General features: G+C 47.7%; 43 protein-coding genes, 3 tRNA genes and 3 rRNA genes (2 of these 49 only partly in view). 42 read left to right on the forward strand and 7 right to left on the reverse strand.

All coding sequences use genetic code 11. The features are described 5' to 3' along the window. The 20 genes from H1A11_RS17915 to H1A11_RS18010 all read left to right on the forward strand — a co-directional run. Positions 1–38, forward strand: the 3' end of a protein-coding gene (locus H1A11_RS17915; protein WP_181757566.1) for an Rpn family recombination-promoting nuclease/putative transposase. Its footprint begins 841 nt before the window's first position; only the last 38 of its 879 coding nucleotides appear in the window; its start codon lies beyond the left edge, outside the window; it ends in the stop codon at positions 36–38. A 223-nt stretch (positions 39–261) separates the two neighbouring features. Then, complete coding sequence (locus H1A11_RS17920; protein ID WP_255461483.1) at positions 262–687, forward strand: hypothetical protein; 426 nt, start codon at positions 262–264, stop codon at positions 685–687. 295 nt (positions 688–982) lie between these two features. Further along, on the forward strand, positions 983–1,435 hold the full coding sequence (locus H1A11_RS19345) for a hypothetical protein (RefSeq protein ID WP_255461485.1): 453 nt from the start codon (positions 983–985) through the stop codon (positions 1,433–1,435). Between the two features lie 48 nt (positions 1,436–1,483). Beyond that, a 16S ribosomal RNA gene (locus H1A11_RS17930) occupies positions 1,484–3,010 on the forward strand. A gap of 135 nt (positions 3,011–3,145) precedes the next feature. Next, positions 3,146–3,219: transfer RNA gene (locus tag H1A11_RS17935), tRNA-Ile, on the forward strand. Between the two features lie 56 nt (positions 3,220–3,275). Further along, positions 3,276–3,349, forward strand: a tRNA-Ala gene (locus H1A11_RS17940). A gap of 121 nt (positions 3,350–3,470) precedes the next feature. After that, positions 3,471–6,348 (forward strand): 23S ribosomal RNA (locus tag H1A11_RS17945). 73 nt (positions 6,349–6,421) lie between these two features. Continuing rightward, positions 6,422–6,532: ribosomal RNA gene (gene rrf / locus H1A11_RS17950) — 5S ribosomal RNA — on the forward strand. Together the 16S, 23S and 5S rRNA genes with 2 tRNA genes alongside form the textbook arrangement of a ribosomal RNA operon. 365 nt (positions 6,533–6,897) lie before the next feature. After that, a complete protein-coding gene (locus H1A11_RS17955; RefSeq protein WP_181757567.1) occupies positions 6,898–7,344 on the forward strand; it encodes a hypothetical protein in 447 nt (148 codons plus the stop codon). Between the two features lie 199 nt (positions 7,345–7,543). Continuing rightward, entirely contained in the window at positions 7,544–8,356 is an 813-nt protein-coding gene (locus H1A11_RS17960; RefSeq protein ID WP_181757568.1) for a MotA/TolQ/ExbB proton channel family protein, read from the forward strand. 93 nt (positions 8,357–8,449) lie between these two features. Continuing rightward, positions 8,450–9,055, forward strand: coding sequence for a biopolymer transporter ExbD (locus H1A11_RS17965; protein WP_005828648.1), 606 nt, complete (start codon positions 8,450–8,452; stop codon positions 9,053–9,055). Positions 9,056–9,094: 39 nt separating this feature from the next. Then, complete coding sequence (locus H1A11_RS17970; RefSeq protein WP_005828642.1) at positions 9,095–9,745, forward strand: biopolymer transporter ExbD; 651 nt, start codon at positions 9,095–9,097, stop codon at positions 9,743–9,745. A 28-nt stretch (positions 9,746–9,773) separates the two neighbouring features. Beyond that, positions 9,774–10,589 (forward strand): energy transducer TonB, encoded by an 816-nt coding sequence (locus H1A11_RS17975; protein WP_005828639.1) that lies wholly within the window; start codon positions 9,774–9,776, stop codon positions 10,587–10,589. Positions 10,590–10,600: 11 nt separating this feature from the next. Continuing rightward, a complete protein-coding gene (locus H1A11_RS17980) occupies positions 10,601–11,551 on the forward strand; it encodes a PstS family phosphate ABC transporter substrate-binding protein (RefSeq protein WP_005828635.1) in 951 nt (316 codons plus the stop codon). A 5-nt stretch (positions 11,552–11,556) separates the two neighbouring features. Further along, positions 11,557–13,002: a tetratricopeptide repeat protein gene (locus H1A11_RS17985; RefSeq protein WP_181757569.1), complete on the forward strand. Its 1,446-nt coding sequence runs from the start codon at positions 11,557–11,559 to the stop codon at positions 13,000–13,002. Between the two features lie 189 nt (positions 13,003–13,191). Next, the gene (locus H1A11_RS17990; protein ID WP_174646434.1) at positions 13,192–14,043 is read left to right on the forward strand and encodes an ATP-binding cassette domain-containing protein; all 852 of its coding nucleotides are present in this window, start codon (positions 13,192–13,194) and stop codon (positions 14,041–14,043) included. After that, entirely contained in the window at positions 14,043–14,873 is an 831-nt protein-coding gene (locus H1A11_RS17995; protein ID WP_117713902.1) for a hypothetical protein, read from the forward strand. The genes H1A11_RS17990 and H1A11_RS17995 overlap by 1 nt, the downstream gene beginning before the upstream one ends. 2 nt (positions 14,874–14,875) lie before the next feature. Beyond that, positions 14,876–15,244 (forward strand): GntR family transcriptional regulator, encoded by a 369-nt coding sequence (locus H1A11_RS18000; RefSeq protein WP_181757570.1) that lies wholly within the window; start codon positions 14,876–14,878, stop codon positions 15,242–15,244. Positions 15,245–15,256: 12 nt separating this feature from the next. Beyond that, positions 15,257–16,087, forward strand: coding sequence for a hypothetical protein (locus H1A11_RS18005; RefSeq protein WP_181757571.1), 831 nt, complete (start codon positions 15,257–15,259; stop codon positions 16,085–16,087). Positions 16,088–16,139: 52 nt separating this feature from the next. Continuing rightward, on the forward strand, positions 16,140–17,450 hold the full coding sequence (locus H1A11_RS18010; RefSeq protein ID WP_181757572.1) for an anaerobic C4-dicarboxylate transporter family protein: 1,311 nt from the start codon (positions 16,140–16,142) through the stop codon (positions 17,448–17,450). Between the two features lie 644 nt (positions 17,451–18,094). On the opposite strand, the gene H1A11_RS18015 is transcribed toward H1A11_RS18010, so the two are convergent. Continuing rightward, positions 18,095–18,167, reverse strand: a tRNA-Met gene (locus tag H1A11_RS18015). A gap of 238 nt (positions 18,168–18,405) precedes the next feature. On the opposite strand from H1A11_RS18015, the gene H1A11_RS18020 reads away from it, so the two are divergent. The 4 genes from H1A11_RS18020 (at position 18,406) to H1A11_RS18035 (ending at position 23,080) form a co-directional block, all read left to right on the forward strand. Further along, positions 18,406–18,990 carry a TetR/AcrR family transcriptional regulator gene (locus H1A11_RS18020; RefSeq protein ID WP_005828604.1) on the forward strand — a complete coding sequence of 195 codons (585 nt, stop codon included), beginning with the start codon at positions 18,406–18,408 and terminating at the stop codon, positions 18,988–18,990. Positions 18,991–19,021: 31 nt separating this feature from the next. After that, a complete protein-coding gene (gene fabG, locus H1A11_RS18025) occupies positions 19,022–19,768 on the forward strand; it encodes a 3-oxoacyl-[acyl-carrier-protein] reductase (protein WP_117588701.1) in 747 nt (248 codons plus the stop codon). A 92-nt stretch (positions 19,769–19,860) separates the two neighbouring features. Beyond that, positions 19,861–20,532 carry an RluA family pseudouridine synthase gene (locus H1A11_RS18030; protein ID WP_005834903.1) on the forward strand — a complete coding sequence of 224 codons (672 nt, stop codon included), beginning with the start codon at positions 19,861–19,863 and terminating at the stop codon, positions 20,530–20,532. A gap of 10 nt (positions 20,533–20,542) precedes the next feature. Next, complete coding sequence (locus H1A11_RS18035) at positions 20,543–23,080, forward strand: prolyl oligopeptidase family serine peptidase (protein WP_181757573.1); 2,538 nt, start codon at positions 20,543–20,545, stop codon at positions 23,078–23,080. A 93-nt stretch (positions 23,081–23,173) separates the two neighbouring features. Here H1A11_RS18035 and H1A11_RS18040 read toward each other — a convergent pair whose 3' ends face one another. Together H1A11_RS18040 and H1A11_RS18045 are read right to left on the reverse strand one after the other, a co-directional pair. Further along, the gene (locus H1A11_RS18040; RefSeq protein WP_005828596.1) at positions 23,174–23,356 is read right to left on the reverse strand and encodes a hypothetical protein; all 183 of its coding nucleotides are present in this window, start codon (positions 23,354–23,356) and stop codon (positions 23,174–23,176) included. A gap of 222 nt (positions 23,357–23,578) precedes the next feature. Beyond that, on the reverse strand, positions 23,579–25,006 hold the full coding sequence (locus tag H1A11_RS18045) for a sigma-54 dependent transcriptional regulator (RefSeq protein WP_117599216.1): 1,428 nt from the start codon (positions 25,004–25,006) through the stop codon (positions 23,579–23,581). A gap of 93 nt (positions 25,007–25,099) precedes the next feature. On the opposite strand from H1A11_RS18045, the gene H1A11_RS18050 reads away from it, so the two are divergent. The 9 genes from H1A11_RS18050 to H1A11_RS18090 all read left to right on the forward strand — a co-directional run bounded on the left by H1A11_RS18050 (position 25,100) and on the right by H1A11_RS18090 (position 40,703). Beyond that, the gene (locus H1A11_RS18050) at positions 25,100–25,939 is read left to right on the forward strand and encodes a peptidylprolyl isomerase (RefSeq protein ID WP_117966295.1); all 840 of its coding nucleotides are present in this window, start codon (positions 25,100–25,102) and stop codon (positions 25,937–25,939) included. Positions 25,940–25,963: 24 nt separating this feature from the next. Next, complete coding sequence (locus H1A11_RS18055; RefSeq protein ID WP_117599218.1) at positions 25,964–27,202, forward strand: pitrilysin family protein; 1,239 nt, start codon at positions 25,964–25,966, stop codon at positions 27,200–27,202. 1 nt (position 27,203) lies between these two features. Then, positions 27,204–28,547, forward strand: a complete 1,344-nt coding sequence (locus H1A11_RS18060; protein WP_117599219.1) for an MATE family efflux transporter — start codon at positions 27,204–27,206, stop codon at positions 28,545–28,547. A 4-nt stretch (positions 28,548–28,551) separates the two neighbouring features. Continuing rightward, positions 28,552–30,846 (forward strand): hybrid sensor histidine kinase/response regulator, encoded by a 2,295-nt coding sequence (locus tag H1A11_RS18065; RefSeq protein WP_181757574.1) that lies wholly within the window; start codon positions 28,552–28,554, stop codon positions 30,844–30,846. A 107-nt stretch (positions 30,847–30,953) separates the two neighbouring features. After that, a complete protein-coding gene (locus H1A11_RS18070) occupies positions 30,954–35,504 on the forward strand; it encodes a translocation/assembly module TamB domain-containing protein (protein ID WP_181757575.1) in 4,551 nt (1,516 codons plus the stop codon). Positions 35,505–35,513: 9 nt separating this feature from the next. Further along, positions 35,514–37,868 carry a BamA/TamA family outer membrane protein gene (locus tag H1A11_RS18075; protein WP_181757576.1) on the forward strand — a complete coding sequence of 785 codons (2,355 nt, stop codon included), beginning with the start codon at positions 35,514–35,516 and terminating at the stop codon, positions 37,866–37,868. A gap of 126 nt (positions 37,869–37,994) precedes the next feature. Further along, complete coding sequence (locus H1A11_RS18080) at positions 37,995–38,906, forward strand: nucleotidyltransferase (RefSeq protein WP_005828584.1); 912 nt, start codon at positions 37,995–37,997, stop codon at positions 38,904–38,906. Between the two features lie 452 nt (positions 38,907–39,358). Next, complete coding sequence (locus H1A11_RS18085) at positions 39,359–39,691, forward strand: DUF3795 domain-containing protein (RefSeq protein ID WP_034528899.1); 333 nt, start codon at positions 39,359–39,361, stop codon at positions 39,689–39,691. A 235-nt stretch (positions 39,692–39,926) separates the two neighbouring features. After that, positions 39,927–40,703, forward strand: coding sequence for a class I SAM-dependent methyltransferase (locus tag H1A11_RS18090; RefSeq protein WP_165491378.1), 777 nt, complete (start codon positions 39,927–39,929; stop codon positions 40,701–40,703). Between the two features lie 74 nt (positions 40,704–40,777). Here H1A11_RS18090 and H1A11_RS18095 read toward each other — a convergent pair whose 3' ends face one another. Continuing rightward, a complete protein-coding gene (locus H1A11_RS18095) occupies positions 40,778–41,626 on the reverse strand; it encodes an AraC family transcriptional regulator (protein ID WP_117966310.1) in 849 nt (282 codons plus the stop codon). A 220-nt stretch (positions 41,627–41,846) separates the two neighbouring features. Here H1A11_RS18095 and H1A11_RS18100 point away from each other — a divergent pair, with 220 nt between their 5' ends. From H1A11_RS18100 to rodA, 9 genes are all read left to right on the forward strand, one after another. Continuing rightward, entirely contained in the window at positions 41,847–43,340 is a 1,494-nt protein-coding gene (locus tag H1A11_RS18100) for an ATP-binding protein (RefSeq protein WP_138346156.1), read from the forward strand. A gap of 104 nt (positions 43,341–43,444) precedes the next feature. Next, positions 43,445–45,406: a ribosomal protection-like ABC-F family protein gene (abc-f, locus tag H1A11_RS18105; RefSeq protein WP_181757577.1), complete on the forward strand. Its 1,962-nt coding sequence runs from the start codon at positions 43,445–43,447 to the stop codon at positions 45,404–45,406. A gap of 20 nt (positions 45,407–45,426) precedes the next feature. Further along, on the forward strand, positions 45,427–47,463 hold the full coding sequence (locus H1A11_RS18110) for a M13 family metallopeptidase (protein ID WP_117966316.1): 2,037 nt from the start codon (positions 45,427–45,429) through the stop codon (positions 47,461–47,463). A gap of 160 nt (positions 47,464–47,623) precedes the next feature. Beyond that, positions 47,624–49,147, forward strand: a complete 1,524-nt coding sequence (purH, locus tag H1A11_RS18115; RefSeq protein ID WP_174646425.1) for a bifunctional phosphoribosylaminoimidazolecarboxamide formyltransferase/IMP cyclohydrolase — start codon at positions 47,624–47,626, stop codon at positions 49,145–49,147. 124 nt (positions 49,148–49,271) lie between these two features. Then, on the forward strand, positions 49,272–50,294 hold the full coding sequence (locus H1A11_RS18120; RefSeq protein ID WP_005828544.1) for a rod shape-determining protein: 1,023 nt from the start codon (positions 49,272–49,274) through the stop codon (positions 50,292–50,294). Continuing rightward, positions 50,294–51,139 (forward strand): rod shape-determining protein MreC, encoded by an 846-nt coding sequence (gene mreC, locus H1A11_RS18125; RefSeq protein WP_117966322.1) that lies wholly within the window; start codon positions 50,294–50,296, stop codon positions 51,137–51,139. The genes H1A11_RS18120 and mreC overlap by 1 nt, the downstream gene beginning before the upstream one ends. Before the next feature lie 98 nt (positions 51,140–51,237). Further along, positions 51,238–51,741: a rod shape-determining protein MreD gene (mreD, locus tag H1A11_RS18130; protein ID WP_005828540.1), complete on the forward strand. Its 504-nt coding sequence runs from the start codon at positions 51,238–51,240 to the stop codon at positions 51,739–51,741. A 19-nt stretch (positions 51,742–51,760) separates the two neighbouring features. Then, entirely contained in the window at positions 51,761–53,629 is a 1,869-nt protein-coding gene (mrdA, locus tag H1A11_RS18135; protein ID WP_117966324.1) for a penicillin-binding protein 2, read from the forward strand. Between the two features lie 70 nt (positions 53,630–53,699). Beyond that, positions 53,700–55,157: a rod shape-determining protein RodA gene (gene rodA / locus H1A11_RS18140; RefSeq protein WP_061412063.1), complete on the forward strand. Its 1,458-nt coding sequence runs from the start codon at positions 53,700–53,702 to the stop codon at positions 55,155–55,157. A 317-nt stretch (positions 55,158–55,474) separates the two neighbouring features. Here the strand turns inward: rodA and H1A11_RS18145 are convergent, their stop codons facing one another. The 3 genes from H1A11_RS18145 to H1A11_RS18155 all read right to left on the reverse strand — a co-directional run. Then, positions 55,475–55,960 carry a gliding motility lipoprotein GldH gene (locus H1A11_RS18145; protein ID WP_117966327.1) on the reverse strand — a complete coding sequence of 162 codons (486 nt, stop codon included), beginning with the start codon at positions 55,958–55,960 and terminating at the stop codon, positions 55,475–55,477. Beyond that, positions 55,938–57,311 carry a regulatory iron-sulfur-containing complex subunit RicT gene (locus H1A11_RS18150; RefSeq protein ID WP_171030462.1) on the reverse strand — a complete coding sequence of 458 codons (1,374 nt, stop codon included), beginning with the start codon at positions 57,309–57,311 and terminating at the stop codon, positions 55,938–55,940. The genes H1A11_RS18145 and H1A11_RS18150 overlap by 23 nt, the downstream gene beginning before the upstream one ends. A 73-nt stretch (positions 57,312–57,384) precedes the next feature. Further along, on the reverse strand, positions 57,385–57,671 hold the final stretch of the coding sequence (locus tag H1A11_RS18155; protein ID WP_117966333.1) for a DNA polymerase III subunit delta'. Its footprint extends 841 nt past the window's final position; the window shows 287 of its 1,128 coding nt (coding positions 842–1,128); its start codon lies beyond the right edge, outside the window; its stop codon occupies positions 57,385–57,387.

Here is a 57,671-nt window from a genome sequence, read left to right on the forward strand (position 1 = left end):
CTACTGGATTGTCTAAAGAAGAGATTGAAAAACTATAAATATAGTTTTTCTATATATCGTTTAGGAGGAACCGTACATGACATTGTATAGTTCCTCTTTTGATTTGGAAAGTAACCCAGACTGAAAAATGAAAGTCTCCATCATCAAAGAATGCTTTTCTTTTTGCAATCCTTAACAGAAAGAGGTTAAATGAGTATAAAAGATAGGGGGAGTAAGAGGGGGAGTGCTAAAAAAAGAAAGCTTATGAATTATTGAAAATCAATGAATTATAAATTTAGTTTTTCTACTTTTGCGGAGATAGAGGGACTTGGCTTCTTCAGCACCACGCTGAAGTGTACCCATCCGGTGATGAATAAGAAAGAAGTACGTGCGGAGTCGGTCAAGATGTCCACGGTGAAATTCCGTCCCAGCATCGAATTCAAACGTTATGTGGCAGGTAAGATGGAGTTGGAACGTGCGGATAAACGCTTCTTTCCGGATAAACCGAAAGCAATGGGCGACATGGCTGCCCGTGAAAAAAGCATGATGGACTTTCTGGAGGCTAATATCTGTATCACTCGTGCAGAATATTCCCGCCTTGTCCACGTCACCGCCCGCCGGGCTTCGAGGGATTTGCAGACATTTATCGATTCCGGCGTGATTCGCAAGCGCGGTGCCGGCCGTTCAGTGGTCTATGTCAAGGTATGAATTGGAGCTTGTATTGCGCGCGCGTATATATATAATGTGTCCCTTCCTTTCCTTATCCCAGTTTTCTTTAAAAAACATGCTTTAAAACATATCTATCAATCAGTGAGTTATGAAAAAGTTCATGGAATCTCTCAAAAAAACCGTGTATAAATTTTGCAGATGTCCATAAAAGGCCTACTTTTGCATCCGCTTTCGGGAACGAAGGCGGCGATGTTTTGACATTCTGACAGTAAAACGGAGCGGTAAGCTTCCATTTTTCTCTTCTTTGCCATCGGTTTCTTCTGGAACTTTGGCCTTGGAAAAGAAAAATGAAAAAAAACTTCTGAAAATATTTGGAAGTTATGCTTTAAAGTTCTTACCTTTGCACCCGCTTTTGAAAATGAAAGCAGCGCGAGTTGACATTCTTTTAAAAGAAACGGTGCCTGGTTCTTCTTCCTTTTTCTTTTTGCCTCCCTTTCGACAAGAGAGACGACGAGGAAAGAGAAAAGAGAGAAAAAAGAAAAAAAACTTCCGAAAATATTTGGAGGGTATACTTAAAAGTTCTTACCTTTGCATCCGCTTTCTGAAAAGAACAGCAATCGTGAAACGAGCGATCTTTGAACAGATTTACATAAACAATACAAGTAGTACAAGAGCAAGGCTTTTCCTTATCAATGGGGAATTGCCTTGGGTAAAACAAGAGAACCGTCAATACTTATTTTATATAGGTAAAGATAAACTTTTGAATTCGAGCGTCCTGAACAGATAACAAGCTGTCGCATTTTGATTTTTTAATTTGCGCAGTCACGATACTTTTACAATGAAGAGTTTGATCCTGGCTCAGGATGAACGCTAGCTACAGGCTTAACACATGCAAGTCGAGGGGCATCAGGAAGAAAGCTTGCTTTCTTTGCTGGCGACCGGCGCACGGGTGAGTAACACGTATCCAACCTGCCGATGACTCGGGGATAGCCTTTCGAAAGAAAGATTAATACCCGATGGTATATCTGAAAGGCATCTTTCAGCTATTAAAGAATTTCGGTCATTGATGGGGATGCGTTCCATTAGGTTGTTGGCGGGGTAACGGCCCACCAAGCCATCGATGGATAGGGGTTCTGAGAGGAAGGTCCCCCACATTGGAACTGAGACACGGTCCAAACTCCTACGGGAGGCAGCAGTGAGGAATATTGGTCAATGGACGAGAGTCTGAACCAGCCAAGTAGCGTGAAGGATGACTGCCCTATGGGTTGTAAACTTCTTTTATACGGGAATAAAGTTAGGCACGTGTGCCTTTTTGTATGTACCGTATGAATAAGGATCGGCTAACTCCGTGCCAGCAGCCGCGGTAATACGGAGGATCCGAGCGTTATCCGGATTTATTGGGTTTAAAGGGAGCGTAGGCGGATGCTTAAGTCAGTTGTGAAAGTTTGCGGCTCAACCGTAAAATTGCAGTTGATACTGGGTGTCTTGAGTACAGTAGAGGCAGGCGGAATTCGTGGTGTAGCGGTGAAATGCTTAGATATCACGAAGAACTCCGATTGCGAAGGCAGCTTGCTGGACTGTAACTGACGCTGATGCTCGAAAGTGTGGGTATCAAACAGGATTAGATACCCTGGTAGTCCACACAGTAAACGATGAATACTCGCTGTTTGCGATATACAGTAAGCGGCCAAGCGAAAGCGTTAAGTATTCCACCTGGGGAGTACGCCGGCAACGGTGAAACTCAAAGGAATTGACGGGGGCCCGCACAAGCGGAGGAACATGTGGTTTAATTCGATGATACGCGAGGAACCTTACCCGGGCTTAAATTGCAAATGAATGTTCTGGAAACAGATCAGCCGCAAGGCATTTGTGAAGGTGCTGCATGGTTGTCGTCAGCTCGTGCCGTGAGGTGTCGGCTTAAGTGCCATAACGAGCGCAACCCTTATCGATAGTTACCATCAGGTTATGCTGGGGACTCTGTCGAGACTGCCGTCGTAAGATGTGAGGAAGGTGGGGATGACGTCAAATCAGCACGGCCCTTACGTCCGGGGCTACACACGTGTTACAATGGGGGGTACAGAAGGCAGCTACACGGCGACGTGATGCTAATCCCTAAAACCTCTCTCAGTTCGGATTGGAGTCTGCAACCCGACTCCATGAAGCTGGATTCGCTAGTAATCGCGCATCAGCCACGGCGCGGTGAATACGTTCCCGGGCCTTGTACACACCGCCCGTCAAGCCATGAAAGCCGGGGGTACCTGAAGTGCGTAACCGCGAGGAGCGCCCTAGGGTAAAACTGGTGATTGGGGCTAAGTCGTAACAAGGTAGCCGTACCGGAAGGTGCGGCTGGAACACCTCCTTTCTGGAGTGACGTCTCGACTCGATCGTTGGTTCTTGAAGTTATGCTTCCATAAGAACCTCTTGTACTGCGCGTACTTGTTTATTAAAATATACGAGAAAAGTAGAAGCCGAGCCGTAAGGCGAGGGTTTGACTGACAGTCCTATAGCTCAGTTGGTTAGAGCGCTACACTGATAATGTAGAGGTCGGCAGTTCAACTCTGCCTGGGACTACTTCTCAGTTGGTGACCGACCGGTTACGATTTAGCGGGTCTTTCATCAATGGTGAAGGGGGATTAGCTCAGCTGGCTAGAGCACCTGCTTTGCACGCAGGGGGTCAACGGTTCGAATCCGTTATTCTCCACTTCTCAAGATTAGGAATTATCTTTAATCCTTAATCCTTGACAACGATCTTTGACATGATGTGACCAAAAAAGTAAAGTTGAAAGCTGAAAGTATATATCGACCATACGTGATCGGTAAGACAAAAAGTAAGTAAGGGCACATGGCGGATGCCTTGGCTCTCGGAGGCGATGAAGGACGTGATAAGCTGCGATAAGCCGCGGGTAGGTGCAAATGACCTTTGATCCGCGGATTTCCGAATGGGACAACCCGATATCCTGAAGGGATATCATCCCGCAATGCGGGAGGCTAACGCAGGGAACTGAAACATCTTAGTACCTGCAGGAAAAGAAAATAAATAATGATTCCCCCAGTAGTGGCGAGCGAACGGGGAACAGCCCAAACCATCCATGTTACGGCATGTGTGGGGTTGTAGGACCACGTTGTGGCAAGAAAGTTGGTGAGCAGAATGTTCTGGAAAGTACAGCCATAGAGCATGATAGCTGCGTATGCGAAGCCAACCGAAGCCTAGTGGTATCCTGAGTAGCGCGGAGCACGAGGAATTCTGCGTGAATCTGCCGGGACCATCCGGTAAGGCTAAATACTCCCGAGAGACCGATAGTGAACCAGTACTGTGAAGGAAAGGTGAAAAGCACTTCGAACAGAAGAGTGAAATAGTTCCTGAAACCATGTGCCTACAAGCGGTCGGAGCACTTTTAGTGTGACGGCGTGCCTTTTGCATAATGAACCTACGAGTTACTTTTTCCGGCGAGGTTAAGGATCTCAGATCCGCAGCCGAAGCGAAAGCGAGTCTGAACAGGGCGTATAGTCGGAAGGAGTAGACGCGAAACCAAGTGATCTACCCTTGGGCAGGTTGAAGGATGGGTAACACCATCTGGAGGACCGAACCAATAAGCGTTGAAAAGCTTCTGGATGACCTGAGGGTGGGGGTGAAAGGCTAATCAAACTTGGAGATAGCTCGTACTCCCCGAAATGCATTTAGGTGCAGCCTTGACTTATACTGACATGAGGTAGAGCGACTGATAAGATGCGAGGGCTTCACCGCCTATCAAGTCTTGACAAACTCCGAATGCGTGTCAGTTCTATGTCAGGAGTGAGGGCATGGGTGCTAAGGTCCATGTCCTAAAGGAGAACAATCCGGACCAACAGCTAAGGTCCCGAAATGAATACTAAGTTGAACTAACGAAGTCAGATTGCTAAGACAGCTAGGATGTTGGCTTGGAAGCAGCCATTCATTTAAAGAGTGCGTAACAGCTCACTAGTCGAGGAGTTTGGCGTGGATAATAATCGGGCATAAGTATTCTACCGAAGCTTTGGGATGAGAAATCATCGGTAGGGGAGCATTCCACTCTGCGTCGAAGGTAAGGCGTGAGCCTTGCTGGAGCGTGTGGAAAAGCAAATGTAGGTATAAGTAACGATAAAGGGGGTGAGAAACCCCCTCGCCGAAAGACTAAGGTTTCCTGATCAACGCTAATCGGATCAGGGTAAGTCGGGTCCTAAGGCTCAGCCGAACGGCGAGGCCGATGGCAGAACCGGTTAATATTCCGGTACTACCTTAAGGAGTGACGTGGAGACGGAGTCGTGACAGCGCCGCGGACTGACGGAATAGTCCGTTGAAGGGTGTAGATGTTGATTGTTCCAGGCAAATCCGGAATGAGAGTCGAACCTGACAGTATGGAGCGTCCTTCTGGACAATCCAATAGTGCGTGTAATCATACTTCCAAGAAAATCCGCTAAACTTAATCCTTACGGTACCCGTACCGCAAACGGACACACGTAGTCGGGTTGAATATACTAAGGCGCTTGAGTGATTCACGGTTAAGGAACTAGGCAAACTGACCCTGTAACTTCGGGATAAAGGGTCCTCAAGCAATTGAGGCGCAGAGAATAGGTCCAGGCAACTGTTTAACAAAAACACAGGGCTGTGCAAAATTGAAAGATGAAGTATACAGCCTGACACCTGCCCGGTGCTGGAAGGTTAAGAGGAGACGTCATCGCAAGAGAAGCGTTGAATTGAAGCCCCAGTAAACGGCGGCCGTAACTATAACGGTCCTAAGGTAGCGAAATTCCTTGTCGGGTAAGTTCCGACCTGCACGAATGGTGTAATGATCTGGACGCTGTCTCAACCGTGAGCTCAGTGAAATTGTAGTATCGGTGAAGATGCCGATTACCCGCGATGGGACGAAAAGACCCCGTGAACCTTTACTATAGCTTAACATTGAATTTGGGTAATTGATGTGTAGGATAGGCCGGAGGCTTTGAAGCGGGCACGCCAGTGTTCGTGGAGCCGCTGTTGAAATACGGCCCTTTGATTATTTGAGTTCTAACCCGCTGTTGCGGGGACACTGTTTGGTGGGTAGTTTGACTGGGGTGGTCGCCTCCAAAAGCGTAACGGAGGCTTCTAAAGGTGCCCTCACGACGATTGGTAACCGTCGGCAGAGTGTAATGGCATAAGGGCGCTTGACTGAGAGACTCACAAGTCGATCAGGTAGGAAACTAGAGCATAGTGATCCGGTGTTTCTGTATGGAAAGGACATCGCTCAAAGGATAAAAGGTACTCCGGGGATAACAGGCTGATCCCTCCCAAGAGCTCATATCGACGGAGGGGTTTGGCACCTCGATGTCGGCTCGTCACATCCTGGGGCTGGAGAAGGTCCCAAGGGTTGGGCTGTTCGCCCATTAAAGTGGCACGCGAGCTGGGTTCAGAACGTCGTGAGACAGTTCGGTCTCTATCTATCGTGGGCGCATGAAATTTGCGTGGCTCTGACACTAGTACGAGAGGACCGTGTTGGACTGACCTCTGGTTTACCGGTTGTGCCGCCAGGTGCATTGCCGGGTATCTAAGTCGGGATTGGATAAGTGCTGAAAGCATCTAAGTACGAAGCCAGCCACAAGATTAGATTTCTCAGGGTCGTTGTAGACTACAACGTTGATAGGACGCAGGTGTACAGGCAGCGATGTCATAGCCGAGCGTTACTAATTGCCCGTTCACTTTTTGCCTTGCCTTGTATGGAGGTATATACGTTCAGCCATAAATGAATGCTTTGCTTTTTTCGCATCATGTCTACCTTATTCAGGTGACTACAGCACCGGGGTTCCACCTCTTCCCATTCCGAACAGAGAAGTTAAGCCCGGTCACGCCGATGGTACTGCGTAACAGTGGGAGAGTAGGTAGTCGCCGTTTTTCAGAAGAAGCCTCCGTGTCTGATAAGGATACGGAGGCTTCGTTCGTTTACATATATCTCCTCTAACATTCCGTTTCTACCGCTAATCACTATACCTTATTATATATAATTATTCATCGCATGTTCATCAGATTAATTCCCGAATTAAGGTGCTAAATGAATGATTAAAAACGCTTAAAATCAGTGTTTTATATTCTATTTTCACTTTCGTATTTCATATATTCTTCGTACCTTTACAGTGTATTAAAAGGTATAGTAAATCCTTTAATCAGTGAACAATTTAATCTTTTTACAAAAGAAAGTAATATAGTTGTAAAACAAATAAGAGAGACATCTGTTATTTATTGTAGAATCATTAGACGACATGAAAACAACTGTAAAGACATTCTGGATATGCATGCTACTGATGTTGACTTGCAGCATTAGCGGTAAAGCCATTGACCTGGTGCAGATGGATGACAGAATGGCTGGAACTGCTGAAGTTTCCGCTTCTTTATCTTCATGTTCTTCTACTTCCGACAATAGTATTGACAAGAAGAATTCATTGTTCACGAATACCAAGTTTGCATGGACTACGGATATCGAACTGGGAAACAAACCAGTTTCCGAAACTTACTCTTCTCATCAACAGCGTTTGCGCAGGGTGATTGAAGACAATCTTTTCCTCAGAAACATTCTTCTGATATTATCCAACCACGAGAATCTACTCGTTCAAGGTCGTTCTAAATTATACTACTCAGATAAAGCCCCGTACTATGCATTGACGGGCAGTGATTACTATATCTATACGCTTCGGCGGATTTTGATTTAGCCAACTTTTCTTCTTATTGATTTCCCCCTTTTTTCCCTTCTTGTCTTGAAGAGACTGAAAGCAGGTGACCTTTAGTGTACATATATGCTAGCTAAGGTTGCAAGGATGATTACGCCCTATCGGTTCGTAAGCGGGAAGTCGTATCCCTATGCTTTATTTTCAAAACTCTATTTAAATACCAACAATTAAACTTTTCATCATGGAAACTACTCAAAAAAAAGCAGCCTCTTTTAAAGGCATCAGATCCGCCGGTTGGGTAATCGTAATCTGTTTTATCATCGCCGTGCTTATTTTTCACTTTGTGTTGGGAAATCCCTCCAACTTCATGAACAACGACCCGAACAACCATCCGTTGCCGGGTAACTTCCTCGGTACCATCTATAAAGGTGGATTCATTGTTCCTGTAATTCAAACGCTTTTGCTGACTGTCATCGCACTGAGTATTGAACGTTATATTGCCATTGGCGCTGCCTTTGGTAAGGGGTCATTGGTGAAATTCGTAGCTAACATCAAAGCAGCCTTGGCTGAAGGTGATATGAAGAAGGCACAACAAATCTGCGATTCACAACGTGGTTCTGTAGCCAATGTGGTAAATGCCACTTTGAAGAAGTATGCCGAGATGGAGAATGACACAGAGCTGTCCAAAGACCAGAAACTGCTTGCCATCCAGAAGGAATTGGAAGAAGCCACTGCGCTGGAACTGCCGATGATGGAGCAGAATCTTCCTATTATTGGTACCATCACGACTTTAGGTACATTGATGGGATTGCTCGGTACGGTTATTGGTATGATCCGTTCATTTGCCGCCCTCGCAGCCGGAGGTTCAGCCGACTCCATGGCTCTGTCGCAAGGTATTTCCGAGGCTTTGATTAATACAGCCTTCGGTATCTTGACCGGTGCATTGGCCGTTATCTCCTACAACTATTATACAAACAAGATTGACAAGTTGACTTACAGCCTCGATGAGATTGGTTTCTCCATCGTGCAGACTTTTGCAGCTACCCATAAATAGTTGACTGCTGATAGTTGGAGCTGCACTGTGACGTAGGCTTCTATTATCTATTCAACGAATGAATTCTCAATTTTAATTTTCAATGAAACGATTATGGGCAGAGCGAAAATAAAAAAGAAAAGTACGTTCATCGATATGACGGCGATGAGTGACGTAACTGTACTGTTGCTGACCTTCTTCATGCTGACTTCTACGTTCGTGAAGAAAGAACCGGTACAAGTAACGACTCCCGCCTCTGTCTCCGAGATTAAGATCCCGGAGACAAATGTACTCCAGATATTGGTCGATCCGAGCGGAAAAGTATTTATGAGTCTGGACAAGCAGTCCGACTTGCGCGAAGTGCTGGAAGCTATGGGGCAGGAGTATGGAGTGACTTTCACTCCGGAGGAAACTAAAAAATTCATGCTGGCGTCTACCTTTGGTGTGCCGATGAAGAGTATGAAGAAATACCTCGACTTGCCGCAAGACCAGCAAGATGCTGTATTGAAGAATGAGGGGATACCGACAGACAGTATTGACAATCAGTTCAAGGCCTGGGTGCGCAACGCCCGTGCAGTGAACAGTGATTTGCGCATTGCCATCAAGGCAGATGCCAATACTCCTTATTCCGTAATAAAAAATGTGATGAACTCACTTCAGGACCTCAGAGAGAACCGGTACAACCTGATTACTTCTCTGAAGACCACAAGTGAGGAGTGACAAGCTACGAGTTACAAGTAGAACAAGAAAGGAAACATTATGGCTGAAATACAAGAAAGCGGCAACAAGAAAGGTGGAAAAAGCAAGCAGAAGAAAATGACTGTCAGGGTGGACTTTACACCTATGGTGGACATGAACATGTTGCTGATTACCTTCTTTATGCTTTGTACCTCACTGAGCAAACCTCAGACCATGGAGATAAGCATGCCGAGCAATGACAAGACCATCACCGAGGAGCAGCAGACCAAAGTCAAGGCTTCCCAAGCCATCACGCTGTTGCTGGGGGATGACAACAAGTTGTATTATTACGAAGGGGAACCTAACTACAAGGACTATACTTCACTGAAGGAAACTACCTATCAGGCGGATGGTCTGCGGGCAATGCTTCTGCAACGTAATAGAGTTGCTGTGAACGAGGTGAACAGACTGAAGCAGCAGAAACTGGATCTTAAGATATCAGAGGATGACTACCGGAAACAGCTTTCCGAGATAAAAAGCGGAAAGGATACGCCGACAGTCATCATCAAGGCTACCGATAAGTCTTCGTACAAGAATCTGATTGATGCTCTCGATGAAATGCAGATATGTAATATAGGTAAGTATGTGATAACGGATATTGCCGAAGCCGACGAGTTCTTGATGAAGAACTACGAAAGCAAGGGCGAATTGTCCCAGAACATTGCTGAATGATGTGTAACACCCAAAGAAAGGAAAGAATATGGCTAAAGTAGATTTAAGCTCCCAAGCATGGTGTGACCTCGTGTTCAGTGGTAAGAACAAAGCATATGGAGCCTATAAGATGCGTGAGACCTCTCCCAGACGGCACAACATTGCCGTGATACTGGTAATTGTAATTGCATTGATAGGTTTCAGTATCCCTACGCTGATAAAGATGGCTACCCCCAAACAGAAAGAGGTGATGACCGAAGTGACTACCCTTTCGCAGCTGGAAGAACCGGAAGTGAAGCAGGAAGAGATGAAGCGGATAGAGCCCGTGGCCCCACCGCCGCCTGCATTGAAAAGCTCCATTAAGTTTACCGCTCCCGTCATCAAAAAGGATGAGGAAGTGAGGGACGAGGATGAAATAAAAAGCCAGACAGAACTGACGGAAACGAAAGTTGCCATCTCCATTGCCGACGTGAAAGGTAATGACGAGGAACACGGTAAGGACATCGCCGACTTGAAACAAGTGGTGACGCAGGCCGAACCGGAACCTGAAAAGGTTTTCGATATGGTAGAGCAGATGCCCCAGTTCCCCGGTGGTCAGGCCGAGATGATGCAGTTCATCAGCAAGAATATGAAGTATCCGACCATTGCCCAGGAAAACGGTACGCAAGGGCGTGTAACCTGCCAGTTTGTGGTAGGTGCCGACGGCAAGGTGCGTGATGTGAAAGTGCTGAGAGGTGTAGACCCCTATCTGGATAAAGAAGCTGTCCGTGTGATTATGTCCATGCCCAAATGGATTCCCGGCAAGCAGAATGGTAAGGCCGTATCGGTGAAATATACGATACCGGTGATGTTTAGATTACAATAAGTGTGTGTGTTATGAAAACGGTGAAACAACTTCAGCTTTCAGGCTTACTGGTGCTGCTGACTCTGCTGTCGGCCTGCCAAAGCAAGCCCAAGGACGGACAAACGGATACGTATACCTCCGGTGTGATTGCAATTGCTGCGGACGAAAGTTTCCAGCCTATTGTGCAGGAAGAAATTGACGTGTTCGAAGGACTGTTCCCCTTGGCAGGAATTGTGCCCCGTTATGTGACGGAAGTCGATGCCGTCAACCTCTTGCTCAAGGACAGTCTGCGGTTGGCAATAACCAGTCGCAGACTGACTCCCGAAGAGATGAATTCCTTCAATAGCCGGAAGTTTTTTCCGCAGGAGATAAAGATTGCTACGGACGGGCTGGCATTGATAACCCATCTTGGCAATCCAGATTCATTGATTAGTGTGAAGGACATCCGCCGCATCCTGACGGGTGATGCGAAGCAGTGGAAAGATATCTATCCGGCTTCCCGTTTGGGGGATATCAGTCTTGTGTTTGACAACAAGAACTCCAGTACCGTACGTTTTGCTGTCGATTCCATCTGTAAGGGTGTACCGCTTTCCAGTCAGTTGAAAGCGTTGAAAACCAATAGGGAGGTGATTGACTACGTGGCCCGCACGCCTGATGCCATCGGTATTATCGGCGTGAACTGGCTGAGCGACCGGAATGACAGTACGGGGCTCTCTTTCAGTAAAGAGGTGCGGCTGATGTCCGTCAGTGCTGCTGACAAGGCCATGCCGGACAACAGTTACAAACCCTATCAGGCGTATTTGTATTACGGTGATTATCCGTTGGCACGCAGCATCTATGCCTTGTTGAATGATCCGCGGAGCGCACTTCCGTGGGGATTTGCCTCTTTCCTCGCTTCCGACCGGGGACAGCGGATTATATTGAAGTCGGGATTGGTCCCCGCCACCCAACCGGTGCGCGTGGTGAACGTCAAGGATGAATAACTAAAATGAATGCTAACATGAAACGTAGATTTGTATTTTGTTTGGGAGCGATGCTGTTTGCAGGTACGCTCGCCGCACAAACGCCGGTGCCCGAATGGCAGGCGGGGGTGGATAAAGTAAAAAGTCTGATAAAGGCGAATCCGGAGCAGGCTTCCGACGCAGCCGGAGAACTGCTGAAGGGCAAGAACAAAAAAAATGTGGAGCTTGTGACTTCCGTGGCCCGTGCCTATCTGGATGCAGGACAGCTGAAAGAGGCGGAAACCTATCTGGAGATGGCAAGAAAGGCCGACAACAAGGCTCCGGCAGTTTCTGTACTCGAGGGTGACATCGCTTTTGCCCGGAAAGATATCGGAAAGGCATGCCAGCTTTATGAGCAAGCCATCTATTTTGATTCGAATTATAAGGATGCGTATCTGAAATATGCGCAGGCATACAAGTCTGCCAGTCCTTCGCAGGCCATAGAGAAGCTGAACCAGCTGAAGGCCATAGCTCCGGATTGCCTGGAAGCAGACAAGGAGCTGGCGGAAGTGTATTACGCCACCAACCGTTTTGGTAAGGCTGCCGACACCTATGCCAAGTTCATCGATACTCCCGTGGCTACGGAAGATGACATCCTTAAATATGCTTTTGCACTATTCCTGAACCACGACTTCGAGAAATCCTTGGCGGTGGCGCAGAAAGGTTTGCAGAAGAATGCCCGCCATGCCGCATTCAACCGGCTTGTGATGTACAACAATGTCGACCTCAAGCGTTATGACGAGGCAGAGAAGGCTGCCGATGCTTTCTTCAATGCTTCGGATAATGCCGATTATTCATGCTTGGATTACCGCTATCACGGTGCTCTGTTGAGTGCTCTGAAGAAATATGACCAGGCCATTGAGGAATATGGTAAGGCATTGGAGAAGGATGAGAGTCAGGTGGATTTGTGGCGTGAGATTGCCGATGCTTATGAATTGAAAAACGACTATACCCAAGCCATTGCTGCTTATAAAAAGTACTATGACTCGCTGGCACAAGATAAAAAGACGTCCGAAAACTTATTCCAGTTAGGGCGTCTGTACTACGGAGAGGGTACGTCCTCGGACACTCTCTCCGTTCAGTCTGCCGACCGCATGGCGGCATTGCAGGCTGCCGACTCTGTGTTCGCACTTGTTGCCGAACAAGCTTCCGACAGTTATTTGGGAGATATGTGGCGCGCCCGCACACACTCTGCCATGGACCCCGAAACTACAGAGGGATTGGCGAAACCTTATTACGAGAAGGTGGTGGACGTACTGCTTGCCAAAAACGAACCGAGGTACAACTCTGCATTGATAGAGTGTTACAGTTATCTGGGCTACTACTATCTGTTGAAGAGTGACTATGCTACTTCGAAAGAGTACTGGAATAAAATTCTGGCTATCGACCCCACCAATGCCACAGCAAACAAGGCATTGGACGGCATCAAATAGCAATAATTTTAGTTGTTTGTCGTGTCGGGAGGAGTGGAGAGTGATTCTTAGCTCCTCCTTTTTTTTGAACCTTCGTACATATTTTCTTTTTTCTCAAATCTCTTGTTATTCTAAAAAAAATGCCTATGTTTGCAGTGTATTATTGTACTAATACACGTAAATAGTGAAATCTTTAATTCATCCAAGCGTATGTTACAAGTAGAAAACATTTCATTTAGTTATCGCAAGGGGCGGAAAGAAGTCCTGAGTGATTTTTCACTTTCGCTGGAATCCGGCCGGGTTTACGGTCTGTTGGGTAAGAACGGAGCCGGCAAGTCTACGCTGCTCTATCTGATGAGCGGTTTGTTGGCTCCCAAACGTGGGAGAGTGATGTATCATGATACCGACATGCGTCGTCGGCTGCCCGTCACGTTGCAGGACATGTTTCTGGTACCCGAGGAGTTCGAGCTGCCTCCTATTTCCCTGGTCAGCTATATTGAACTGAACAGTAAGTTCTATCCCCGTTTCAGCAAGGAAGACATGGTGAAGTACCTGCATTTCTTCGAGATGGATATGGATGCTGATTTGGGAGCCTTGTCCATGGGGCAGAAAAAGAAAATCTTCATGAGCTTTGCGCTGGCCACCAATACTTCCCTGCTGCTGATGGATGAGCCTACCAATGGACTGGATATTCCGGGAAAGAGCCAGTTCCGCAAATTTCTGGCTTCGGGTATGTCGGACGACAAGACGATTGTCATCTCCACCCATCAGGTGCGTGACATTGACAAAGTGCTGGACCATGTTCTGATTATGGACAACAGCCGCGTATTGCTGGACGAATCCACTGCCAGCGTTTGCAGTAAACTGTTCTTCTTGGAGAGTGACGACCGGGAGTTGGCTGCGACTGCCTTGTACACGCTTCCCTCCGTACAAGGCAATTTCTTGATGCTGCCCAATACGGAAGGTGAGGAATCGGAGATTAATCTTGAACTGCTGTTTGGCGCCGTGCTTGCAGAGCCTGGGAAGATAGCGGAAATGTTTCACACTAAAACAAATGAATAATGATACGCGATACCTTTTTTAGTTTGCATCGCTTTGTGAACGTATGCCGCAAAGAGATGGTGGAGAATTGGAAGACCTATATACTCCGCTCGGTGATGGTCTACGGAATGTTGGCCATAGTCTTTGTCTGGAATGGATACTATCAGTATCACAATCTGGAAGCGGGAGCTGTGGGCATGGACCCTATCTGGGAGTTTGAGTCCAGATTCTTTCTTTGGGGACTTGTCATTTGGGGATGCATTAGCGCCTCGTTTGCCATGGAAAGGATGAAAAGCAAGACGAGTCGTACCGTTGTGCTCATGACACCTGCCACCATGTTCGAGAAATTCTTTGCCCGCTGGCTGGTGGCTACCTGCGGCTTTATCTTGGTCTTTCTGATAGCTTTCAAGCTGGCGGACTTGACAAGAGTCGTCTTCTATCTTCTGGCCTACCCGGAGCTGCATGTCGTTCACTCCTTTCCGTTGTGGGAATTCTGCTGTAACACGAACCGTTTCTATGAGACGATAGGAAGCGGACCGGCTGTGGTGGGGATATTCCTGAGCTGCTACTTTTTCCTACAGTCTTTCTTCCTGCTGGGCAGTACGGTCTGGCCCAAAAATGCACTTATCAAGACTTTTGCGGCCGGTGTCTGCATCTTCGTTTCATATATCCTGATAGCTGTATTGTGTCTGGAAACCATTCTACCCAATAATTTTTTTATGACCGAGCCTTATATCAACAGGGAAGCATCGAGTGACTGGCTGATTTTTATAACTTCGTTTTTCGCCCTTTTCAACTGGGTGCTTGCCTATTTCCGTTTCAAGGAGTCCGAAATCATTAATCGCTGGTAACTATGAACTTTAAGGAAAGCAAGGCCATCTACCTGCAAATAGCAGACCGCATTTGCGACGAGGTACTTCTCGGGCAATATCAGGAGGAAGAACGTATTCCTTCGGTACGGGAATATGCGGCTGTGGTAGAGGTCAACGCCAATACGGTGATGCGTTCGTACGACTACTTGCAGACGCAAGGAGTGATTTACAACAAGCGGGGTATCGGCTATTTTGTGTCGGTAGGTGCACGCAAGCTGATTCTCTCGTTGAGGAAAGAGTATTTTCTGAAGGAGGAAGTGGATTATTTATTCAAGCAGATTTTCACGCTGGGCATCTCTGCCGAGGAGTTGTCCGGGATGTATCAGGAGTTTATCAAGAAACAAAAATAAAAGAAGACAGTTATGAAACGAACGACTTATATAATGATAGGAATGCTGGTTACCGGTGTGGCAATGGTATGCGGACTCATGTTCTATGTGGTGGACCGCAATGTCACTCAGAAAGATAATTTTATGGAAATCGGCGGAGAACGGAAAACGGTGCAGCTGCCCTCGTGCAGGGTGTTGAAGCTGACACAGCCTCCGGTGGTGTGGAAACAGAAAAAAGAAGGTATTGTGGAGGCGGAGCGTATATTCTCGTTCGGGGAAGTGCCGTTGGAGGTGACTGCCGACTCTTTGCAGCAGGGCAGTTTCTCCTATGCAGGGGATATGGAGGCTTTTATGTCGATGACTTCCGTTGGCGATACCCTGCTCGTCACCTTTGACTTTCCGGAGGATAAGCTGGTACAGCATCTTCAGAATGACATTTGGATAAGGGTTCGTTCGGAAGGGATGGAATTGCGGTTGCCTGCGGAGGTACAAGCGGTTGTGGTAGATGTGGAGGATATGGAAACCAATTTCTACGGACTCCGTTGCGATACGCTCTCTTTCCGCACGCGAGACCTTGCCCGGCTGGAAGATTGCCATGTCACTGCGCTTGCGGCGCAGGCGCAGAGCTTGCATCTCAACAGCGGCACAGTGCGCAACCTTTATCTGAATCTGGACGAGATAGCCGATTGGGATGTCAATACCGGTTCCTTCCATATCGATACGGAGCATCTGTCCGGCAGCCGCTATCATCGTTGTCTTTTACAGAAGAATGAATGCCGCCGGGTGTGCTGGACACCGTTAAAGGATGATGCCTCTTTGAGTGTGGAGTTAAAACAAGCAGTTAAAATAGAAGTAGGTGAGTAGCCATAATACGAAATGACTTATCTTTGCACATGAATCAAAAAGTGTAGAGTATATGGTCTTGCAATTGGCATTCGTATTGGTAGCTATCATTATAGGCGCCCGCTTGGGCGGCATTGGACTGGGTGTAATGGGAGGGATAGGTCTGGCAATTCTGACGTTTGGTTTCGGATTGCAGCCTACATCACCTCCCATTGACGTTATGTTGATGATAGCCGCCGTCATTTCCGCCGCATCCTGCATGCAGGCGGCTGGCGGACTGGATTATATGGTAAAGCTGGCAGAACGGTTGTTGCGGAAGAATCCTTCGCAGGTCACCATCTTGAGCCCTATTGTGACCTATTTGTTTACTTTTGTTGCCGGCACGGGACATGTGGCATATTCGGTGCTTCCCGTGATTGCCGAGGTTGCCACGGAGACCAAGATTCGTCCCGAGAGGCCACTGGACATTGCGGTGATTGCTTCGCAGCAGGCTATTACGGCAAGTCCCATTTCGGCTGCCACCGTCGCACTGCTTGGGTTGCTGGCGGGATTTGATGTCACCTTGTTCGATATTCTGAAAATAACGATTCCTGCTACCATTATCGGGGTACTTGTGGGCGCCTTGTTCTCCATGAAGGTGGGCAAGGAGTTGGCAGACGACCCGGAGTACAGAAAGAGGTTGACCGAAGGCTATCTTGATGTCAAGAAGGTGGAGATAAAGGATATACACAATAAACGGCATGCCGTCTTGTCCGTGCTTATCTTTATCCTTGCCACTGCTTTTATCGTGTTCTTTGGTTCGTTCGACAGTTTGCGTCCTGCCTTCGTGATAGACGGCGAGACGGTGAGACTCGGCATGTCCGCCATTATCGAAATCGTGATGCTCTCTGCCGCCGCCCTCATCTTGCTGCTGACTCGCACCGACGGCATGAAGGCAACGCAAGGCTCCGTCTTCCCGGCAGGCATGCAGGCGGTGATTGCCATATTCGGCATTGCCTGGATGGGAGATACTTTTCTTCAGGGAAACATGCTTCAGTTGACCCAGTCCATCGAGGGAGTGGTGAGGCAAATGCCGTGGCTGTTCGGGATAGCCTTGTTTGCCATGTCGATTCTGCTTTATAGCCAGGCCGCCACTGTGCGCGCACTGATGCCTTTGGGCATCGCTTTGGGCATTTCGCCTATGATACTGGTTGCTCTGTTCCCGGCCGTAAACGGTTACTTCTTTATTCCCAACTATCCCACCGTAGTAGCAGCCATTAATTTCGACCGTACCGGAACTACCCGTATCGGTAAGTATGTGCTGAACCACTCGTTCATGCTTCCCGGACTTGTTTCGACTGGCGTTGCCATCGGGCTGGGGCTGCTTTTCATCAGGATATTATAAGGGAAACTGCTGCTTTCAATCCGTTGTATATAGGGCTTTGTTTGCTTGTGTATGGGGGAGTGCTCCCTTTTACTCATTGCCTTATCAGCGTCTAACGGTCGTGCGGCGATCTGCTGACGGCTGTTAAGCGAGTTGTTGATGGCCGTTAGGCGATTGCATCATGGCCGTTGCATGCTGTTGATTCCTTATGTCCGGTGTAATAAATACCTTCATTCTCCGAATAAAGCACAGAGGAAAACAGTATTGAAGTCTTGGCTTTGTGTGGCTGTACGCATTCGTTCTGATTGCATTTGAAGGGGGAGGAGATGGAATTAATACCGTGTTTGCAGGATATTGATTTCGTGCAGGTACGATATAAATAAGATGTGATACAAGAAATTAATGACTTGTGTTACTTCATGTTAGCTTCTTGTGTGTCAGTATTTCTGTTTGTGAAACGGTGTGGAAGCAAATTTTGCTTCCACACTTTTGAGTTGCTTCCACCGCATCTGTAATACCGATGAATAAAGGGATGTGGAGAGGAGGTGGAAGTGTGGAAGCAATTTGCACAAACATTATTTGCGCAAATATTTTTTTCTGTCCTTGATGGCAATTATAAAAAATGAGGATAAAGCGGTCTTTAAAACCTTTTATCCTCATTGCAGTTGCGGAGATCCGACTCGAACGAATGACCTTTGGGTTATGAGCCCAACGAGCTACCAACTGCTCCACTCCGCGATGTTATTGTTTTGTGGGTGCAAAGGTACGGCTTTTTATTTAATATGCAAATAAAATGCATGATATTTTTGAGGTTAAGTGGATTTTAATGAGTAATATGTTGATAAATAGAACGATAATAAGCCTACTTTTTTTCTTCCTTTTTAGGGCTGTTCATTAATAAAATGAATGTTTTCTTGTAAGATATGCGGAAATGTCTTACTTTTGCTCAAATAATAAAGCAATGTGCAATTAATCTATGACCGTATCGAAGACAAAAGCTAAATTAGTGGACGTTGCCCGTCAGCTGTTTGCAAAGATGGGCGTTGAGAATACCACGATGAATGATATTGCCCTCGCTTCGAAGAAAGGTAGGAGAACGCTCTATACCTATTTTAAGAGCAAGGAAGATATCTACTTGGCTGTTGTCGAGTCGGAGCTGGATATTCTTTCGGATATGATGAAGCACGTGGTAGAGAAAGATATTCAGCCGGACGAGAAACTGATGGAAATGATTTACACCCATCTGGATGCGGTAAAAGAGGTTGTCTTTCGGAATGGTACTCTTCGTGCCAATTTCTTTCGGGATATTTGGAGAGTGGAGAAAGTGCGCAAACGTTTCGATGCTACAGAGACCCAGCTTTTCAAGGAGGTTCTGCGTGAAGGCATGGAGAAGGGTGTTTTCCAGATAGATGACTTGGATATGACTGCTGAGATTGTGCATTACAGTGTCAAAGGTATTGAAACACCTTATATCCGCGGCCATATAGGAGCCAATCTGGACGATGCGGTACGCGATACTTACGTGACCCGTCTGGTACTTGGTGCATTGGGAAAGAAGTAAGAATACATTTTATAAATAATTTTAAAATAATATGGGATTATTAGATGGAAAAACAGCCATTGTGACAGGTGCTGCACGAGGCATCGGCAAGGCTATCGCTTTGAAGTTCGCTCAAGAAGGAGCAAACATCGCATTCACTGACTTGGTGATTGATGAAAATGCCGAGGCTACAGCAAAAGAATTGGAAGCTTTGGGAGTAAAGGCAAAGGCTTATGCCTCCAATGCAGCAAACTTTGAAGACACTGCCAAGGTAGTGGCAGAAATCCATAAGGACTTTGGACGTATTGATATTCTGGTAAACAATGCCGGTATCACACGTGACGGTCTGATGATGCGTATGAGCGAACAGCAATGGGATATGGTTATCAATGTCAACCTGAAATCGGCATTTAACTTTATCCATGCCTGCACACCCATCATGATGCGCCAGAAGGCGGGTAGCATTATCAATATGGCATCTGTGGTAGGTGTTCACGGCAATGCCGGCCAGGCCAACTATTCTGCTTCCAAAGCCGGTATGATTGCTTTGGCCAAGTCTATCGCTCAGGAGCTGGGCTCTCGCGGCATCCGTGCCAATGCCATTGCTCCGGGGTTCATCATGACAGCCATGACCGACGCCTTGTCTGAAGAGGTGAAGGCTGAATGGTGCAAGAAGATTCCTTTGCGCCGTGGCGGCACACCCGAAGACGTGGCAAATATCGCTACTTTCCTGGCTTCTGATATGTCTTCTTATGTATCCGGTCAGGTTATTCAGGTAGATGGTGGGATGAATATGTAATTTAATGATTAATGATTAGTGATTAATGTTTAATGAGAAGTTGGGTGTTAGTCATTAATCATTAATCACTAATCATTAAACATTAACAATCGATGACTGTCGTATACGAAGACAATCATATCATTATAGTCAACAAGACCGCTTCCGAGATAGTTCAGGGAGACAAAACGGGTGATACACCGCTTTCGGAAACTGTAAAGCAGTATCTGAAAGAGAAGTACAGCAAGCCTGGAAATGTCTTTATCGGTGTCACCCACCGGCTGGACCGCCCCGTGAGCGGTCTTGTTGTTTTTGCCAAGACCAGTAAGGCACTGTCGCGTCTGAACGAGATGTTCAAGAATAGCGAGGTGAAGAAGACTTACTGGGCAGTGGTGAAGAACCTGCCCCGTGAGGAAGAGGGGGAATTGGTGAACTATCTGGTGCGAAATGAGAAACAGAACAAGAGTTATGCATACGACAAGGAGGTGCCGGGCAGCAAGAAAGCGATTTTGCATTATCGGCTCATCGGGCGGTCGCAGAACTATTATCTGTTGGAAATAGATTTGAAAACCGGACGCCATCACCAGATACGCTGTCAGTTGGCAAAGATGGGCTGTCCCATCAAGGGAGATTTGAAGTATGGTTCGCCCCGCTCCAATCCCGACGGCAGCATTTGTCTGCATGCGCGGTATATCCGTTTTGTGCATCCGGTGTCCAAAGAACTGATAGAAGTGGAGGCTCCCGTCCCTCCCGGAAATTTATGGAATGGTTTTGAAACGATTTAATCTTACAGTAATGAAGAAAATCACAGTTTTGTCGGGTTTGCTGCTCCTTGCGGGATTGGCTGCCCAAGCTCAGGAAAGAGTTGCTGAGTATAACGTGCGTCCGGCCGTTACGGTGCGTACTCCCCTTCAGGGTGATAGCGTCAACTTCAAGGGAGATAAGTTTACTATCGGCAATCTTCTGAAGACGAAGGTCAGTCTTAACTTCGACGAGGGTTCGTACGAACGCATGGCTGCTGATACGGCTGGATATGTAGCTGTGGCAAAGGCAGACAAGGACAATCTGTTCTATCTGTTTGCTACCAATCTGCGTGCGGAGCGTTTCATGAAGGGCAAGCTGAATGTATATTCCCCTGCCCGTTTTGAGGTGTTTGTAAACGGTGAGTCCAAGCAAGTCAAGGAGACAGCGGAGGACAGCTTGTCGCAGGTCCGTCCTACGGCTGTCAGTCTGCGTATGGACCCCGAAGCAGATTATGAGATTGTCATCAAGTTGCTTTCAAGCGCGGACGACAAGATGCAGCCGATGCTGAAATGCGAATTTGAAAAGGAAAAGGACTTTGCCGATGTAGCCTGCCGGATGGCACCGGACATGAAGAGACGTTTCTCTTTGTTCAACACCAATTTCGGCTCCCGAGCGAGCAGGGTTTCTCTTTCGCCCAACGGCAAGTATCTGCTGACCCGCTATTCGGACAATTACGACGTGAAGCGTTCCAGGACCCGTTGTGAGCTGACCGAGGTAAAGACTGGCCGGGTGATATTGCCCAATGCCAATGAAAAGATGAACTGGATGCCCAACAGCAACAAGCTCTATTATACGGTTATGGGCGAGGAGCAGAATGACCTGGTTGTGTTCGATCCCGCCACGATGCGTGAGGAAGTGCTGCTGAAGAATGTTCCCGAAGGATATTTCAGCTGGTCTCCTACAGAAGACTATCTTATCTATATGCTCACGGACGAGGGCGAAAAGGTGAGTGGCCCGTTGAAACGTCTCTTGCATCCGGACGACCGTATCCCCAATTCTCGTGACCGCTATTATCTCATGAAATACGATGTGGCGACGGGACTTTCCGAGCGCCTGACATACGGTAGTCACAACGTCTATCTGAATGATATTTCCCCGGATGGCAAGAAACTGTTGTGCAGCACTTCCAAGCCGGACATTACTCAATGCCCTTTCTCCCTCTCTTCTCTTTTCGAGATTGATTTGGCCACCTTGCAGGCAGATACGCTGGTCGCCTGGGATGCTTATCTGGGAAGTGCTTCTTACTCTCCGGATGGGAAACAGCTTCTGGTGACGGGTAGTCCGTCTGCTTTCGGAGGTATTGGCAAGAATTGCGGTGAACATCCCATAGCCAATGACTTTGATACCCAAGCATTCATTATGGATTTGGCTACAAAAAAAGTGCAGGCTATCACGCGCGATTTCAATCCTACGGTGTCTCTCGTGCAGTGGAACCGTGTGGACGGATGTATCTATTTCGATACGACTGATGGGGATTGCAGGCATATCTACCGTTATGTTCCGAAGACGGGCGGCTTTGAAATGCTTCCGCTTGAAGAAGATGTGATTATTTCCTTCACGCTGGCCAATGACAATCCGGTTGTGGCTGCCTATGTGGGCGGAGGAAACACCAGTACGGGCGTAGCCTATACGTACGACACGAAGAAAAAAGTTTCTACCCTGCTTGCCAACCCCATGAAGCCCATCCTCGATAAGATTGAGCTGGGACAGATGGAAGAGTGGAACTTTACAGCTTCGGACGGTACGGAGATAAAGGGAATGGTTTGTCTGCCGCCGTCTTTTGACCCGAACAAGAAGTATCCGCTTATCGTATACTATTATGGAGGAACGACTCCTACAACCCGCGGTATAACTTCCCCGTACTGTGCACAGTTGTTTGCGTCACGTGACTATGTGGTTTATGTTATCCAGCCCAGTGGTGCCATCGGGTACGGCCAGGAGTTCTCTGCACGCCATGTCAATGCATGGGGTGAGCGTACGGCCGATGAGATTATTGAAGGTACGAAGAAATTCTGTGCAGCCCATCCGTTTGTCAACGATAAACGTATCGGATGTTTGGGTGCCTCTTATGGAGGATTCATGACGATGTATCTGCAGACTAAGACGGACATGTTCGCTGCCGCTGCCTCGCATGCTGGTATCAGCAATGTGACGAGCTATTGGGGCGAGGGTTATTGGGGATATTCCTATAACTCTGTTGCGGCAGCCGATAGCTATCCTTGGAATAATCCCGATTTGTTTACGAAGCATGGAGCATTGTTCAATGCGGACAAGATTAATACCCCTCTGTTGTTGCTGCATGGCACGGTAGATACGAACGTGCCTATCGGTGAAAGTATCCAGTTGTATAATGCGTTGAAGATATTGGGCAAGCCGGTGGAATTTATTACCGTGGATGGTGAAAACCATTTTGTACTTGATTATGCAAAACGTGAATTGTGGCACAATTCAATTATGGCTTGGTTTGCCCGCTGGTTGCAGGATAGTCCGGCATGGTGGAATGACCTTTATCCGGAAAGACATTGGTGATTTCTTAGTTGACAACTATCAACTATCAATTAAAAAAGCCGTTTCCCAGAATAGACAAGGAGGAAACGGCTTTTTGTTGTAGTGTGCTTACTGTTATTGGGCCACTTTTGCTGTGTCTTGGACGTTCTCGGCTTTCTGCAAAGTATCCGTTACCACAGTGTCGTTAGACAAGGTTGTTGTCTTACTCGGCTGTTCTACCGGAGCCTTAGCTTGAGCCAAGAACGTTCCGCCACAAACAAACATAAACAGGGCTGCTACTAATACTAATTTTTTCATAATTCATTTGCTTTTAGGTTGCTATATCTTATTGTTAAGTCTAAGTGCTTGTTTGTTGTAGCGCTTGTTGCTTGTACTTAATACAAGTCAAATGGTGTGCCAAAAGAATTGTTTGTTGGGTAATGCTTTGATAACTAGATGCATATGTTTTTATGCAAAGTGTAGTATAATGTGGAAAAGTGGGGAATGTGTGGAGAGGAGTGTGGAATTATTCCACATCTTTTAGTCGGATATGTTATAAAGCTTCAACTTGTTGTACAGCGTTTTGCGGTCAATGCCCAACAGTTGTGCAGCGCGGCTCTTGTTGTTTCCCGTCTGCCGTAGGGCTTCGATGATTTGACGCTTCTCTGCCTCCTCATTGCGGAGAGGGATGCCGATGATGGCCGATGCAGGTTCTTTCAGTTCACTTAGTTCGTTGATAGTAATGAATTTGCCTTGTGCCAGCAGGGTTGCACGGCGTACCATATTCTTCATTTGTCGCAGATTGCCAGGCCAGGGGTATTCCAATAAGGCGCGGGATGCTTTGTCATCAAAGCCGGTCAGTTGCTTGTCCATTTCGCGGTTGGCCTGGTCCAGAAAGAAATTGGCAAAGAGCAAGATGTCTTCACGGCGGTCTTTGAGTTGCGGCATGCGCAGGGTGAATTCATTGATACGGTGATATAAATCCTCACGGAACGTTCCTTTTTCGATGGCTTGCTCCAGATTTTCGTTGGTGGCGGATACCAGACGTATGTCCACGCTTATCTCTTTGTTTGAACCAACCGGACGTATCTTGCGTTCTTGCAAAGCACGCAGCAGTTGTATTTGCACTTCATAGCTCAGATTGCCTATCTCATCCAGGAAGATGGTACCGCCGTTGGCTTCGACGAAAGCGCCCGTTTTGTCGGTCAGTGCGCCGGTAAAGGCGCCCTTTATATGCCCGAAGAATTCCGAAGCGGCCAATTCTTTGGGGATAGAACCGCAATCGATGGCTACAAACGGCCGGTCGGCACGCTTGCTGAGCTGGTGGATGCGATGGGCTACGTATTCTTTGCCCGTTCCGCTGGCACCATTGATGAGTACGGACATATTGGTAGGTGAAACCAGTTTCACATAATTGTAGAGTTGTTTGGCTGCGTCGCTCTCTCCTTCGAGGAAGTCGGAGGAAGACAATGAGCCTTCTGCACTCTTCTGAGACTGATTTTTCATCTTGTCGGAATGCATCGTCTGTTTGGGCGAGACGGATGGTCTGTTTGGGGTAAACGCGTCATCTGTTCGGGACGGATGCATCATCTGTTTCAAAGCGGAGGATGATGCATTCAAGGCTTCGCCTATTTTTTTCAGTAATTCGTCCGGATTCACAGGCTTGGCAATGTAATCGCAGGCTCCCAGTTTCATGGCTTGGACGGCCGACTGTATGTCAGCGTATCCCGTCATGATGATAAGCGGTATTTGCAGGCCGTGTTCGCCCAGCCATTTCAATAAGTCAATGCCATCCTTGTCGGGCAGGCGTAGGTCAGACAAAATCAAGTCCACGGTTTCCGACTCAATATGTTTTTGAGCACGGGCAATGCTGCTGGTGGAGGTTACTTGGAAACCTTTTTTGCCGAGCCATGTTTTTAGCATCATGCCGTAAGTAATATCATCTTCTACAATTAATATGGATGTCATTGCTTTTGCCTTTTATCTCTTTTATGTAGGCAAAGGTAAGTGCTTTTGTCTGATTTTAGTATATTTGCAAACTTAAATTAAATAAAAAACAAAATGAAAAGGAATCTAATTGTATTATTAACTATACTGGTTTGCGGTTTGACTGCTTGCAAGCCGGGACAAAAGAAAGAGGAAAATATGGAAAAAGAAACGAAGCTGAAGATTGAAACAAGTGCGGGTGACATCACCGTGAAACTGTATAATGAAACCCCGAAACATCGTGATAACTTTATTAAGCTGGTGAAAGACGGCACGTATGAAGGTACGCTGTTCCACCGTGTCATCAAGGACTTTATGATACAAGCAGGTGACCCGGAATCGAAAAAGGCTCCAAAAGGCAAGATGCTGGGGGCAGGCGACGTAGGTTATACTGTTCCTGCCGAATTTGTTTATCCGAAGTATTTTCACAAAAAAGGTGCTTTGTCGGCTGCACGCCAGGGTGATGAGGTGAATCCCGACAAGGCATCATCCGGCTGCCAGTTCTACATTGTGACTGGAAAAGTGTATAATGACTCTACCTTGCTGGGGATGGAACAGCAGATGAATCAGATGCGCCTGAACAATGCTTTCAATGCATTGGCCCAGAAGCATATGAAGGAAATCTACAAGATGCGTAAGAATAATGACCAGGACGGTCTGATGGATTTGCAAGATTCTTTGATTGCGCAGGCAGAGGCTCAGGTTGCCAAGGAACCGGAGTTCAAGTTTACTCCCGAGCAGGTGAAGGCTTATACTACCATGGGTGGTACTCCGCATTTGGACGGTGCATATACCGTATTCGGTGAAGTGCTGGAAGGTATGGATATAGTTGATAAAATACAGAAGGTCAAGACTGATCGTAACGACCGTCCTGAAGAGGATGTGGTTATTAAAAAAGTGACAGTGATAGATTGATGATAGATTCTGTCATTCTATTTTATGAAGATAAACAAAAAGATATTTGACAACGGTCTGCGGTTGGTGCACAATGAAGATACCAGCACGCAGATGGTTGCCTTGAATATTGTTTATGACGTAGGTGCCCGTGACGAGCATCCCGAGCATACGGGCTTTGCCCATTTGTTTGAGCATCTGATGTTTGGAGGTTCGGTGCATATTCCTGATTATGACGCTCCTTTGCAACTGGCAGGTGGGGAGAATAATGCATGGACCAATAATGATATTACCAATTACTACCTGACGGTTCCAAAATCGAATGTGGAAATCGGCTTCTGGCTGGAGTCCGACCGTATGCTGGAACTGGCATTCAGTGAGCAAAGTCTTGAGGTGCAGCGTGCAGTGGTGATGGAGGAGTTCAAGCAACGTTGTCTGAACCAGCCGTATGGTGATGTGGGGCATCTGCTTCGTCCTTTGGCTTATCAAACGCATCCTTATCGCTGGCCTACTATCGGGAAAGACCTCTCTCACATTGCCAATGCCACGCTGGATGAGGTAAAGGAATTCTTTTTCCGTTTTTATGCACCTAATAATGCAGTTCTGGCCGTTACCGGAAATATTTCGTGGGAAGAAACGATTAGGCTGACTGAAAAATGGTTTGCTCCTATTCCCCGTAGGAATGTGCCTGTAAGACAATTACCGCAAGAAGTTGTACAGACGGCGGAACGCCGGCAGACGGTGGAACGGAATGTTCCTCTGGATGCTTTGTTCATGGCTTATCACATGTGCAGTCGTGAAGATGCCGATTATTATGCCTTCGATATTCTGTCGGATATTCTGAGCAATGGACGTTCCAGTCGCTTGACCCGCAGGCTGGTGCAGGAGCAAAAGCTCTTTTCCAGTCTCGATGCCTATATCTCCGGTACACGGGATGCCGGACTGCTGCATATCAGTGGAAAGCCATCTGCTGGCGTATCTTTGGAGCAAGCCGAGGCTGCTGTCCGGAAAGAGTTGGAAGAGTTGAAATCCGGGTTTGTTGGAGAGCAGGAATTGGAGAAAGTAAAGAACAAGTTTGAGTCTACACAGATATTCGGCAACATCAATTATCTGAATGTTGCCACGAACCTTGCCTGGTTTGAACTGACCGGGCAGGCGGAAGACATAGACCGTGAAGTGGACAATTACCGCTCTGTGACGGCAGAACAGCTTCATAGGGTAGCCCAACAGACCTTCCGCGATGAAAATGGGATTGTGCTTTATTACCAAAAAGAAAACCTTTAGTATGAGAAATTTATTTGATACGTATAAGCAACACTACAAAGCATTGCTTCTCCTGGGACTACCCATTGTGGTGGGGCAGTTGGGAGTCATTGTGCTGGGGTTTGCCGATACGCTGATGATTGGGCATCATAGCACGGAAGAGCTGGGTGCCGCTTCTTTCGTAAACAATCTGTTTACTCTCTGTATTATTTTCAGTACGGGGTTCAGCTACGGGCTGACCCCGGTTGTGGGAGGCTTCTACGGTAACCGCCGTTTTGCCGAAGCCGGACAAGCGTTACGGTGCAGTCTGGTGGCCAATGTGCTGGTAGCTTTATTGCTGACTCTTGTCATGGCTGTTCTGTATTTCAATGTGGAACGGCTGGGGCAGCCCGAAGAATTACTGCCTCTGATTAAGCCTTATTATCTAGTGCTGCTTGCTTCACTGGTTTTTGTCATGTTGTTTAACGGCTTTAAACAGTTTACGGATGGCATCACCGACACCAAGACGGCCATGTGGATTCTGCTTGGAGGGAATGCGCTTAACATCGTAGGAAACTATATTCTGATCAATGGAAAATTGGGTTTCCCGGAGATGGGATTGCTTGGCGCGGGTGTAAGTACCTTGTTCTCTCGCATTGTGATGGTCGTGGTCTTTGCGGTGATTGTGCTTCGTAGTCGCCGTTTTATCCGTTATAGACTCGGATTCATGAGGCTGGGATGGTCGACACCGATGTTTAGGAAACTCAATGCTCTGGGCTGGCCTGTCGGTATGCAGATGGGAATGGAGACCGCTTCCTTCAGCCTCAGTGTTGTCATGGTGGGGTGGCTGGGGACACTTGCTCTGGCATCACATCAGATAATGCTCACTGTCTCTCAGTTCACCTTCATGATGTATTATGGCATGGGTGCTGCAGTTGCTGTGCGTGTCAGTAACTTTAAGGGGCAGGGCGACGGGCAGAATGTGCGCCGTTCGGCGTATGCTGGCCTTCACGTCATCTTATGCATGGAAGTGGTGCTGTTGAGTATTGTCTTTGCACTTCGCGGTCAGGTCGGAGGATGGTTTACAGATAATATGGAAGTGTCCGGTATGGTAGCCGCTCTCTTCTTTCCGTTCCTGATTTACCAGTTCGGTGACGGATTGCAGATTAATTTTGCCAATGCCCTGCGTGGTATCTCGGATGTGAAACCGATGATGATTATTGCATTTATATCCTATTTTGTTATATCTTTGCCCGTAGGGTACCTCTGCGGTTTCATCTTCGGCTGGGGACTGACGGGGGTCTGGATGGCTTTCCCGTTTGGACTGACCAGTGCAGGGGTGATGCTGTGGCTGAGATTCCGTAGACAGACCAGGGAAAGGATTTGATAATATGAACAGTGTCTCCAAAGTAAAGATTGCCGTAGGCTACACTTTGTTGCTGGCGGTATTGTTTTTTTCCTTGTTCTTCGTACACCGGGAGATGGAGAACCTTATTCTTACCGATGACCGCGATGTACAATGGACAGACAGCGTACTAGCTTTGATACGCGAGAAGGATACCAATACGATAAGAATGCTGCGTACGCTGAGTGAGGCGAATGACAGCATGGTATCCACCAGTGACATTGAGCAGATAATTGCCCAGCAGGACTCAGTAGTGACCCAGCAACGTGTGCAGCACCGTATCATTACACATCGGGATACCGTCGTGACACGCCCTCGGAAGAAGGGTTTTTTCCGTCGTTTGGGTGAAGTGTTTGTCCCCCCAAAGAAAGATACGGCTATCCAGGTAAAGACCTCCCTCGAATTTGCGACGGATACGGTGATTGAACCTTATAATCCGGCCGATTCTTTGCATGAGAAACTGCGTGCTGTGGCCCAGCAGAAAAAAGCTGTAAACACTGTTATACAACGACGTAAGCGCTATCTGCAACGCTTGGACCATATGCTGACCGCTCGTATTGACAGTTTGCTGAAAGATTATGAGACGGAAACTCTGCTGCGTGCACGGACGGAAGCCGAGTATCAACAGGCGGTCCGACGCCGTTCGGCCAAGATTATCAGTGGCATTGCCGTAGGTGCGGTATTGCTTTCCGTTTTTTTCCTTATTATCATCGGCCGCGACATAACCCGAAGCAACCGGTACCGCCGTGAGTTGGAAGAGGCCCGCCGTCGTGCCGAAGATTTACTTGCTGTCCGTGAAAAACTGATGCTTGCCATTACCCATGATTTCAAAGCCCCGCTCGGTTCTATCATGGGCTATGCCGATTTGCTTTCCCGTCTGACGGTGGATGAGCGCCAGCGGTTCTATCTGGACAACATGAAAACCTCATCGGAGCATTTGCTGAAGCTGGTCGTTGATTTGCTCGACTTCCATCGTCTTGATTTGAACAAGGCTGAAGTCAACCGGGTCACTTTTCATCCTTCCCGCCTGCTTGAAGAGATACACATAAGTTTTGAACCGCTTACGGCTGCCAAAGGGCTGGAGCTTCATTGCGACATTGCCCCGGAGCTGGACGGTACCTATATTTGTGACCCCTTGCGTCTGCGTCAGATTATCAACAATTTGCTGTCCAATGCCGTGAAGTTTACGGACCAAGGCGGTATTACCATGACTGCCCGTTACGAGGACCGTCGACTGGTAGTTGCCATTGCTGATACGGGTAGAGGTATGGAGCCTGCTGACCGTGAGCGTATCTTCCAGGAATTCACCCGATTACCGGGTGCTCAGGGTAAAGAAGGGTTCGGACTCGGACTTTCCATCGTCCGTATGTTGGTACAGTTACTTGAAGGTACGATTGATGTAGACAGTGTACCAGGTAAGGGAAGCACTTTCACGATATATATTCCTATCTATCCCGTAAGGAGCGAAAGGCGTAAAATGAAGGATGAAGAATTGGGCTGTGTTGTCACGCCGGAGGGCAATTCTTCATTCTCCGTTCCTTGTTCTTCATTGAAGAATGTCCTCCTTATCGATGATGACCGTATTCAACTTACCCTTACTGCCGCCATGCTTCAGCAGAGTGGTATAAATTCTGTTTCTTGTTTACAACTGGATGAATTGCTGGATGCCTTGCGCACTGCAACCTTTGATGTTCTGCTTACTGATGTGCAGATGCCTGCTATTAATGGTTTTGATTTACTGAAACTGCTGCGTGCTTCGAACATACCGCAGGCACAGTCTGTTCCGGTGATTGCTGTCACTGCTCGCAGTGACATGCAGCGTGAGGAATTTACGGCGCATGGCTTTGCCGGATGCCTGCATAAGCCGTTTACCGTCAGTGAATTGCTGCATGAATTGAATGTGGAGGACAAAGGGAAGGAGGTTACGGAAGTTTCGGAAGCTTCGGCTTGCCCGGGGTATAAATTCTCTTCGCTCACCGTTTTTTCGGTCGATGACCCCGAGGCCGCAAAGTCCATTCTGGAAAGTTTTGTGGCTGAAACCCGTCTCAATGCGGAGCGTTTGCAGAAGGCTGTGGAGAATGAGGATGTGGACGAGATGGCTGCTGTCTCCCACAAAATGATTCCCCTCTTTGCGTTGATTGGAGCTACGGAACTGGTTGCATTGCTGAAACTGTTGGAAACTTCGCATGGAGTGCCTTTTACCGGAGAGTTGAAAGAGCACGCCCTTGCCGCCCTCGTTTTGATAGAGGATGTCATTACTCAGGCAACAGCTTTTCCGTAATGGGGGAACAGAGAAGAATACATGATTTTTCTCTATCGGGAACCAAATGTCGAAAGAAATTGTTTACTTTGTAGGACTTTTAAATACGATGAAAGATTGACGTTCCGATGAGAAGAAAATGGTTGAGAATAGCACTGTGGGTGCTGCTTACTCCTATTATACTGTTTATAATATTGATGATACTGCTCTATGTGCCTCCCGTACAGAATTTGATACGGAAGCAGGCTACAGCAATTGCATCAGATGCTACGGGTATGGACATATCTGTGGAGCGGATTGACCTTCGCTTTCCTTTGAATTTGTTGGTTCGCGGTGTATTGGTGGTACAGCCTGCCCACAGTGCTGTTGAGGTGCAGCATCCCGATACTTTGCTGAATCTTGGAAGTTTGAACGTGCGGGTGCAGGCATGGCCTTTACTCAAAGGGAAAGTGGAGGTGGATGACATTACCCTGAAACAAGTTGCTGTTAACTCTTCCAATTTAATGGAAGGTATGTGCATCAAAGGGGTACTGGGGCATTTCTTTTTCGAAAGCCATGGCATAGACCTTACAAAAGAAGATGCTATTCTCAATAATATAGAATTGAGCGATACCCATGTGCAGGTAATGCTTGCAGATACCACTGAGACTCCCAAGGACACTACTGACACTGCGTTAAACTGGAAAGTCACACTCCATACCCTGAAGTTGAAGAACGTCTCGGTCGATTTACAGATGCCATTGGACTCCATGGGGCTGAAAGCCCATATCGGAAATGCTGAGATTGCGGACGCTGCTGCCGACCTGAAACACCAGTTCTATGGCTGGAGAAAATTCCTGCTGACTGGAACTTCTGTCAATTATGATACCGGCGGCCCGGGGAGTGCGATAGGTTTCGACCCCTCGCACATTGCTCTTCACGACATTCGTATGGGCATTGATTCTGTGATGTACTACGGTAGAGATATGAATGCCGTTATCCGGGAATTTTCCATGTATGAGCGTTCCGGTTTGAGTGTAACTTCCCTGACCGGGCGGTTGTTTGCCGACTCTACCGTTATCCGTATCCCTTCTTTGAAGTTGCTGACACCTCATAGTGAGATGAATCTTACGGCACAGACTTACTGGGAACTGATAAATATACCTACCACCGGCCGTTTGACAGCCCGTTTCAATGCCCGTATCGGCAAACAGGATGTACTGCTTTTTGCCGGTGGCCTGCCGGAAACTTTCAAGGAAGCCTATCCGTTCCGTCCGTTGGTGATTCATGCCGGTACGGAAGGAAACCTGAAGCAGATGCAGATTTCCCGTTTTACGGCTGAGCTGCCCGGAGCCTTTTCGTTGAGTGGGGGAGGAGAATTCTGGAACCTGGCCGACAGTGTGAAACGCAATGGAAACATGGACTTCGAGATGCATACGCAGAACTTGAACTTCCTGACCGGACTAGCTGACATTGCTCCCGATGGCTCCGTCATCGTGCCGGACAGTATGCACCTTGCGGCACGTGTCGGTATGGAGGGGGCGCAGTGCACTGCCGCCCTGAAACTGCAGGAGAAGGAAGGCGCCTTGAATCTGGATGCCGCCTATAATCTTGCTACGGAAGCCTACCATGCCGACCTTGCCATCAACAACTTGCAGGTGCATCACTTCCTGCCCAAGGACTCTATTTATACTCTTACGGTAAAGATGTCCGCTAAGGGACAAGGGGTGGATGTGGCATCACGAAAGACTGTGGCTGCTTTGAATGCCTCCTTGGAAAAACTACAGTATGGCCATTGGGACATTTCCGGTGTGGATGTGCATGCCGGACTCAAGTCATCCGTTGCTACTGTCCGTCTTGCCAGCGATAATGTTCTTCTCAAGATGCAGGGAAATGCAGATATGCGTCTTGACCGCAGCTATCTGGATGGCGCTTTGGATTTGAATGTGGAAGAGGTGAATCTGCACAAGCTGGGGTTGGTGCCCCGACCGTTGAAACACCCATTTGCCTTTACAATGGGAGCGGAGGCACGTCATGATTCTCTCGAGTTGAGGCTTGATGCCGGTGACTTGAATCTGCGTTTCCGCGCTCATAGCACGTTGAAGAAGTTGATGGAACAGTCGGATAAATTTGTCTCTATCCTGACAAAGCAGATTGATGAACGGCGTTTGGACCATGCCGCTTTGCGACAAGTCCTTCCTTCAGCCGGCATGCATCTGGAAGCCGGTAACCAGAATCCCGTCAGCTATTTCCTGGCTGCAAAGGGTATTTCCTATAATGATTTCAAACTGAGCTTCGGATTTACTCCGCAAGTCGGCATCAATGGGCGTACAGCTGTTCACGGATTGCGCATGGACTCCTTGCAGCTCGATACAATATTTTTTACAGTAAAGCAGGATACTGCCCGCATGAAGTTGCAAGGTGGTGTCATAAACGGCCCCAAGAACCCGCAGTTTGTGTTCCGCAGTACACTGACGGGTGAAGTCCGTAATGAAGATGCGGAGCTGACTGTGGATTATGTGGATGGAAAAGGGCAGACCGGTGTGCTGTTCGGTATTAACGCCCGTCCGTTGACCGAAGGACATGGTCGCGGTGATGGTGTGCTGCTGAACCTTATTCCTGCCGAGCCGATTATCGCTTTCCGTAAATTCCACTTTGCGGACAATAGTAACTGGATTTATCTGCATAAGAATATGCGCGTCTATGCCAATATTGATATGGACAGCGACGATGGTCTGTGTTTCCGTATGCAATCCGACAAGAATGATACCCTTTCCTTGCAGAATATAAACGTAGAACTGAGCCGATTGCGCCTGGATGAACTTACGGAGGTACTTCCTTATATGCCTCGGCTTACGGGATTGTTCTCCGCCGAAGCAAATTATATACAGACTGCCACTTCCCTGCAGGTGTCCGCCGAAGCCAATGTAGAGAAACTGACCTACGAACGCCAACCGGTTGGAGATATAGGTCTGGGGGCTACCTGGTTGCCGGGCGACAAGAATACGCACTATTTGAATACCTATTTTACACATGATAACGAAGAAGTGATGACCGCCGACGGTATCTTGACGCAGAAGAACGGAAAGGATACTCTGGAAGTGTCCACTCGTTTCGAGCATTTCCCATTGAAGATGGCCAATGCATTCATCCCTGACCAAATGGTGGCCTTTACCGGAGATATTGATGGAGGGCTTTATATTTACGGTTCGCTGGATAAGCCTCAAATGCATGGTGATATTGTTTTGGACAGTGTGTCTGTCTATGCACGCCAGGCGGGAGCACGTTACTGGTTCGACAACCGTCCGGTGCAGATAAAGGACAATCAGTTGATATTCGATAAGTTTGCCATTTATACCACCAGCAAGAATCCGTTTACGATTGACGGTAAGGTTGATTTCCGGAATATGGAGCGTCCTACTGCCAACCTCAATCTGCTGGCAGAGAACTATACGTTGCTGGATGCACCGCGTACCCGCGAAAGTCTGGTATATGGAAAGGTGTTCGTTGACTTGCATGCCACGGTGAAGGGACCGCTTGACGGGCTCACGATGCGTGGAAACATGAATCTGCTGGGCAATACCAACGTAACCTACGTGTTGACCGATTCCCCTTTAACGGTGGAAGACCGTCTCAGTGGGCTGGTTACCTTTACCTCATTCACCGATACGACGTCGGTAAAGGCGGATGAAGTTCCTGCCATGTCGTTGGGAGGATTGGAAATGTATATGTCCGTCCATATTGACGATGCTGTCCGTCTTCGTGCCGACTTGAGTCCCGACCGCAGCAAATACATCGAACTGGAAGGTGGCGGTGATTTGAATATGCAGTATACTCCCCAAGGGGATATGAGCCTTACCGGACGCTATACCCTTTCGGGTGGCGTCATGAAATATTCGCTGCCTATCATCCCCTTGAAGGAGTTTCAGTTCAATCCCGGCAGTTATGTGGATTGGCGAGGGAATATTATGAATCCTACGCTAAGCCTAAAGGCTACGGAACGTATGCGTGCTTCTGTGGCCGACGGTGACGGGGACGGTTCGCGCATGGTGAACTTCGATGTTTCCATTTCCATCAAGAACAGGCTTGACGCTCCCGATCTTATATTCGATATTTCGGCGCCCGAAGATGGCACAGTAGAGAATGAGCTGCAGGCAATGGGGGCAGAAGAGCGTAGTAAGCAGGCTATTGCGATGCTTGCTACGGGTATTTACTTGAATAGCGGCGCCAAAGGAGGAGGTTTGTCAATGGGAGCCGCCTTGAACTCAGTGCTTCAGAGCCAGATAAACTCCTTGGCGGGAGGTATAAAAGGTGCCAATATCAGTGTAGGTGTGGAAGACCGTACCTCTGCTGAAACGGGCGACACGCAGAAAGACTTCAGTTTCCGTTATTCCCAGCGTTTCTTCAACGATCGCGTACAGATAGTCATCGGTGGAAAAGTATCCACCGGGGCCAATGCGACGAACGATGCGGAATCATTCATTGACAATATATCGCTGGAATACCGTCTTGATGCGTCGGGTACCCGATATGTCCGTGTATTCCATAATAAGAACTACGAAAGCATACTCGACGGTGAGATAACCGAAACGGGTGTTGGCCTTGTGCTGCGCCGGAAGATGGACCGGTTGGGTGAACTCTTCATCTTCAGGAAGAAAAAGATAAAACCGGAGGCTGAAAACAGCGATATGAAAAAGTAGGAATGTGATATGAAACGACTGATATTATATATTGCAGGATTGATATTTCTGGCAGGTTGCTCCACCACGAAGCACTTGCCCGAGGGGGAGATACTCTATACCGGACAAAAGCCGATGATTGTATTGAACCGCAGTGAAACGTCTGTTGGCGAGATTGCCATGGAAGAGGTGGAAGCCGCCCTTGCTACGGCACCGAACAATTCGTTGCTGGGGAGCTCTACTATCCGCTATCCCTTTCCTTTCGGACTGTGGATTTACAATGGTTTCCAGAAGTATGAGAAGGGACTCGGAAAGTGGATATTCAATAAATTTGCCGCCACTCCGGTGCTTCTGTCTACGGTGAATCCCGATATACGTCAGAAGGCGGCGGTTAACTTGCTGCGCGATTACGGCTATTTCAACGGAAGCGTCAGCTACAAGACATTTATCGACCCGAAAGACTCGCTGAAGGCAAAGTTGCAATATACGGTGAACATGCGTAATCCTTACTTTATAGATACGGTGTACTATCGTGGTTTCAACCAACGTACCACTCGCATTATGGAGCTGGGGCGCCGACGTTCCCTTATCAGTCCGGGAGAACAATTCAATGTGGCTGATCTGGATGGGGAGCGTACCCGTATCAGTACCCTGCTGCGTAATGTGGGCTGTTATTATTTCCGTCCCGACTACCTAACCTATCAGGCCGATACCATGATGGTTCCCAATGGGCATGTCCAGATGCGCTTGATTCCCGTTCCCGGTATGCCAAAGGTAGCCGAGAAGCAGTTTCGTGTGGGGCGTAAATCCGTCTATCTTCTTGGAAAGCAGGGGCAGGAACCCAATGACAGCATGGATTACAAAGGCTTGACCATACATTACTACAACAAACCACCGGTACGTCCCAACATGCTTTACCGTTGGTTGAACTATCAAGGTTATCGGCGGAAACGTCAGATACAGGACAGCGCAGGTATTGCCCGCCAGCGTTCTATGCAGAGTTTGTATAGCTTATATCGTCAAACCCGTATTCAGGAGCGCCTGGCAAGCGTCGGTATTTTCCGTTATGCGGAGATGCAGTATATACCGCGTGATACGGCATTTGTGTCTGATACATTGGATGTGAAGGTCATTGCCGCGCTCGATAAACCCTACGATGCGGAATTGGATTTTAATGTCACTATGAAGAGCAATAATCAGACGGGACCGGGTGCCGCTTTTACGGTGACGAAGAATAATGTCTTCGGTGGCGGTGAAAGCTGGAATGTGAAGTTGAACGGTTCGTACGAATGGCAGACGGGCAAGGCAAGCTCTTCTCTGATGAACAGCTATGAACTGGGTATCTCCACTTCGCTTATCTTTCCGCGCGTGGTGTTTCCCAGGATGGGCGACCGTGAGTATGACTTCCCGGCTACAACGACTTTCCGTTTGTATGCCGACCAGATGAACCGTGCCAAGTATTATAAGCTGTTGGCTTTTGGCGGTAATGTCACTTATGACTTCCAGCCCAAATCGACTTCCAGGCACAGTATAACTCCTTTCCGGTTGACATTCAATGTACTGCGCAATCCTACTGCCGCTTTCGATACACTGCGTGCCGAGAATCCGGCACTCTACGTTAGTTTGCGCGACCAGTTCATTCCTGCCATGGAGTACACCTATACTTATGACAACGCTTCCGTGCGCGGCAAGCGTAACCCCATCTGGTGGCAGACCACCGTTGCGTCGGCCGGTAACCTGACTTCTGCTGTTTACCGTATTTTCGGCAAGTCGTTCAGTGAGGAAGGGAAGAAGCTTTTCGGTGTACCTTTTGCACAGTTCTTGAAGCTGAACTCGGAATTCAGGTACCATTACCGGATAGACAAGAACCAGATGATTGCTTCGCGTATTGCGGGAGGGGTAATATGGTCGTATGGCAACGCTACGACCGCACCTTATACGGAACAGTTCTATATCGGTGGTGCCAACAGTGTGCGCGCCTTTTCTGCACGCAGTATAGGTCCGGGCGGTTATCCTCCCGAGACGGATAGGAAATATACCTATATCAACCACGTGGGTGATATTCGCATGGAAGCCAATATCGAGTATCGCTTCCGTATGATTGCCGACTTGCATGGAGCCGTATTCTTGGATGCCGGCAATGTATGGCTGATGCGTAAAGATGAAAACCGCCCGAATGGTGAATTTACGTTGAAGAATTTCCCGAAACAGATTGCTTTGGGCACGGGATTTGGCTTGCGTTACGATTTGGACTTTCTTGTTTTTCGTCTGGACTTGGGTATCGGGCTGCATGATCCGTATGATACCGGGAAGTCGGGGTATTATAATATTCCCAAGTTCAAGGACAGCATGGCGTTGCATTTTGCCATCGGTTATCCGTTCTAAATGTACCTTTTTGAACGGATAGTGGTAAAGAATGAACTAAAACTCCCTTCTGTCAGCCATAAATTTTTGTACATTTGCAGCCGTTATCAACTGTGATATACTAACCTTTTTAAATAATAACTAAATATGAAACCAACTTTATTCTTATTGGCAGCCGGCATGGGCAGTCGTTATGGTGGCTTGAAACAATTGGACGGACTGGGCCCGAATGGCGAAACTATCATGGATTATTCTATTTACGATGCCATCAATGCCGGTTTTGGAAAGCTCGTTTTCGTAATCCGTAAAGATTTTGAGCAGGATTTCCGCGACAAGATTATTTCCAAATACGAAGGCCATATCCCCTGCGAACTGGTATTCCAGTCCATCGATGACCTTCCCGAAGGCTTCACCTGCCCCGAAGGCCGTACCAAACCTTGGGGAACCAACCATGCTGTAATGATGGGTGCCGATGTAATAAAGGAACCGTTTGCTGTTATCAACTGCGACGATTTCTACGGTCGTGATTCCTTCCAGGTAATGGGCAAATTTCTTGCAGCCCTTCCCGAAGGTTCCAAAAATGTATATTCCATGGTAGGCTTCCGCATCGGTAATACATTGAGCGAAAGCGGTACCGTATCCCGTGGTTTGTGCGGAACGGATGCAAACAACTTGTTGACTTCTGTAGTAGAGCGTACCAAGATTCAGCGTATGGACGGCGAGGTGAAGTACATCGATGATAACGGTGAATGGACTGCCACTCCCGAGACGACTCCGGTCAGCATGAACTTCTGGGGCTTTACTCCCGATTACTTTGCTTACAGTGCAGAGTTTTTCAAGAGCTTCCTGAGCGACCCGAAGAATATGGAGAATCTGAAAAGCGAATTCTTCATCCCGCTGATGGTGGATAAGCTGATTAACAATGGCACTGCTACCTGCGAAGTGCTCGATACAACCAGCAAGTGGTTCGGTGTGACTTATCCCGAAGACCGTCAGAGTGTAGTCGACAAGATTCAGGCTTTGGTGGATGCGGGTGAGTATCCTGCGAAGCTGTTCTAAAGTAAGACGGAAGGATAACTTGATTCGCATTAATTTATTGGGTAAAAGAACAAAAGGACAAATATGGGGAAGGCGTTTGCCAGAGCTATATTTGTTCTTCTGTTTTCTGTTCACGAGGTGTCTGGTGCAAGCATACTGAAATGTTGGAACAGAACCCTGCATTGGGCTTACCGATATTGGAACCTTTGAAATCAGATTACTCCAAGTATGCCCGGAACAGCGTAGGGAATTGGTTAAATGATGCAAGTAAGACGCAATCCGGATTTGTAAGGAAGCTTTGCAGGCGTTGGGAAAGTGAAACGAAAGAGACCAAGTATATCGTTAAGAAAACGCTGAGGACTGTCGGTAAATGAGTGTCTGTTCCAAGGTATGGGGTGAGTTTTGGGCTTACTGAATCGATGTGCGGGAAAAAGGGCATTATATCCTCAAACATAAATCGTTATAACCAAGTGATGAAACAATTAATTGCATGTTGCGGGTTGGATTGCGAAAATTGCGCCGCCCGTATAGCCACTGTCAATAATGACGATGAGCTGAGAGAGAAAACTGCCAAAGAGTGGAGTGTGCTGAACAATACGCCGGAAATTACGCCGGAAACCATCCATTGTATGGGGTGCCGTGCAGACGGGGTGAAGTTTGCCTATTGCAGCGATTATTGTGCTATCCGCAAATGTGTGTACGAAAAAGGTTTCAATACTTGCGGCGACTGTAAGGAACTGGATACTTGCCAGGTGGTAGGTGCGGTTCTTCAGCATGCGCCCGGTGCAAGGGAAAATCTTTATTAACCGTAAAATCTTTGATTAAATAAAATATTGCGTATCTTTGCAGTATGACAAAGACATTTAAATCGGATTTGGTTTTGTAAACAATCTGTGTTCCCTGCACAGATTGTCCCCCCTTCGTTTACTCTCGGATAACTTCTTTCGAGAGTGTTTTTCTATTGTTATAATTCAAGTTTAATCCGCATATTATGCTGAAGGTATTGTGATACTTTCCGTATATGCAAAATATAGTAAGAAAATGAGTAACGAAAATAAAACTATCCACGATTTCGAACTTAATTTAATCTGTGACTTTTTCTCCAATATGGAACGACAAGGCCCTGGCAGTCCTGAAGCGACGTTGAAGGCATTGAGCTTTGTAGACGGTCTTACCGATGAATCCTTTATTGCCGATATCGGCTGTGGAACGGGTGGCCAGACAATGGTAGTAGCTGGCCATGTGCCGGGGTGGATTACAGGAATTGACCTTTTTCCCGGCTTTATTGATATCTTCAACCGTAATGCAAGGCAGTTAGGCTTGCAGGACAGAGTAAAAGGAATTGTCGGTTCAATGGATGCCCTTCCTTTCGGTGAGGAGGAGCTGGATATGATTTGGTGTGAAGGTGCTATCTATAACATTGGCTTTGAACGTGGCTTGAAGGAGTGGCGTAAGTATCTGAAACCGGGAGGGTATATTGCCGTCTCCGAGAGTTCATGGTTTACGGACGAACGCCCTGCGGAAATCAATGACTTCTGGATGGACGCTTACTCTGAAATGGATACACTTCCCAATCAGGTGACCAAGTTGTACAAGGCAGGTTATCTTCCCGTTGCTACATTCATTTTGCCGGAGAATTGCTGGACAGAGCATTACTTTGCTTCAAAGGTTGCGGCTCAGGAGATTTTCCGTAAGAAATATGCCGGTAATAAAATTGCCGAAGAGTTCAGCTTACTCCAAATGATTGAGGATGAACTGTACGGCAAGTATAAGGAATTTTACGGTTATGTGTTCTTTATTGCCAAGAAGGTAGGCTGATGACGGACTTCTCTTATTGAGGAATGCGGGTATTCTCAGGACAGAATATCCGCATTTTGGGTTTTGAGTAGATTTTATTGTTTTGAGGATGTACGGAATTTCTGAGGAGGTATTCCCGTATGACGTTTAAAGAATTTGTTGAAGAAGGCCGCATTATTAAAACCTAGACTCACGGCTATATCCTTTATCGGAGTGTTGGCGGTACAAAGCTGTGCTTTGGCATCCATGATGATAGTATTGTTGATGATTTCCATGGCTGTATGTCCTGATTCCTTTTTGACAAGGCGGCAAAGAGCTGCCGGCCTCATATTCATTTTCAATGCATAATAGGACACTTGATGCTCCCGGACATAGTCTGTGTGTACCAATCGGATAAAAATGCGGTATTGGTTGAAATGCCTGCTGCCCGGAGTCTCTTTTATCCTAGGGTGTTCCGGGCAGAGTTCGGATATGCCTTGTAACAGATATGCCAGTAGAGTTTGCAATGAAACTAGACTTGAGGGGCTTTCTGTTCTTTGATAGAGGTGTGACAAATAGGTCATGAACTCAGCATAAAGCTGGAAGTTCTTTTTCGATAGAGGAAAAATATAGTGTTTACCTATAATGTGAAACTTATCCATCATGACCTTACCGACTCCTGCACTTTGGATAAGTTGTTTGGAAAATATGACGACATATATTTCAGTATCGTCTGACGTGTGTAGTAATTGTACGAAGGTCTCAGGAGGAATAGCTAGGAGAACGTTAGCTTCAACCTTGAATTGGGTATGGTTTATGATGGTTTTCAGAACTCCTTTGATACACAAAACGAAGATACTGGCCTTGGTGTGGTATGGCTTTTTCACTAGCGGATTCAGTTCACTGGTTGTGATATGATTGCAGGCAATGAACTCGTCATTTATATTGAATTCGGATATATTCATGTTGGAGATTTTAAGACGCAAAAATGGGGGATAATAATGTATAAATGACAGAGGTAACAGTTAAAATCAATATTACGCTCAACTTATCTCTGTTAAATAAGGTAAAGTTGTGAATAATAGAATATATACATATTAAAATGGAATATTGATTTATAAGGGTTTGTTTGTGGTATAAGCATTTTAACCCGAACTTTGCTTCTTGTATGATAAACCAATTCTGATGAATCCGAATGTTCCTCAAGAAGTACGTATAATAAATGCCATCTCCGAGCAGTTGTTCAACTCATGGCCCGTCAGCATTATTATGATTGATTTGGAAGATTGTATCTGGCGTCTGAATCAGCAGGTGATGAATGAACTCCAATTGAATGAGTATGTGATAGGGCGGCGTATCACTGACTTATTGGAGGTGGTATGTGATAAAAAGAATGTGTTAGAAGACCTTTTGCTGCAACTTCGGGAGAGGGATGTGCGGATTATTCCCTTAGATACCAATTGCTTTATACGTGAATTGAAGAGTGGTATAAGTTTTCTGATACAAGGTGCTATGGTGGGAATTCATGAAGATGGACAATTGGTGAGGATTGTACTCTATTTCAGGAATGTGTTGGAAGAACGGACACAGAAGCATTTGCTGAATATTGCGCTGAGTCGTACCCAGATATTTCAATGGTCTTTCGACATGGAACATAATCTGATGATTATAGAACCGCGTTATTTTGAATATTTGGGGATTCCTACGCGTGACTATACGCTGACGCCTGAGGAATTCGCATTTCTGATTCATCCGGACGACCGGAAGGGAGTGTTTGATGCTTTGGCTTTACAGTTGCATGGTAATTTGTACGAATGCCCAGTGGAATACCGTTTACGGCGGGGAGACGGCAAGTGGGAGTGGTTTGAGGCGCAATCTACCTATGTGGGGCAATTGACGGATTTGCCGTTCCGTATCATCGGTATTTGCATGAGTACGCAGAAATACAAGGATACGGAGAATAAATTGAACGAGGCTTTGCAGAAAGCGCAACGTAGCGATGAGTTGAAGAGCGTATTTCTTGCTAATATGAGCCACGAGATACGTACGCCGCTAAATGCCATTGTGGGCTTCTCTACACTACTGGCTTGTGGGGATGCCGACTTGTCACGGCAGGAGATTATGGAATTCACGTCTTTGATTGAAAAGAACAGCCAGTTGTTAATGGTGTTGATTTCAGATATTCTGGATTTGTCCAAGATAGAATCGAACACAATGGAGTTCCATTTTGAGAAGGTTTCTTTAAATGGCATATTGGAAAGCATTTACAGTGCGCAGAAGATGAATCTTCGGAAAGGAGTGGAGTTACTGCTAGACCTTCCGGACCGGGCGGCAGTTATCTATACAGATCCTACGCGTTTGGGGCAAGTTGTCAACAATCTTATCAATAATGCGGTGAAGTTCACTGCTGAAGGACGCATAACCATAGGGTATAGGCTGAAGGACTTTGCTACATTGGAAGTCTTTGTGGAAGATACGGGAACTGGCATGTCGGAAGAAGTTCTGGCGCACATTTTTGAACGTTTCTATAAGGGAGATGCTTTTGTGCAGGGCACGGGATTGGGATTGGCCATTTGCAGGACTATCGTTGAAAGGTTTCATGGAAAAATAGAAGTGGCCTCAACTCTTGGCAAGGGGAGCCGCTTTGCAATTGTCCTTCCGCAGGAAATGCGGGAGTAGTGTTTTCTTTCTTGGATATTTGATGTAATTATGTGAGCGTATGATATTGTATAACGTTGAAAATCGCTACCTTTGCAGTCTTGAACGATAAATTCATTGACACTATGATATCTGTAGAAGGACTGAAGGTAGAATTTAATGCCACTCCTCTGTTCGAAGACGTCTCTTATGTTATCAATAAGAAAGACCGTATAGCTCTTGTCGGCAAGAATGGTGCCGGTAAGTCCACCATGCTCAAGATATTGGCTGGCATTCAGCAGCCCACTGCCGGCATTGTTGCCGTTCCTCGCGAATGTACTATCGGGTATTTGCCCCAAGTGATGATACTCAGTGACAAGCGCACCGTGATGCAGGAGGCTGAACTTGCCTTCGAGCATATTTTTGAGATGCAGGCGGGCATCGAACGCATGAATCAGCAACTTGCCGAACGTACCGACTACGATAGTGAGGATTACCAGAAACTGATTGACCGCTTCACCCACGAAAACGAACGTTTCCTTATGATGGGAGGCACCAACTACCGTGCCGAAATAGAGCGCACGCTCCAAGGGCTGGGCTTTAGCCGCGAGGACTTTGACCGCTCTACAAGCGAGTTTTCCGGTGGTTGGCGTATGCGTATAGAGCTTGCCAAGCTGTTGCTTCGTCGTCCGGATGTGTTGCTGCTCGACGAGCCTACCAACCACCTTGACATCGAGAGTATCCAGTGGTTGGAGAACTTCCTTTCCACCCGTGCCAATGCGGTGGTGCTTGTCAGCCACGACCGCGCCTTTTTGAACAATGTCACTACGCGTACCATCGAAATAACTTGTGGACGCGTTTACGACTATAAAGTGAAATACGATGAGTTCGTGGTGCTTCGCAAGGAGCGCCGGGAGCAGCAACTGCGTGCTTACGAGAATCAGCAGAAGCAGATACAAGATACGGAAGACTTTATCGAGCGTTTCCGGTACAAAGCTACCAAGGCTGTGCAGGTGCAAAGTCGCATCAAGCAACTTGAAAAGATAGAACGTATCGAGGTGGATGAGGAAGACAACTCCTCTTTGCGCCTGAAGTTTGTTTGCAGCAGCCGTAGCGGTAATTATCCCGTCATCTGCGAGGATATGGAGAAATCCTACGGTGAGCACATTGTTTTCCATGATGTGAATTTGACCATCAACCGAGGAGAGAAGGTTGCTTTTGTCGGTAAGAACGGCGAAGGAAAGTCTACGCTTGTAAAGTGTATTATGGGTGAGATTACGGATTATACCGGAAAACTTACACTGGGACATAATGTGCAGATTGGATATTTTGCCCAGAACCAGGCACAACTTTTGGATGAGAACCTAACTGTATTCGATACGATTGACCACGTGGCCGTAGGGGATATCCGCCTCAAAATTCGTGATATTCTGGGTGCTTTCATGTTCGGCGGTGAGGCTTCGGATAAAAGGGTGAAGGTGCTCAGCGGTGGAGAGCGTACCCGGCTTGCCATGATAAAACTGTTGTTGGAGCCGGTGAATTTTCTGATTCTCGACGAACCTACGAATCATCTTGACATGCGTTCCAAAGATGTACTGAAGGAAGCTATCCGCGATTTTGACGGGACGGTGATAATAGTCAGTCATGACCGTGATTTTCTGGACGGACTTGCGACTAAAGTATACGAGTTTGGTGGCGGACTGGTGAAGGAACATTTGGGAGGAATTTATGATTTCCTGCAAAAGAAGCAGATAGAGAGCCTGAATGAGTTACAGAAATCTCCTTCACTTTCCGCTTCGCCCACTGCCGGTAAGGCGGCATCAGGAAATGCTGGTGCAGAACCGGTTCAGCCCTCGGCTGCCAAGCTCTCCTATGAGGAGCAGAAGGAGCTTAACAAGAAACTTAAGAAGCTGGAACGCCGCGTTGCCGATTGTGAAGCGGAGATAGAGCAGACGGAGGCTGCCATTGCCATTCTTGAGGCTAGGATGGCTACACCGGAGGGTGCTTCGGACATGTCGCTTTATGAGCAGCACCAAAAACTGAAAGAGCAGCTTGACCGTGTGATGGAAGAGTGGGACGCGGCTACTGTAGAGTTGGAGAATCACTAACTATTATATTTTATATATTTATGAAAGCAAATCATTTGTTACCCATTGCAGCATTCTGTCTGATGACGGCATCCTGCAACACCGGCAAGCAGCAGGCTGAACTTACAGCAGGCATCCAGCTCGCCAATCTTGACACAACGGCTCTACCCGGAACTGACTTTTACCAATACGCATGTGGCGGTTGGATGAAGAACAATCCAATTCCTGCTGAATACTCACAGTACGGTTCTTTCACTATCCTTGCAGAAAACAACCGCAAGCAGATTCAAGGACTGATTGAAGAACTTGCCGCCACCCAGCACGAAGCCGGCAGCGTGGCACAAAAAATCGGTGACTTGTACAAAATCGTAATGGACAGCGTGAAGCTGAACAAGGACGGTGTGGCCCCCATCAAGGCTGAACTCGACCAGCTGGCTGCTTTGAAGGACAAGAAAGAGCTTTATGCCTTGCTGGGCGATATGCAGAAGAAAGGTATCATCGTCTACAACGTGCTGTATGTTGGCGCTGACGAAATGAACAGTAGCATGAATGCCGTACAGACCTATCAGACCGGGCTGAGCATGGGCGAACGTGAATACTATCTGGAGAATGATGAGGCTACTGCCAAAATTCGTGATGCTTTCCGTACACATGTACAGAAGATGTACCAGTTGGCTGGTTTCGACGAGGCTACTGCCAAGAAAGGTATGGAGGTGGTGATGGATGTGGAAACACGTCTTGCCAAGGCTTTCCGCTCTCGTACGGAGTTGCGTGACCCACATGCCAATTATAACAAGATGAGCATGGAAGAGTTGAAGAAGAATTATCCTACTTTCGATTGGGATGCTTATTTGTCTGCCATGGACTTGAAGGATGTGAAGGAAATCATCGTAGGCCAGCCCGCTTCACTGAAAGCTGCTGCCGATATCCTGGATACGCTGCCCATTGAACAGCAGAGCCTTTATTTGCAATGGAAATTGATTGATTCTGCCGCAAGCTTGCTGAACGATGCTATGGCAGAACAGAACTTCGACTTCTACAGCCGCACTATGAGCGGTACACAAGAGATGCAGCCCCGCTGGAAGAGAGCGGTAAGCACTGTAAGCAGCGCGCTGGGCGAAGCTGTAGGTCAGATGTACGTGGAGAAATATTTCCCTGCTGCTGCCAAGGAGCGTATGGTTACTTTGGTGAAGAACTTGCAGGAAAGCCTGGGCGAACGTATCAAGAATCTTGCCTGGATGGGTGATTCCACTAAGGTGAAAGCTCTGGAGAAACTGGCTACCTTCCATGTGAAGATTGGTTATCCCGACACTTGGAAAGACTACTCCACACTGGAAATCAAAAACGACTCTTACTGGGCAAACATGGAACGTGCCAACGAGTGGAGCCATGCCGAAATGATAGCCAAAGCCGGCAAGCCGGTGGATAAGGATGAATGGCTGATGACTCCGCAGACCGTCAACGCATACTATAACCCGACTACGAACGAAATCTGTTTCCCCGCCGGTATCCTGCAATATCCTTTCTTCGATATGAATGCGGATGACGCCTTCAACTACGGTGCCATCGGTGTGGTAATCGGTCATGAAATGACTCACGGATTCGACGACCAGGGTCGCCAGTACGACAAGGACGGTAACCTGAAAGACTGGTGGACTGCTGAAGATGCCAAGAACTTTGACGAGCGTGCCCAGGTGATGGTGAACTTCTTCGATAGCATCGAGGTTGCTCCGGGCGTATATGCCAACGGACGCATGACATTGGGTGAGAATATTGCCGACCACGGTGGTCTGCAGGTTTCTTATCAGGCATTCAAGAAAGCTACGGCTGCCAATCCGTTGCCGGTGTTGGATGGTCTTACTCCCGAACAACGTTTCTTCCTGGCATACGCAGGTGTATGGGCCAATGATATTCGTCCCGAAGAAGTGCTGAACCGCACGAAGAGCGATGTGCATTCATTGGGCGAATGGCGTGTAAACGGTGCATTGCCGCAAATCGGTGCTTGGTATGAGGCATTTAACGTGACAGAAAAAGACCCGATGTTCTTGCCGGTAGAAAAACGTGTATCTATTTGGTAAACCAACAAAATAACCCTTAAAAAAAGGCGGCAGACTGGAAACAGATGCCGCCTTTTTTAATTATACCTAATTTATTGTGTATGAATGTATGTATGAATAAACAAAATTTGTAACTTTGCGCATCAAATACTAATATACGCATACTTTAATACGCAAATCCATGTCTGAAACAAAAAGAATCAAAACAGCTCTGGTATCTGTTTACCATAAGGAAGGTTTGGACGAAATCATTACCAAACTGCATGAAGAAGGTGTAGAGTTCCTCTCAACCGGTGGAACACGTCAGTTTATAGAATCTCTGGGCTATCCCTGCAAGGCAGTGGAAGACCTCACTACATACCCTTCCATCCTGGGCGGACGCGTAAAGACTTTGCATCCGAAGGTTTTTGGAGGTATCCTTTGCCGCCGCGGATTGGAGCAAGACATGCAACAGATTGAAAAATATGAAATTCCCGAAATAGACCTCGTCATCGTTGACCTCTATCCGTTTGAGGCTACAGTTGCCAGTGGTGCCGAAGAACCTGCCATCATCGAAAAGATTGACATAGGCGGTATCTCCCTGATTCGTGCCGCTGCCAAGAATTACAACGACGTGGTTATCATCGCTTCGCAAGCACAATACCAGCCGTTCCGTGACATGCTGATGGAACACGGAGCCACTACTACCATCGAAGAACGCCGTTGGTTTGCCAAAGAGGCGTTCGGAGTGTCTTCACACTATGATTCTGCCATCTTCAACTATTTTGACGGTGAGGAAGGTTCCGCTTTCCGTTGCTCTGCCAATAGCCAGAAGACTTTACGCTATGGCGAGAATCCGCACCAGAAAGGTTATTTCTATGGCAATCTGGATGCTATGTTCGACCAGATTCACGGTAAGGAAATCTCTTATAACAACCTGCTCGACATCAATGCTGCCGTTGATTTGATTGACGAATTCAAGGATACTACTTTCGCTATCCTGAAACATAATAATGCTTGTGGACTGGCTTCACGTCCCACTGTGCTCGAAGCATGGAACGATGCGCTTGCCGGTGACCCGGTATCCGCTTTTGGTGGTGTGCTCATTACAAATGCCGTGATTGACAAGGCTGCTGCCGAAGAAATCAATAAAATTTTCTTTGAGGTAATTATCGCTCCCGATTATGATGTGGATGCGTTGGAAATCCTCGGTCAGAAGAAGAACCGTATTATCCTGGTTCGCAAGCCGGCAGCTCTGCCTAAGAAGCAGTTCCGTTCTTTGCTGAATGGCGTATTGGTTCAGGACCGCGACCTTAAGGTGGAAATTCCTGAAGAATTGAAGACTGTAACTACGAAGGCTCCCACTGCACAGGAAATTGAGGATATGCTCTTTGCAAACAAGATTGTGAAGAACAGTAAGTCGAATGCCATTGTGTTGGCAAAAGGAAAGCAGTTGTTGGCAAGTGGTGTAGGCCAGACCAGCCGTGTGGATGCTTTGAAGCAGGCTATCGAGAAAGCCAAAAACTTCGGTTTCGACTTGAATGGCGCTGTAATGGCAAGTGACGCATTCTTCCCCTTCCCCGACTGCGTGGAAATTGCCGGCAATGAAGGTGTAACAGCCGTCATCCAGCCGGGTGGGAGCATCAAGGATGAACTCTCGTTTGAATATTGCAACGAGCATGGCATTGCCATGGTAACTACTGGGTTCCGTCACTTTAAACATTAAGGTCATTTACTATTTGACGATTTACTATTTACTATTTGCCGGGAGGTGTCATTGTAGGTGGAGGTCGTCAGATAGCAGATCTGCCAAATAGTAAATAGTAAATCATTTAATAGTAAATCAATAGATGGGATTATTCTCTTTTACACAAGAAATAGCGATGGACCTTGGCACAGCCAATACCATCATCACCACGAATGGTAAGATTGTGGTGGATGAGCCTTCGGTGGTGGCTTTGGATCGTCGTACCGATAAGATGATTGCCGTGGGTGACAAGGCAAAGATGATGCACGAAAAGACCCACGAAAACATACGTACCATCCGTCCGTTGCGCGACGGTGTGATTGCTGACTTCTATGCTTGCGAGCAGATGATACGCGGACTTATCAAGATGGTGAACAACCGTAACCGTCTTTTCTCTCCGTCACTCCGCATGGTGATTGGTGTTCCTTCGGGCAGTACCGAAGTGGAGCTGCGTGCCGTGCGCGACTCTGCCGAGCATGCCGGCGGGCGCGACGTTTATTTGATTTTCGAGCCGATGGCTGCTGCCATCGGTATCGGTATCGATGTAGAGGCTCCCGAAGGCAACATGATTGTTGACATAGGTGGTGGTTCTACGGAAATTGCCGTAATCTCTTTGGGAGGTATCGTAAGTAACAACTCCATCCGCATTGCCGGTGACGACTTGACTGCCGATATTCAGGAATACATGAGCCGCCAGCACAACGTGAAGGTCAGCGAGCGTATGGCTGAGCGTATTAAGATTAATGTGGGTGCTGCCTTGACGGAACTCGGTGAGGATGCTCCTGAAGACTATATCGTTCATGGTCCGAACCGCATCACGGCATTGCCCATGGAAGTGCCGGTATGCTATCAGGAAGTGGCGCACTGCCTGGAGAAGTCTATCTCTAAGATTGAGACAGCCATCTTGAGTGCATTGGAAAATACGCCTCCCGAATTGTATGCCGACATTGTTCACAACGGCATCTACCTTGCCGGTGGCGGTGCATTGCTTCGTGGACTGGATAAGCGTTTGACTGATAAAATAAACATACCGTTCCACATTGCGGAAGACCCCTTGCATGCCGTTGCCAAAGGTACGGGCGTGGCATTGAAGAACGTTGACCGCTTCTCATTCTTGATGCGGTAATGCGGAATTTATTAAACTTTCTCATTAAATATAATTACTGGTTCCTCTTTCTACTGTTAGAGGTTGCCAGTTTTATTTTATTATTTCGCTTCAACCATTACCAGCAGAGTGTGTATTTCACCTCTGCCAATGGCGTGGCAGGGAAGGTTTATGAAATATCGGGTGGCATCACTTCTTATTTCCACTTGAAGACGGCCAACGAAGACCTGCTCGACCGCAACATGTGGCTGGAGCAGCGGCTTTCGTTTCTGGAAAATGTTTTGAAGGAGAAAGGATTGGACTCCGCCAGGTTGTACAGCATGGAACGGCTTGCTCCTACGGAGTATCAGATATTCAAGGCGAATGTCATAAAGAACAGCTTGAACAAGGCTGACAATTATATCACTTTAGACCGTGGAACAACAGAAGGTATCCGTCCTGAGATGGGAGTTGTAGATGCCAATGGCGTGGTGGGTATTGTGTATAAGACCTCTCCCCATTATTCGTTGGTCATTCCGTTGCTGAACAGCAAGTCGAGCATCAGCTGTAAGATTGTGGGTAGTGATTATTTCGGTTATTTGAAGTGGGAGGGAGGTGATTCCCGTTTTGCCTATCTGAAGGATTTGCCCCGGCATGCCGAATTCAATCTGGGAGATACAGTAGTGACCAGCGGCTATTCCACCGTGTTTCCAGAAGGTGTCATGGTGGGGACGGTGGATGACATGTCCGACTCGCACGACGGGCTTTCGTATCTGTTGAAGATAAAGCTGGCTACAGACTTTGGAAAGGTGAGTAATGTGCGCGTCATTTCCCGCAACGGGCAGGATGAACAAAAGACATTGGAGTCGAGGGCGGACGAGAAGTGACTAAGAAATTAGGGATTAGGGGTTAAGGATTAATCATCTTTATATCTTATAACTATACACTCAATAACTTGTAACTCGTAACTTATAACTCATTAGCGTTGTTAATTAATTATCTGCATAAAATAGGATGGTTCATAGGCTTGGTACTGTTGCAGGTGCTGATATTGAACAATGTGCATATTGCAGGATATGCCACTCCATTTCTGTATATCTACTTGATACTGAAGTTTGAGTCGGACACTCCCCGCAATGCGTTGATGTTGTGGGCATTCTTTTTAGGGCTGGCTGTCGACGTCTTTTCCGACACACCGGGGATGAATGCTGCCGCTACGGTGTTGCTGGCTTTCTTGCGTCCCACTTTCTTGCGGCTGTTCGTGCCTCGTGACACGCTGGATACACTGGTTCCGGCCATCCGTACAATGGGGATTCTTCCTTTCCTGAAATATCTGGTTGTGAGTGTGCTGATACATCACGGCTTGTTGCTTACCCTCGAATTCTTCTCTTTTGCCCATATCGGTACGCTGTTGTTGAGAATTGCGGCAAGTACCCTGCTTACTGTGACTTGTATTATGGCTGTTGAGGGAATAAGAAAGAAAGGATAAAGGGATTAAGGATTAGGAATTGATGAAAGACTATACACTGGAAAAGCGGAAATATGTAATTGGAGCGGCGGCTATTGTCATCGTTCTTATTTACGTGTTCCGGCTGTTCGACCTGCAAATCATGACTGATGACTACAAGAAGAACGCGGACAGCAACGCTTTTCTGAACAAGATACAATATCCATCACGGGGGGCTATCTACGACCGTAACGGTAAGTTGCTCGTGTTTAACCAGCCTGCCTATGATATTACGTTTGTGCCTCGGGAGGTGACGCAGCTGGATACACTCGACCTTTGCAGTGCCTTGAACATTACCCGTGAACAGTTTGACAAACGGATGAAGGACGTCAAGAACCGCTGGATGAACCCCGGTTATTCCAAATACACCCATCAGGTGTTCATGACGCAGCTTTCTGCCGAAGAGTGCGGTGTGTTTCAGGAGAAGCTGTTCAAATTTCCAGGTTTCTATATTCAGCGGCGTACTATCCGCCAATATACCTATAACTCTGCCGGCCATTTGCTGGGGGACATCGGCGAAGTGTCCAAGAAAGACATTGAGAACGATGACTATTATATTCGCGGAGACTATATAGGCAAGCAAGGCATCGAGAAATCCTATGAAAAGTATCTGCGTGGAGAGAAGGGGGTGGAGATTCTGCTTCGTGACGCTCACGGGCGCATCCAGGGACACTACATGGACGGACAGTTGGACCGTTCCTCCGTACCCGGCAAGAACCTGACGTTGGGCATCGACATTGACCTTCAGATGTTGGGAGAACGACTGCTTCAACACAAAATCGGTGCCATTGTGGCCATCGAACCGGCTACGGGTGAGATACTATGCATGGTTTCCTCGCCTACCTTTGACCCTCATCTGATGATAGGACGCCAGCGGGGAAAGAACCACCGCCTGCTGCAGATGGACAAGCGGAAGCCTTTGTTGAACCGTGCCATCATGGGAGCTTATCCGCCGGGCTCCACCTTCAAGACGGCACAGGCACTGACTTTCCTTCAGGAAGAGATTATCCACGAAGATTATCCGACTTTCCCTTGTGCGCATGGTTTCAATCATAAAGGCCTTCATGTGGGATGTCACGGACATGGTTCGCCTCTGTCGCTGATTCCTGCCATCGCTACCTCTTGTAATTCCTATTTCTGTTGGGGATTGTATCGCATGTTCGGTGATAAAAAATACGGTTCGCCGCAGAATGCCATTACCGTATGGAAAGACCACATGGTATCGCAGGGCTTCGGCTATCGGCTCGGTACCGACCTCCCCGGCGAGCAGCGTGGCCTCATACCGAATGCCAAGTTTTACGACAAGCCCTATCGGGGCTCGTGGAACGGTCTGACGGTTATCAGTATCGCGATTGGGCAGGGAGAGATTCTTGCTACACCCTTGCAGATAGCCAATCTGGGTGCCACCATTGCCAACCGGGGGCATTTCATTACTCCGCACATCGTGAAGGAGATAGAAGACAATGAACTGGACAGCATCTATCGCAATCCCCGTTATCCCACCATCGACCGCGAATATTATGAAATGGTGGTGAAAGGTATGCGTGCCGCTGTAGACGGAAGTACGGGTAGCGCCACTTGCCGCATGGCGGGAGCCATCCTGCCGGGTGTGGAGGTCTGCGGAAAGACGGGTACGGCACAGAACCGCGGCAAGGACCATTCTGTCTTTATGGGCTTTGCCCCGATGGACAACCCTAAGATAGCCATTGCCGTCTATGTGGAGAACGGTGGTTTCGGTGCCACGTATGGCGTACCTATCGGTGCCATGATGATGGACCAGTATCTGCATGGAAAGCTGTCGCCCGAGAATGAGATACGGGCGGAAGAATTCAGTAACCGGGTGATACTTTACGGAGATGAGGAGAGATGATGATTAGGGGTTAGGGATGAACGGTGAGTGACTTCAATAGTAAATAGTAAATCGTAAAATTGTAAATAAATTGGTGACGAGGAGAGATAGCATATGGAAATCATTGGACTGGGTGACGATTGTCGTTTACCTGCTGCTGATTGTATTCGGCTGGTTCAGTGTTTGTGGAGCAAGTTATGATTATGGTGACCGTGACTTTCTGGACTTCTCTACGCGTGCCGGCAAGCAGTTTGTCTGGATTATATGTTCCTTCGGGTTGGGGTTTGTGCTGCTGATGCTGGACGATTCCCTCTATGACATGTTCTCCTACCTTATATATATAGGGCTGATGCTGTTGCTGATTGTCACGATATTCATTGCGCCCGACACGAAAGGGTCGCGGTCGTGGCTCATCCTGGGGCCGGTCAGTTTGCAGCCGGCGGAGTTTGCCAAGTTTGCCACGGCGCTGGCGCTTGCCAAGTATATGAGCGCTTACTCGTTTACGATGAAGAACTGGAAAAGCTCCCTTATGCTGGCTTTCCTGATTCTCTTCCCCATGTTGCTGATTATCCTGCAGCGGGAGACGGGTTCGGCATTGGTGTACTCTGCATTTTTCCTGATGCTTTATCGGGAGGGAATGCCGGGCGTGGTACTGTTCTCGGGTATATGTGCAGTGGTCTACTTTGTGGTGGGCATCCGTTTTGATGCGGTGATGATTGCCGATACGCCGACGCCTATCGGAGAATTTGCCGTGTTGCTGATGGTACTGCTTTTTGCCGGAGGAATGGTATGGGTTTATAAAAAGCGTTGGGAACCCACGCGGAATATTATCGGCGGTTCGCTGGGAGTGCTGCTCGTGGCTTATCTGATTTCGGAATACGTGGTACCCTTCAACTTGGTGTGGGTGCAGTGGGGGCTTTGTGCACTTGTTGTCGGGTATCTTGTCTTTCTTTCTTTAAGCGAGCGCCATTTATCTTATTTTCTGATTGGGCTGTTTGCTTTGGGTTCGATAGGTTTCCTCTACTCCAGCGACTACTTCTTCAATAAAGTGCTGGAGCCCCATCAACAGATACGTATCAAGGTGGTGCTCGGTATGGAAGAGGACCTTGCTGGTGCCGGCTATAACGTGAACCAGTCGAAGATAGCCATCGGTTCCGGGGGGCTGACCGGCAAAGGTTTCTTGAACGGTACGCAGACAAAGCTGAAGTATGTGCCGGAGCAAGATACGGACTTCATTTTTTGCACCGTGGGTGAGGAGGAAGGATTCGTAGGGTCTACGGCTGTACTGTTACTGTTCCTTATTCTTATTTTACGGCTGATTGCCGTGGCCGAGCGGCAGCAATCTCCCTTTGGCCGGGTGTATGGTTACTCTGTGCTTAGTATATTCTTGTTCCATCTATTCATCAATATAGGCATGGTGCTGGGACTGACCCCCGTCATCGGTATCCCGTTGCCTTTCTTCAGTTACGGAGGTTCTTCTCTTTGGGGATTCACAATCCTGCTGTTTATTTTCCTGCGGATTGATGCGGGACGTAATCGCCGAATTTAGTTATGACCGTTTCCTTGTGGGACATACGAATGGACTTGATTATCATTACATTGCATTTGCACATTGTTGACATCGTAATGTAAAGGCTGTTACATCGCATTGTAACGTCCTTTACGCTGTATTGTAACGACCTTTACACTATATTGTAACGCCCTTTACATGCTGGTGTAACGGCCGATACATTCTGGCGTAAAAGACGTAACGCTATGAGGTAAGAGGGCAAGTTATGATACCCCGCCCGTTTCCGCTTCAAGGAGACGTGAGTGGGAGACTGAGATGGTTGTTAGAAGAAGGTGATAAAGAACAATAGGGAGTTCCTATCTCTTCAGTTTGATGCCGATGTCATTGATTCCTTGCAGCCTTTCGTCCGGTAGCGTATAGGCCACTTTAAAGAGGTAGGTGCCGGGTTTGCCGATTTGAACGCTTCCTGCGGAGACGGCAGTCTGATAGAGACCTCCCCAGCCGTCACCTTTCCAGATCCCTTCTTTGTCCGCCAGGATTAGCTGTATGGTGTCTGCGGGGGAAGGGATGGAATCTGCGGTGGTGTAGCAGATGGATAGAGGTAGATTCTGATAGGGGTAGTTGCTTCGGTTACGAACTTCCAGAGACAGTTTGTAGTAGGTCAGTGAGTCGGTGACCTTCACGTCGAAAGAGAGCGTGTCTTCGCGCGGCCAGCCTTCGGTGGGGAGGGATTGGAAGGAATGGTATACGGTCTGTTTGTCGCAAGCGCTCAGCAGGCTTGCGACAAACAGTAGTATGATACCTTTCAGGCAGAGATTCCTATTCTTGAGCCGGTTTGTCATTTTGGGCAGGTCTTTCACCTTGAGGTTTGGGCTTATTGTTACGGGGCGGACGACGGTTGTTATTGTTCCGTTGTTGACGTTCGCCTTGTTGCTGTTCACCTTGTTTGGGTACTTGCCGGTCTTGTTTCTGTCTCGGTTGCCGGTCTTGCCTGGATTGTTCTCTCTGGTTGTTGGATTGGGGAGCACCCTGCTCACCTCCTTGCGGACGACCGTTCCCACTCTTTTTCTTTCTCTTGTTACGGCTGTTGTTGCTGTTCTCGTTACCGTTGCCGTCACCGCCACTCTTGCCTTTCCGGCTGCGGTCAAAGCGTGTGAGGCTCTCTTGTTCCAGCAAGTCCACCGGCTTTTTGGGTTCGGAGCGATGGGCTTCTTCTATCAAGCTGTCGGGCTTGATGCCACGTTTGTTCAAACCGATAATCTCGAAGGCGCGTCTGCCGCTGATGGTCACCAGGTTGGCAGGGATGTTCTTGTCGCTTGAGTAGGTTATCTGGTTGCTCAGAATGTCGGCTTTGAAGAAGAAGAACTCGCCGTCTTTGGTTTCCAGGGTAATCTCGCGTGAGGGCAGGCGTTTCTGTGCTTCCACGTAGCAGTCCACTTCGTAGTTGAGGCAGCACTTCAGCTTGGCGCATTGTCCGGCAAGTTTCTGCGGATTCAGTGATATGTCCTGGAAGCGTGCAGCGCTGGTAGATACCGACACGAAGGAGGTCATCCAGGTGGCGCAGCAGAGTTCGCGTCCGCAGGGACCGATGCCACCAATGCGTCCGGCTTCCTGGCGGGCGCCAATCTGTTTCATCTCGATGCGCACGCGGAAGGCGTCGGCAAGGACCTTGATGAGCTGGCGGAAGTCCACACGCTCGTCGGCGATGTAGTAGAAGATGGCTTTGTTGCCGTCTCCCTGGTATTCCACGTCACCAATCTTCATGTTGAGGTTGAGGTCCAGGGCAATCTGGCGCGAGCGTATCATGGTGGCGTGCTCGCGGGCTTTTGCTTCGTTGTACTTCTCCATATCTACGGGCTTCGCCTTGCGGTAGATGCGTTTGATGTCTGCCTCGGACTTGATATTGGCTTTCTTCATTTGCAGCGGCACGAGGCGTCCGGTCAGGGTCACCACGCCGATGTCATGTCCGGGGGTGGCTTCTACGGCTACGATGTCGCCTTTCTCCAGGGGTATCTTGTTGCTGTTGCGGAAATATCCCTTGCGGGTATTCTTGAACTGAACCTCTACCAGCTCGCTCTCATCGGCATTGCCCGGAATGTCTGCCAGCCAGTCGTAGGTGTTCAGTTGCTTGTCCTGCCTGCCGCAACTCTTGCAGCAGAGACCTCCGCTTCCGTTATGTAGTTTAAATTCCATCATCTGTTTATTTACTATTTGACTATTTACTATTTACGATTTGATACTTTGCATTTCATTATCTTGCCACTTTTCATTGTTTCAATAAAACAATCATTTTGAGGGAGAAGTCGAAGAACACCATGCGGGCGTTCACGTTCTGCTCGATGTGGCGCTGCGCTTCACTCAGTTCGTCCATGATGCCCACGACGTTACGCTCGTTGACAAAGGGGGCGAAGCGGGTGGCGAAGTTCTGTTCGGGCAACGTCATGTAGTTCATCTCCTTGCGGTGCAGGTTGTAGATGAAGTTCTCGCGGGTCATACGCTGGCAGTAGTCCAGGAAGTTCTTCTGCCGTTCGCGTCCCATGGCGGCAAGCTGCT

Source organism: Bacteroides sp. CACC 737 (assembly GCF_013874375.1).
Taxonomy (GTDB): domain Bacteria; phylum Bacteroidota; class Bacteroidia; order Bacteroidales; family Bacteroidaceae; genus Bacteroides; species Bacteroides uniformis.

Excerpts from the sequence above, each read along its gene's own strand:
- H1A11_RS18045 (WP_117599216.1), bottom strand. The coding sequence starts at position 25,006 with ATGACATCCATATTAATTGTAGAAGATGATATTACTTACGGCATGATG.
- H1A11_RS18065 (WP_181757574.1), top strand. The coding sequence starts at position 28,552 with ATGAACAGTGTCTCCAAAGTAAAGATTGCCGTAGGCTACACTTTGTTG.
- H1A11_RS18085 (WP_034528899.1), top strand. The coding sequence starts at position 39,359 with ATGAAACAATTAATTGCATGTTGCGGGTTGGATTGCGAAAATTGCGCC.
- H1A11_RS17960 (WP_181757568.1), top strand. The coding sequence starts at position 7,544 with ATGGAAACTACTCAAAAAAAAGCAGCCTCTTTTAAAGGCATCAGATCC.
- H1A11_RS18075 (WP_181757576.1), top strand. The coding sequence starts at position 35,514 with ATGAAACGACTGATATTATATATTGCAGGATTGATATTTCTGGCAGGT.
- H1A11_RS18030 (WP_005834903.1), top strand. The coding sequence starts at position 19,861 with ATGACTGTCGTATACGAAGACAATCATATCATTATAGTCAACAAGACC.
- H1A11_RS17965 (WP_005828648.1), top strand. The coding sequence starts at position 8,450 with ATGGGCAGAGCGAAAATAAAAAAGAAAAGTACGTTCATCGATATGACG.
- H1A11_RS17955 (WP_181757567.1), top strand. The coding sequence starts at position 6,898 with ATGAAAACAACTGTAAAGACATTCTGGATATGCATGCTACTGATGTTG.
- H1A11_RS18110 (WP_117966316.1), top strand. The coding sequence starts at position 45,427 with ATGAAAGCAAATCATTTGTTACCCATTGCAGCATTCTGTCTGATGACG.
- H1A11_RS17975 (WP_005828639.1), top strand. The coding sequence starts at position 9,774 with ATGGCTAAAGTAGATTTAAGCTCCCAAGCATGGTGTGACCTCGTGTTC.
- H1A11_RS18150 (WP_171030462.1), bottom strand. The coding sequence starts at position 57,311 with ATGGAATTTAAACTACATAACGGAAGCGGAGGTCTCTGCTGCAAGAGT.
- H1A11_RS18080 (WP_005828584.1), top strand. The coding sequence starts at position 37,995 with ATGAAACCAACTTTATTCTTATTGGCAGCCGGCATGGGCAGTCGTTAT.
- H1A11_RS18055 (WP_117599218.1), top strand. The coding sequence starts at position 25,964 with ATGAAGATAAACAAAAAGATATTTGACAACGGTCTGCGGTTGGTGCAC.
- H1A11_RS18120 (WP_005828544.1), top strand. The coding sequence starts at position 49,272 with ATGGGATTATTCTCTTTTACACAAGAAATAGCGATGGACCTTGGCACA.
- H1A11_RS18005 (WP_181757571.1), top strand. The coding sequence starts at position 15,257 with ATGAAACGAACGACTTATATAATGATAGGAATGCTGGTTACCGGTGTG.
- H1A11_RS18090 (WP_165491378.1), top strand. The coding sequence starts at position 39,927 with ATGAGTAACGAAAATAAAACTATCCACGATTTCGAACTTAATTTAATC.
- H1A11_RS18040 (WP_005828596.1), bottom strand. The coding sequence starts at position 23,356 with ATGAAAAAATTAGTATTAGTAGCAGCCCTGTTTATGTTTGTTTGTGGC.
- H1A11_RS17970 (WP_005828642.1), top strand. The coding sequence starts at position 9,095 with ATGGCTGAAATACAAGAAAGCGGCAACAAGAAAGGTGGAAAAAGCAAG.
- H1A11_RS17990 (WP_174646434.1), top strand. The coding sequence starts at position 13,192 with ATGTTACAAGTAGAAAACATTTCATTTAGTTATCGCAAGGGGCGGAAA.
- H1A11_RS18095 (WP_117966310.1), bottom strand. The coding sequence starts at position 41,626 with ATGAATATATCCGAATTCAATATAAATGACGAGTTCATTGCCTGCAAT.
- H1A11_RS18060 (WP_117599219.1), top strand. The coding sequence starts at position 27,204 with ATGAGAAATTTATTTGATACGTATAAGCAACACTACAAAGCATTGCTT.
- H1A11_RS17995 (WP_117713902.1), top strand. The coding sequence starts at position 14,043 with ATGATACGCGATACCTTTTTTAGTTTGCATCGCTTTGTGAACGTATGC.
- H1A11_RS18050 (WP_117966295.1), top strand. The coding sequence starts at position 25,100 with ATGAAAAGGAATCTAATTGTATTATTAACTATACTGGTTTGCGGTTTG.
- H1A11_RS18020 (WP_005828604.1), top strand. The coding sequence starts at position 18,406 with ATGACCGTATCGAAGACAAAAGCTAAATTAGTGGACGTTGCCCGTCAG.
- H1A11_RS18070 (WP_181757575.1), top strand. The coding sequence starts at position 30,954 with ATGAGAAGAAAATGGTTGAGAATAGCACTGTGGGTGCTGCTTACTCCT.
- H1A11_RS17985 (WP_181757569.1), top strand. The coding sequence starts at position 11,557 with ATGAATGCTAACATGAAACGTAGATTTGTATTTTGTTTGGGAGCGATG.
- H1A11_RS18000 (WP_181757570.1), top strand. The coding sequence starts at position 14,876 with ATGAACTTTAAGGAAAGCAAGGCCATCTACCTGCAAATAGCAGACCGC.
- H1A11_RS18145 (WP_117966327.1), bottom strand. The coding sequence starts at position 55,960 with ATGACAAACCGGCTCAAGAATAGGAATCTCTGCCTGAAAGGTATCATA.
- fabG (WP_117588701.1), top strand. The coding sequence starts at position 19,022 with ATGGGATTATTAGATGGAAAAACAGCCATTGTGACAGGTGCTGCACGA.
- H1A11_RS18010 (WP_181757572.1), top strand. The coding sequence starts at position 16,140 with ATGGTCTTGCAATTGGCATTCGTATTGGTAGCTATCATTATAGGCGCC.
- mreC (WP_117966322.1), top strand. The coding sequence starts at position 50,294 with ATGCGGAATTTATTAAACTTTCTCATTAAATATAATTACTGGTTCCTC.
- H1A11_RS18035 (WP_181757573.1), top strand. The coding sequence starts at position 20,543 with ATGAAGAAAATCACAGTTTTGTCGGGTTTGCTGCTCCTTGCGGGATTG.
- purH (WP_174646425.1), top strand. The coding sequence starts at position 47,624 with ATGTCTGAAACAAAAAGAATCAAAACAGCTCTGGTATCTGTTTACCAT.
- abc-f (WP_181757577.1), top strand. The coding sequence starts at position 43,445 with ATGATATCTGTAGAAGGACTGAAGGTAGAATTTAATGCCACTCCTCTG.
- H1A11_RS17920 (WP_255461483.1), top strand. The coding sequence starts at position 262 with ATGAATTATAAATTTAGTTTTTCTACTTTTGCGGAGATAGAGGGACTT.
- H1A11_RS18100 (WP_138346156.1), top strand. The coding sequence starts at position 41,847 with ATGAATCCGAATGTTCCTCAAGAAGTACGTATAATAAATGCCATCTCC.
- H1A11_RS17980 (WP_005828635.1), top strand. The coding sequence starts at position 10,601 with ATGAAAACGGTGAAACAACTTCAGCTTTCAGGCTTACTGGTGCTGCTG.